Origin of the sequence: Rhodococcus sp. 077-4, from assembly GCF_047782425.1 — a bacterium.
In the GTDB taxonomy this organism is placed as follows: Bacteria; Actinomycetota; Actinomycetes; order Mycobacteriales; family Mycobacteriaceae; genus Rhodococcoides.
Genome location: NZ_JAJPWC010000001.1, coordinates 1,467,495 through 1,523,985 on the forward strand (window position 1 = coordinate 1,467,495; position 56,491 = coordinate 1,523,985).

The following is a 56,491-nucleotide window of genomic DNA, read 5'->3' on the forward strand; positions in this document are numbered from 1 at the left end:
GAGTCGGCGGGCACCGATCACGACGTGGAAGCCGTCGGCAGCGAGCTGGCGGGCAGTGGCCGCACCGATGCCGGAGCTGGCTCCGGTGACGACGGCGATGCGGGTATCGGGGGCAAGTGGTTCGGACGAAGTCATGAGCAAATTCTAGTCGGGTGATTCACCCGCTTACCGGGGGCCGATTGGACAATCGGCATTCGGATGCTAATTTTGGACTCATGTCCGCCAGTGAGACCACCGCGATGCGGGTCACCTATGTGACTGCATCCCTGGGTTCTCGCTTGCCGCTTCCTCGGGAACTGTGTTGTCTCGGCCAAGGAACCTGTCGCTAGCTCCTGTCTCTTTCGAGCAGCAGACAGTCGTATCGCGTGTCGTGGTCTCTTCCTGACCATCGCGCCCACCCTTGACCTGCATCACTTCGACCTGTCGTCGCTGCCGTTCCGCGACAACGGTCTCTCAACTGCTGAGGACTCACGACGGATGTCTGTTTCAACGCTGCACCACCACACTCGCCCCACCGCCGCGCGCTCGCCCGGCCGGGTCGCCGCGCACACGCAGCCTCGGTCGCGTGTCCAGCTCGTCGCACCCGATCTGCGGATCGCCGACAGTCCCGTCGCCTCGGTGCTGCGGGTTGCCTGCGTCGAGGGCCCGATCTCTCGCGACAGTGCCGCTCGCACAACCGGTTTGAGTATCGCCACGGTGAACCGGCAGGTGTCGGCCCTGCTCGGTGTCGGGCTGCTGCGTGAGCGTGCGGACCTGACCGCGTCCGGGGCCATCGGGCGACCAAGAGTGCCGTTCGAGGTCAATCACGAGCCGTTCTCGACCATCGGCATCCACATCGGAGCGGTCGTCACCGGAATCACCGTCAGCGATCTGCGCGGTCGGATCCTCGGTGCCGTCGAAATCCCCACGCCCGGTGGATCTTCCGATGCAGCGCTGGCCTCTGTCACCCGCAGCGCCGGTGCCTTCGCCGGACGCTGGCATCGCCGTACCCCACTGTGGGTCGGGGTTGCGATCGGCGGACGCGTCGACACCGCGAACGGCACCGTCGATCACCCACGCCTCGGCTGGGAGGGCGGCCGAGTCGCCGGCATCATCGGCGGCGGCCTCGGGCTGCCGATCTCGGTGTCCGGACACGTCGAAGCCATGGCCGCGTCCGAATTGCTGCTCGCACCGCGACTGTCGGACAGTGTTGCGGCGCAGAGCAACAGTGGAACGTCGCTGTACTTCTACGCACGCGAGACCGCAGGCATGGCCCTGACGATCGACGGTCGCGTCCATACCCCGGCGAGCGGTCCTGGCTCCATCGCGCACCTCCCCACCGGATCGTCGGCGCTGTGCGGATGCGGCAATCGGGGATGCCTCGAGGCCTCCGTCGGCGATCGAGCGGTGGTCGCTGCTGCTGTCGACCGCAAAATAGTTGCGCCGCAACCCCGCCCGAACATCGCCGCGGTGTACCAGGCAGCGCAGGGTGGTTCGGAGGCGGCGCGCGAACTGCTCGTCGAGCGCGCCCGGATCCTGGGCCGAACTGTCGCGCTGCTGCGCGATATGTTCAACCCCGACCGCGTTGTGCTCGGAGGGCAGGCTTTCACCGCGTATCCGGCCGGAATTCCGCATGTGGGGGAGGCCTTCGCCGCGAGTTCGACGTTGGCTCGCAGGGACATTCGTGTGACCGGCTTCGGCGACAGGGTGCAGGAATACGCCGCGACGGTGGTCTCGCTCAGCGCCCTGTACTCCGATCCGCTGGCCTCGATGCGCAGAGCAGCCGCGTAGGTTGCCGATATGAGCAGCCTCGACGAGAAGACACCCGCAGCAGGACCAGTACGCCAGGCAACCGGCATCGACGGAGCCAACATCGTCTACCGCGTCAGCGGTGACCCTGCGGCGAGACCACTGATCCTGCTGCACGGGTGGGCGCAGAGTTCGGCGTGCTGGGGCGAGGGACTGCTGACCGACCTGGCGCAGCGGTACCGCGTTCTCGCCGTCGATCTGCGCGGACACGGTTACTCGGACGCCCCGACGGTGGGCTACGACGATCCGAAGATCTGGGCAGGGGACGTGGACGCGGTGCTCGCTGCCGAGGGCATCACCGCCGACGCCGTGCTGTTGGGGTGGTCGTACGGCGGACTGGTGATCTGCGACTATCTGGCCGAGCACGGCTCGGGCGCAGTGGCCGGCATCGTCCTCGTCGGAGCCATCACCAGCATCGGTAGGGGAGAAGCAGGCGGGCGCGTCGGGACGGCCATGCGCGCGGCGATACCCGGCGCGATGGCCGAGGAGCCCCGCGTCGCGATCAAGGCGCTGGGGAGTTTCGGGCACGCACTGACCGGGCCCACCGAAGGTAAGGGCACCGAAGCACAGGCGTTGTTCGGATTGACGTTGGCCACCAGGCCACGGGTTCGTTCTGCCCTGTTCGATCGGGTGGTCGGGCACGACGACCTGCTGCGTAGCCTCGACGTCCCGGCGTTCGTCCTGCACGGAACCGGGGACACCGTCGTCGACGTCTCTGCCGGACGCCACGCAGCGGAGCTGATTCCCACGGCCGTCGCGTCGTTCTGGGAGGGCGTCGACCACGGCCCGTTCGTCGCCGATCCGCAGCGCTTCCTCGCCGAGGTGACCGAGTTCGTGGACGGTCTGGGTGTGTGACGGTAAGCCCAGCCGTGAGGAGGGGTAGTTATCGCGACGTAATGTGGAGGCGTGCACACTGAAGAAGTGACTGGACGCCAGCTGAACAGGGTCGCTGTGTTGTCCTTGCATACCTCCCCGCTGGCGCAGCCCGGAACCGGTGACGCGGGCGGAATGAACGTCTACGTGCTGCAGAGCGCAAAAGAGTTGGCCAAGCGGGGTGTGGAAGTCGAGATCTTCACTCGCGCGACCGCGTCGACCGATGCTCCCGTCGTCGAGGCGGCCCCGGGAGTGCTGGTGCGCAACATCGTTGCGGGGCCGTTCGAGGGCCTGGACAAGCACGACCTGCCCACTCAATTGTGTGCCTTCGCGGCCGGGGTGCTGCGTGAGGAAGCTCGGCACGAGCCCGGCTACTACGACCTGGTGCATTCCCATTACTGGCTGTCGGGGCAGGTCGGTTGGCTCGCGCGCGATCGCTGGGGGGTGCCGCTGGTGCACACCGCGCACACTCTGGCCGCCGTCAAGAACGCGTCCCTGGCCCAAGGCGACTCGCCCGAGCCCGCTGCGCGCCAGATCGGCGAGCAGCAAGTGGTTGCCGAGGCCGACCGGCTGATCGCCAACACCACCGAGGAAGCGAAGTCGCTCGTCGAAATCTACGGGGCTCGCCAGGACTCGATCGACGTCGTTGCGCCAGGAGCCGATCTGGCGCAATACAATCCGGGCGACAAGCTCGCCGCGCGCGCCGAACTGGGATTGAATCCCGACGAGTCGATCGTCGCATTCGTCGGCCGCATCCAACCGCTCAAAGCCCCCGACGTGCTGATTGCTGCAGCTGCCGAAGTGCTGCAACGACATCCGACGATGCCTCTGCGGGTCCTCATCGTCGGTGGCCCGTCCGGCAGCGGTCTCGACCGACCCGACAGCCTCATCGATCTCGCCGACACCCTGGGCATCACCCCACAGGTGACGTTCATCCCGCCGCAGCCGTCGTCACGCCTGGTGCAGGTCTACCGCGCCGCGGACGTCGTCGCCGTGCCGAGCTACAACGAATCGTTCGGACTGGTCGCAATCGAAGCCCAGGCCTGCGGAACTCCGGTTCTGGCCGCCGACGTCGGCGGGCTCGGTGTCGCCGTGAGATCGGGTGAGACGGGACGGCTGGTGCAGGGGCATCGCACCACCGACTGGGCCGACGCGCTCGCGTCCATGCTCTCGGATCGAACTGCGTTGTCGGACATGGCACTTGCTGCGCCCGTACATGCCCGGAATTTCTCGTGGGAGCACACCGCGGACGGACTCATCGAGAGCTACCGGCAGGCCAGATTCCACTTCGACCGAGGCGAGGGACCCAGCGAGTTCTCTCCGCGACGCGTCCGAGGATTGTCGAAACTACGCAGATCAGGAGCTGTGACTGCATGAGCGAGACTGCCGAACTGATCGACCGGGCTCTGAAAGATCGTGAGCTGGAGTACACGCGGCGCGGTGACGTGTTCACCGTCGAACTGCCCGGGGAACGCAAACTCAAGACGACGACGATGCTGACCGTCGGGCATCACGGAGTGCGGATCGAGGCGTTCGTCTGCCGCAAGCCCGACGAGAACTTCGAAGGTGTCTACAAATACCTGCTCCGACGCAACCGCCGCCTCTACGGAGTGCACTACACGATCGACAAGGTCGGCGACATCTACCTCGTCGGCCGAATGTCGTTGCACGCCGTCAACGGTGACGAACTGGACCGCATTCTCGGGCAGACCCTCGAGGCCGCCGACGGCGACTTCAATGTGCTGCTCGAACTGGGTTTCGCGGAGTCCATAAAACGCGAATGGGCATGGCGCGTCTCGCGCGGCGAATCGTTGGCGAACCTGAAGGCATTCGAGCACCTGGTGGACAAGTAGGTCCCACCTAACCGAACAGGAGCCGCATGGACGATCACTTGCTGGCACAGTTGGGTTGGAACGACAGGCAGGTCGCGGTGTACCGCGCTGCCTGCGTGGCGGTGACGATCGTCGTCACGGTCGCGTCCACGGGATTCACGTTGGCCGGAGTCGTTTCGGTGTGGGCAGGTCTGATCGCACCACTGGTGTGCGGCGTGCTGACCTGGGCAGCGTGGCTCGCACCAGACCGTACCGATGTATTTCCCGATCGCCTCGAGACGCGTTGCGGCAGAGGCGGTGTACGGATCATTCCGCGAGAGTCGATCGCGTCCTTTCGAGCGAGGGGTACCGACGACACCCTTCGTGTGGAAGCGGTCGATATCGCAGGCGTGGTACACGAGCTCGGGGGTGCGGGATCCAGCGCGGTGGTCACGGTTGGTCAGTTCAGTCCGAGCAAGGACCGCGTTGCCACTGTGCAGCGGTTCGAGACCTGGCGGCGCTACGGCTACTGGCGGCACGATCCGCGCGGCTAGCCGTAACTCGCTCGAAATGGGTCGGTGTCGCTGCCGGTAACGTCGGGTTCATAGCCTGAGGCAATGACCAGGCCAGAGGACGCCCGCCCGCCGGTGCTGCAGATGTTCGGTTACGGTCTGCAACACATTCTCTCGATGTTCGGCGGCGTCATCGCCGTACCGATCATCGTCGGTGGAGCGGCCGGGCTCTCCGGTGCCGACCAAGCTCTGCTCATTTCGTGTGCGCTGTTCGTCAGTGGCGTGGCAACGGTATTGCAAACCGTCGGCATTCCGTTCTTCGGCTCGCAACTGCCGCTGGTGCAGGGCATTTCGTTCGCGTCTGTCTCGACGGTCCTGACGATCATCGGTAGTGCGGAGGACGGGCGAACCGGACTGCGCACGGTTCTCGGAGCCGTTCTGGTGGCTGCACTGATCGGATTGGCGATCGCCCCGTTCTTCTCCAAGATCGTTCGTTTCTTCCCGCCGCTGGTGACCGGATGCATCATCACCGTCATCGGACTGTCGCTGATGCCGGTGGCAGCCCGCTGGATCACCGGCCAGGAGATGGTGGGTGGTGCGCCGAACCCGAACTACCTGGACCCCGGCAACATCGGGCTGGCGATGTTCACCCTCCTCGCCGTGCTGGTGATGACCAAGATCCCCACGCTGTCGCGTCTGTCGATCCTTCTCGGGCTCGTCGTCGGCACCATCGCGGCACTGATTTTCGGCAAGACCGACTTCGACGGCGTCGCCGACGCCTCCGTGGTGGCCGTCCCGACGCCCTTCGCCTTCGGCTCACCGATATTCGCCGTCGGAGCGATAGTGTCCATGACCATCGTGATCCTGGTGATCATGGTCGAGACCACAGCCGACATACTCGCCGTCGGCGAAGTGGTCGGAACCGACGTCGACTCCAAACGCGTCGGTGACGGACTGCGCGCCGACATGGTCTCCTCGGCCGTGGCCCCGATCTTCAACACCTTCCCGGCCACAGCCTTTGCGCAGAACGTGGGACTGGTGGCGATGACCGGCATCAAGAGCCGCTTCGTCGTCGCGGTGGGCGGCGGCGTGCTTGCGGTGCTCGGCCTGTCGCCGGTTCTCGCGGCCGTCGTCGGCGTCGTCCCGCTGCCGGTCCTGGGCGGTGCCGGAATCGCCCTGTTCGGAACCGTCGCCGCCAGCGGCATCCGCACCCTCGGCAAGGTGGACTACGACAACAACACCAACGTCGTCATCGTGGCGGTGACCTTGGCGTTCGGTCTCATACCCGTTGTCGCGAGCGACTTCTGGGACGAATTCCCGGACTGGTTCGTCACGATCTTCCATTCCGGAATCAGTGCCGCCAGCATCGTCGCGGTGGCGCTCAACGTATTCTTCAACGTATTCAAGCCCGGTACGCCATCGAACCCATCGGTGGTGGCCGCGGGCCCGGCGGTGATGGTGCGTGAGGACGAAGCGAAAGTGCTCGGCGAAGGCGGGAGCTTGCCCGACAAACGCGTAACCGACTGAGCACGCCCGAGCGAAATCCTGCGCGCCCCCGGCCGCACGAGTACCGTCCCGAATCAGACGAAGCACATCTAAATTGGAGGACATCTTGTCATTCGTTACCCGCACGAGTACGCGGAAGGCAGCACTCGGCGGCGTCGCGTCGCTCGGTGCCATCGCCCTGATCGCAGGCTGTGGATCTGCTCCCGAAGACGAAGGATCGGCCGGGGGCGGATCGAGTGACTTTCTGCCCTGCATGGTCTCCGACAGTGGCGGATTCGACGACAAGTCGTTCAACCAGCTCGGATTCGAAGGCCTGACCGAAGCCTCCGAAGAGCTCGGCGTCGAGCCGCGCACCGTCGAATCCGCGTCGCCCACGGACTACGGCCCCAACATCAACAACCTCGTCGATCAGGGCTGCAACCTCATCGTCACCGTCGGATTCGATCTGGCCGACGCCACCAAGGTGGCAGCCGAGGCCAACTCCGACATCGACTTCGCGATCATCGACGATTCCACGATCGATCTGCCGAACGTCAAGCCACTGACCTACGACGCCTCGCAGTCCGCGTTCCTCGCCGGCTATGCAGCCGCGAGCTACAGCAAGACCGGCGTTGTCGGCACGTTCGGCGGATCGCAGCTGCCCACCGTCACCATCTTCATGGACGGTTTCGCCGACGGCGTGAACTACTTCAACGAGCAGAAGGGCAAGGCTGTTCGAGTGATCGGCTGGGACGTGCCCTCTCAGAACGGTTCGTTCACCGGCGGATTCACCGCCAACGAGGTCGCGAAGAACACCGCCCAGGGTCTGATCGATCAGAACGCGGACGTCATCTTCCCCGTCGGCGGACCCATCTATCAGAGTGCGGCACAGGCCATTCGAGACTCCTCACGTCCCGTCGCACTCATCGGTGCCGACGCCGACGTCTTCGAATCCGACCCGTCCGTCGGAGACCTGCTGCTCACCTCGGTGACCAAGGGACTCAAGACCAGCGTCGACGAGGTCGTCGCCAATTCCGGTGCCGACAAGTTCGACAACACCCCGTACGTGGGCACGCTCGAGAACGACGGCGTCGGTATCGCACCGTTCCACGACTTCGAATCGAAGGTCGATCCCGCACTGCAGGGCGAGCTGGACACGATCAAGGCCGGCATCGTCGACGGGTCCATCACCGTCGAGTCGCCGTCTGCACCCAAGTAGTTCATGAAGCTCGAACTTCGCGGAATCACCAAACGATTCGGCTCGTTGATCGCCAACGACCACATCGATCTGAGCGTCGAGTCCGGCGAGATCCACTGCCTCCTCGGCGAGAACGGTGCAGGCAAGTCCACGTTGATGAACGTGCTCAGTGGCCTGTATCGCGCCGAGGAGGGCCAGATTCTGCTCGACGGAGTCGAGCAGAACTTCGCCGGACCGGGCGAGGCCATGGCCGCCGGAATCGGGATGGTGCACCAGCACTTCATGCTGATTCCGGTGTTCACCGTTGCCGAGAACATCGTGCTCGGCAACGAAACCACCTCGCTCGGTGGACGACTCGACCTCGTGGCAGCGCGAAAGCTGGTACGCGAGATCTCCGCGAGGTTCGGCTTCGACCTCGATCCCGATGCTCTCGTCGACGACCTACCCGTCGGCGTGCAGCAGCGGGTCGAGATCGTCAAGGCACTCTCACGTGAGGCGAAGGTGCTCGTGTTCGACGAGCCCACCGCCGTCCTGACGCCGCAGGAAACCGACGATCTGATGCGGATCATGCGGGAACTCGCGGCGTCGGGCACCACGATCGTCTTCATCACCCACAAGCTGCGCGAAGTACGCGAAGTGGCGGACAAGATCACCGTCATCCGGCTCGGCAAGGTCGTCGGCGAAGCGAAGCCGACCGCAGGCAACACCGAGCTCGCCGCGTTGATGGTGGGACGCGATGTGCAGCTGACCGTTTCGAAGGATCCCGCGAAGCCAGGGGATGCCGCACTGGTCATCGAGAATTTGTCGGTGTTCGACGCCCAGGGCAACAAGACCGTCGACGACGTCAGCCTCGAGGTCGCGGCGGGGGAGATCCTCGCCATCGCAGGCGTGCAGGGCAACGGTCAGACCGAATTCGTCGAAGCCCTGCTCGGGTTGCAGGACAACGTATCCGGCACGATCTCCCTCGACGGCAACTCGCTCGTAGGGGCCAGCGTGCAGGACGTGCTCGACGCCGGAGTCGGCTTCGTGCCCGAGGATCGCACGGTCGACGGTTTGGTGGGCGAATTCTCCATCGCCGAGAACCTGATGCTCGATCGCTCCAACAGCATGCCGTTCGTGCGACGCGGAGCCGTGCAGCGCGAGTACCTGGACACGTTCGCATCGGAGAAGCTCAGCGAATTCGATGTGCGCGCACCGGGAATCGGCACCGCTGTGGGACGCCTGTCCGGTGGCAACCAGCAGAAGGTGGTGCTGGCGCGTGAGCTGAGCCGCGATCTGCGACTTTTCGTCGCGGCGCAGCCGACTCGCGGAATCGACGTCGGATCGATCGAATTCGTGCACAAGCGCATCGTCGCCACCCGTGACTCGGGGATCCCGGTCATCGTGGTGTCGAGCGAATTGGATGAGGTCGCCGCACTGGCAGACCGCATCGCCGTCATGTATCGAGGAGCAATCGTGGGAATCGTCCCCGGGGATACGTCCCGCGAAACACTCGGATTGATGATGGGCGGTGAGCGCAGTGAGTGAGGCCGAGCAGCCGTCGAGAACTCATGTCGTGCTGCGGCAGATCTTCACCGGCAGCACCATCATCTCCGTTCTCGCTGTGTTACTTGCACTGATCGTGGGCGCGGTCCTCATTGCCGCCACCAACTCGGGCGTCCAGGAATCGGCCGGGTACTTCTTCTCCCGTCCGGCGGACATGGTGAAGGCCATCTGGGATTCCGTTGCCGGAGCGTACGCGTCTCTGTTCCAGGGCTCGGTGTACAACTTTCGGCGCCCCGGTTTCGAGAACGGCATCAAGCCGCTGACCGAGACGCTGACCTTCGCGACGCCGCTGATCGTCGCGGGACTCGGTGTGGCACTGGCCTTCCGTGTCGGCATGTTCAACATCGGCGGTCGAGGCCAGATGCTCATTGCCTCCGCGTGCGCCGGCTGGGTGGGATTCGGAGTGAACATGCCCGCCGGAATTCACTTGCTGGTGGCCGTCGTCGCCGGTGTTCTCGGTGGCGCAGTGTGGGGCGGCATCGCAGGATTCCTCAAGGCGCGCACCGGCGCTCACGAAGTGATCGTCACCATCATGCTCAACTACGTCGCGTTCTACCTGATCTCGTACCTGCTGCGCACCCCCGGCGCTCTGCAGGCACCGGGGTCGAACAATCCCAAGACCGCCCCCATCGCGTCGACCGCGGTGTTCCCGAAGCTTTTCGGTGACAAGTACAACCTGCATCTCGGATTCGTCTTCGTCATTGCCGTGACCGTCGCCGTGTGGTGGCTGCTCGAACGATCGAGTCTCGGCTTCCGCTTCCGCGCCGTCGGCGAGAACCCGCATGCCTCGCGCGTCGCCGGAATGAACGTCAACCGGATCTACCTCTACGCAATGATTCTGTCGGGCGCTCTCGTCGGCTTGGCCGGAGTGGCACAGGTACTCGGCACCGTCACCACCGGTTTCAGCGCCGACATCGATGCCGGAATCGGATTCGACGCCATCACCGTCGCACTGCTCGGCCGATCGAAACCGTGGGGAGTGTTCTTCGCGGGGATCCTGTTCGGCGCGTTCAAGGCCGGCGGATTCGCCATGCAGGCAGCCGAGGGCGTACCCATCGACATAGTGCTCGTGGTGCAGTCGGTGATCGTGCTGTTCATCGCCGCACCGCCCCTGGTTCGAGCCGTCTTCCGATTGCCCAAACCAGGTGAGGAGAAGCTCGCCAAAGCCGAGACCGCGAAGGTGGGTGCACTGTGACGACCTCCGTCGACACCGATTCCCCCAATGCGGTACTCGGTCGCAGCTGGAAAGTGCCGTCGATCCTCGGCGTCGTGACGCTGCTCGCGCTGCTGTTGTTCGTTGTCAAGAAAGGCTCGGGGACAAGCACATTCGCGTTGGCCTCGGAGAACGATTTCTTCGCGTTGCCTGCCGTGGGTGTGCCGTCGTTCGGCACCGGTCTCGTTGTGGTCGTATTGCTCGCCGTCATCACCGCGTTCGCGTCGCTCCTAGCCACGCGATACCGCTCGACGCCGCTGTGGCTACTCGCAGTGTTCGCCGTGCTGTTCGTGTTCGGATTCCTCGCCTGGGCCGCGGACGGCGAAACCATCCCCGTTCCCGGATTGCTCATCGGCGCAGTCGCTCTTAGTACGCCGTTGATCTTCGGTGCCATGGGCGGAGTGATCTCCGAGCGCGTCGGTGTCATCAACATCGCCATCGAAGGACAGCTGCTCGCAGGAGCTTTCGTCAGTGCCGTCGTCGCATCGATCACCGGATCGACGTACGTGGCGCTGCTCGCTGCACTGGTTGCCGGCGCACTGACCGCGTCACTGCTGGCGGTGTTCTCCATTCGATACTTCGTCAACCAAGTCATCGTCGGCGTGGTTCTCAACGTGTTGGTCGTCGGACTGACGAGCTTCCTGTATTCGGTGGTGCTCACCAAGAACGCCGAGACACTCAACTCGCCACCGCGCTTCGCCCGCATCGACATTCCGGTGCTCTCGCAGATTCCGATCCTCGGCCCGGTGCTGTTTCGGCAGACGCTGATCGTGTACCTGATGTACATCGCCGTGGCCCTCGTCTTCTTCGGCCTGTTCCGCACCAAATGGGGTCTGCGTCTGCGTGCCGTGGGCGAACACCCGCAAGCTGCCGACACCGTCGGAATCAACGTAGCGCGAACGCGATTCTGGAACGTCTGCCTCGCCGGTGCCATCGCCGGGCTAGGCGGTGCGTACTTCACACTCGGATCCGTCGGAGCCTTCGGCAAGGAGATGACGGCCGGTGCCGGCTACATCGCACTGGCCGCAGTGATCTTCGGCCGCTGGGATCCGGTGCGCGCGACGTTGGCCGCTCTGCTGTTCGGATTCGCGTCGAACCTGCAGAACGTACTGGGCATCATCGGCTCGCCCGTACCCAGTGAATTCATGCTGATGTTGCCGTACGTTGTCACCATTTTCGCTGTCGCGGGCCTGGTGGGGCATGTTCGAGGCCCGGCCGCGGCGGGCAAACCGTATGCGTCCCGAAGTTAGCGCCCGCACTACCTGACTCAGCGGTAGGGTCGCTGTCCGTTGTGACCGCTTTCACTGTATGGTTCGGTCATTGTTGCCGCAGTTTTTCGAAGGAGAGCCATGAGCTTCCGCAGTCCCTTTCCCGACGTCGAGATTCCAGAACTCAGCGTCTACGACTTCCTGTTCGGATCGATCGCCGAATCCGATCTCGACAAGCCGGCACTGATCGACGGCACCTCGGGTGCCGTCACCACCTACAAGTCGTTGATCGGCCAGATCGACGCCATCGCAGGCGCTCTGGCCGCACGTGGACTCGAGGTCGGCGACGTCGTCGGACTGCACTCGCCGAACGTGCCCGCGTTCGCGTCGGTACTGCACGGCATCCTGCGCGCAGGCGGAACCGCGACGACGATCAACGCGCTGTACACCGCCGAGGACATCGCCAAGCAGCTCACCGGCTCCGGTGCAAAGTTCCTCTTCACCGTCTCGCCGCTGTACCCGCAGGCGAAGGCCGCAGCCGAGAAAGTCGGCCTCGATGCCGATCACGTGATCGTGCTCGACGGCGCAGAGGGCCACCCGAACCTGCGTGACCTGCTCACCCAGGGCGCACCGGCTCCCGAGGTGTCGTTCGATCCGGCCACGCACGTCGCTGTACTGCCGTACTCCTCCGGTACGACGGGTGTGCCGAAGGGCGTCATCCTCACCCACCGCAACCTCGTCGCGAACGTCGCACAGATGGAACCGCGCGTGGGCATCGACAGCAACGACGCGATCCTGGCGCTGCTGCCGTTCTTCCACATCTACGGTCTGACGGTGTTGCTCAACATCGCCCTCAAACTGCGTGCACACCTGGTGACGATGCCGAAGTTCGATCTCGTCGAATTCCTGCGCATCATTCAGGACCAGAAGTTGACCTACCTGTTCATCGCACCGCCGGTTGCCGTGGCGCTCGCCAAGCACCCGATGATCGATCAGTACGACCTCTCCAGCGTGCACACAATCTTCTCGGGCGCGGCACCGCTGGACGAGGAGCTCGGCAAGGCCGTCGCGAAGCGTCTGAACACGCGGGTGCGTCAGGGCTACGGCATGAGTGAGCTCAGCCCCGTCAGCCACGCCATCCCGTTCGATCGCGACGACATGCCGCTCAGCTCCGTGGGTCAGCCGCTCGCGAACACCGAGAACAAGCTCGTCGACCCGGGCACCGGCAACGAAATCGAGCTTCCCGCAGAGGGATTGAGCGAGCCCGGCGAACTGTGGGTCAAGGGACCGAACGTGATGGTCGGGTACCTCAACAACCCCACCGCCACCGCCGAAACCCTCGACTCCGACGGTTACCTGCACACCGGTGACATCGCCGTCGCCGATCACGAGGGTGTCGTCTACATCGTCGACCGCCTCAAGGAACTCATCAAGTACAAGGGCTACCAGGTGCCCCCGGCCGAGCTCGAAGCTCTGCTGCTGACACACGAAGAAATCGCCGACGCCGCCGTCATCGGCGTGCTCGACGACGAGGGCGAGGAAATCCCCAAGGCATTCGTCGTTCGCCAGCCGAATGCCACCATCGACGAAGAGGGCGTCATCGCCTTCGTCGCCGAGCGCGTGTCGCCGCACAAGAAGGTCCGACGCGTCGAATTCATCGACATCGTGCCGAAATCTGCAGCGGGCAAAATCCTTCGTAAGGACCTGCGCGCCGCGGAGGCAGCCGGAAAGTAAGACTTTCGTTGCACGATGCACCCCGTCCCACACTCAGTGGGGCGGGGTGTTGTTCGTTTGCGGGCCAACGTTTTTCTTGAACCTCACACCCTTTTTCCTGACCGCGCGGCCCTCATCCGAGGTGAATGCGGGCGCGCAGTCGGTAGTAGGGGTGTGAGGTCAGTGGAACCGGGGCTGCGTTCGCCGCGTCCAAGGTGTGGGTGGGCTCGACGAAGGGGAGTGGTGTGAGCGTGACGCGATGGTGGGCGGCAGGTCTGGTCGCCGCGATGGCATTGGTCGCCGGATGTGGCGGGGCGTCGGAGGACGCGCCCGTCGCCGAGTCGTCGACGTCAGCGGTGGAGGCGACGCCGGTTGCAGCCAAGCCATGGGATCCGTGCACCATTCCGGATGCCGCTGTCGAAGCGGCCGGACTCGATGTGGAAAGCAAGACAACGAACCTGTTCGGGGATGCGCCGCTGTCCAACGACTGGATGACGTGCATTTGGACCGATCCTGATCCAGGGTCGTGGTACTTCCTGGGAATGTTCTCCGGGTTCCACTCCCTCGATGATCTGCAGCTGAATAGCCGCTTCGGCCAGTTCTCGAAGATCGACGACTTGGGTGGCTACGAGTTTCTGCGCGCGGACCGTCCGGCCGGACGAAGTTGCGGCTTTGCGCTCGAAGTCGAGCAGGGTCTGGTGTATTTCGTTCTCGACACACGGGCCGCTAGCGAACCGGCTGGTGACCCGTGTGCGGAGGTCAACCATATAGCGCGCGCGATGCTGTCGTCGTTGCCGCCTAGGAAAACTGAATGAGAGCAGAGGGCAATGGGATCAGACTCAGGTCAGCTCTACGAGTCGATGCAGTATTGGCGTGAGATGTCCGCCCAGGCGGAAGCGGGATTGCTTGAAATTCCCGAAAGTGTTGCTGCACAATGCGATGCGGCCTGCGCAGACTATATAGCGCACCTCGAGGGCATGGTGCAGAAGACCGAGTTTCTCGTCGATCTCGACGCATTCGGCACTCTTCCGTCAGCCCAACAGCTGGGACGAAAGTTCAAGCGATTGGCCGATGGCGAGGAACGGTCAGCGGCCGTCGTGATCAGGCAGCACATCGAAGTCATCGAGTTGATGAGGTCTGTCTTCCGGCGCTATTTCGTCGAGACCGAGGCGGTCGATCGAAGCGTGGGAGCTCGGATCGGCGATATCGGTGCGGGTGTGGGGGAGTAGGCCGGTAACCTCACACCCTTTCTGTGAGCCTCACACCCCTGATCCGACGTGAATCCAGGCGCGCGCTCGACAAAAGGGGTGTGAGGTCCCATGTCGCTCAAACCCGCTGCTTCGCAAGAATGCGTCGAACACAACACCGGCGAATCGGATGACTTAGTCTGCGTCTCGTGAATCTCTCCGCTGCTCGACTCGCGCCGATGCGCCCGCGTGATCCCAACGAACCGCATCGCGCGGCGAGTCCACTCGAGTTGTTCTTCGACCTGGTGTTCGTCGTTGCCGTCAGCATCGCGGCGGTACAGCTTCATCACGCGCTGACCGAAAATCACGTCACAGATGGCATCGTCAGCTTCCTGCTGGTGTTCTTCGCGATCTGGTGGGCGTGGATGAACTTCACCTGGTTCGCCACCTCCTTCGATACGGACGACTGGCTCTATCGCATGCTGACCGTCGTGCAGATGGCCGGAGTTCTGGTGCTTGCTGCAGGAGTCGAATCAGCATTCAACGATCAGAACTTCACGATCACGGTGATCGGCTACGTCGTCATGCGCATCGCGATGGTGACTCAGTGGCTTCGGGCATCGAGAAACTCCGAACTGCGCACGACTGCGCTGACGTACGCGGCGGGCATCGCGGGCGTGCAGGTCCTGTGGATTCTGTGGGTGCTGCTGTTCGACGGCACTGCCGCGATCATCGCGTTCGTCGTTCTCGCCGGCGTCGAGATCTCGGTCCCCCTGATCGCCGAGCGCAGAGGGACCACGCCCTGGCATCCACACCACATCACCGAGCGCTACGGACTGTTCACACTGATCCTGCTCGGCGAATCGCTGCTCGCGTCGGCCAATGCCATCATCGAAGCACTTCACGAGAAGACCGCTCTGGCACCGCTCATCTCGATCTCGGTCCTCACCGTGGTCGTCACCGCAAGCCTGTGGTGGATCTACTTCTGGCCCCCGCATCACCGCGCGATCGGCAAGTTCGGCAACTCGCTGGTGTACGGCTACGCGCACTACTTCATCTTCGCGGCCGCAGGCGCGTTCTCGGCGGGCATCGAGGTCGAGATCGATGTGCTGACCGAACACAGCAAGCTCGGCGACATCGCCGCGTCGTTCACCGTGACCATCCCGATCGCGGTGTTCGTTCTCGGTGTCTGGCTGATCGCCATTCGCGCCAACGCCGATCGACTGGTCAATGTCGTGGTGCCGGTGGGAGCGGTGCTCGTGCTGTTCGACCCCGTCATCCCCATCCCGATCACCCTCACCGCCGTCGTCATGATCGTCGTCGTCGCCGTACTCGTCGCACGCGGGCCAACCAGCGACGAGCATGAGAAACTGACCACATGAGTATCGGAACACTGATTCTGCTTCGCCACGGCGAGAGCGAATGGAATGCGTCCAACCAGTTCACCGGTTGGGTGGACGTGCGACTGACCGAGAAGGGTGAAGCCGAGGGCAAGCGCGCCGGCCAGCTCCTCGCCGAGGCCGGCATCCTGCCCGACCTGCTGTACACCTCGCTACTGCGTCGCGCGATCAGCACCGCCAACCTCGCACTCGACGCCGCCGATCGGCACTGGATTCCGGTCGTTCGCGACTGGCGGCTCAACGAGCGGCACTACGGCGCACTGCAGGGCTTGAACAAGGCCGAGACCAAGGACAAGTACGGCAACGAGCAGTTCATGCTGTGGCGTCGGAGCTACGACACCCCGCCGCCGCCCATCGAGGTCGGTAGCGAGCACAGCCAGGACGCCGATCCGCGGTACGCAGACCTGGACAGCGTTCCGCTGACCGAATGCCTCGCCGACGTCGTCGAGCGGCTCATCCCGTACTTCGAGGAGACGATCGTCGCGGATCTGAAGGCAGGCAAGACCGTCCTCGTCGCCGCGCACGGCAACTCGCTGCGGGCGCTGGTGAAGTACCTCGACGAGATCTCCGACGCCGACATCGCCGAACTGAACATCCCCACCGGCATTCCGCTGCAGTACAACCTCGAAGAGGTCGACGGAAAGCTGAAGCCCACCAACCCGGGCGGGACGTATCTCGACCCCGAAGCAGCGGCCGCAGGTGCAGCTGCCGTGGCAAACCAGGGCGGCAAGTAGCCCCACCTCGCTCCAACCGACGTTTTGTCGTAACTGCAGGTGAACGATCGAAGAACACTGCCGACGGGGACTATGACGACCAGGGAAATGCCTGCACCCTGCGTATGTGAGCTGTCCATCGAACGTACGATTCCGGTGTGAGTGTTGCATCGGCCGTACTACTGGCAATCGCCGCGGCCTTCGTGGGATACCTCGTCGGCGGTGTTCTCATCCCTTACCTCAACACTCGACACTCGGAGCGGCGCCGCGCCACCTCCGGGCTGACGATGTCGCAGGTACTGGACCTGATCGTCCTGGCATCGGAGAGCGGCATCGCCGTCGTCGATCAATTTCACGACGTCGTGCTGTCGAATCCGCGAGCCGAGGAGCTCGGTCTGGTGCGTAACCGTCTGATCGACGACCGGGCCTGGGATGCCGCGCTCAAGGTCCTCGCCGGCGGCAACCCCGTCGAAGTCGACCTCAGCTCGAAGAACCCGAGAACCGGCCGCGACAAGATCGCCGTCCGCTGCGTCGCGCGCCTGTTGAGCAAGGAAGACAAGCGCTTCGTGGTGCTGTTCGCCGACGACGATTCCGAGCAGGTCCGGATGGAGGCGACGCGTCGGGACTTCGTCGCCAACGTCAGCCACGAACTCAAGACACCCGTCGGCGCAATGAGCCTGCTGGCCGAGGCCTTGCTCGAATCGGCCGACGACCCGGATTCCGTCCGGCACTTCGGCGGCAAGGTCGTCGCCGAGTCGAAGCGGTTGGGCAACATGGTGACCGAGCTCATCGCACTCTCCCGCCTGCAAGGGGCCGAGAAGTTGCCCGACCTCGACGTCGTCGACGTCGACACCGTCGTCAACGAAGCGATGGACCGATCCAAGCTCGCCGCCGAGAACGCAGGCATCTCCGTCACCACCGACCACCCGAGCGGCCTCGAAGTTCTCGGCGACCAAGCGCTGCTGGTGACGGCCCTGGCCAACCTCATCCAGAACGCCATCGCCTACTCCTCCGACGGTGCGCCGGTATCGGTGAGTCGAGCCCTACGCGGAAACAACGTGGCGTTCGCCGTCACCGACCGCGGCATCGGCATCGCCAAGGGAGACCAGGAACGCGTCTTCGAGAGATTCTTCCGCGTCGACAAAGCTCGGTCGCGGGCCACCGGCGGCACAGGCCTCGGCCTGGCCATCGCCAAACACGTCGCAGCCAACCACAACGGCAGCATTTCGCTGTGGAGCAAGCTGGGCACCGGATCCACCTTCACCCTCCAGATCCCTGCGTACTTCGAAGAAGAAGACGACGCTTCGGTTACAGAAAGAGAGAATCAGTGACCAACGTTCTGATCGTGGAAGACGAAGAGTCGTTGGCCGATCCACTGGCCTTCCTGCTTCGCAAGGAAGGTTTCGAGGCCACCGTCGTCGGAGACGGACCGTCGGCGCTCGCGGAATTCGATCGCGCAGGTGCGGACATCGTATTGCTCGACCTCATGCTCCCCGGCATGAGCGGAACCGACGTGTGCAAGCAATTGCGTTCGCGCTCAGGCGTTCCCGTCATCATGGTGACCGCACGCGACAGCGAGATCGACAAGGTCGTCGGACTCGAACTCGGTGCCGACGACTACGTCACCAAGCCGTACTCGGCACGCGAACTCATCGCCCGCATCCGCGCAGTACTGCGCCGCGGCTCCGACGCCGAGGTAGACGGCGGAGTGGACACCGGAGTACTCGAAGCCGGACCGGTGCGCATGGACGTCGAACGCCACGTGGTGATGGTCGGATCCGAGCAGATCACGTTGCCGCTCAAGGAATTCGATCTGCTCGAATACCTGCTGCGCAACTCCGGCCGAGTGCTCACACGCGGACAGTTGATCGACCGCGTGTGGGGAGCCGACTACGTGGGCGACACCAAAACCCTCGACGTGCACGTCAAGCGACTGCGCTCGAAAATCGAGGCCGACCCGGCCAAGCCGGAACACCTGGTGACAGTGCGCGGATTGGGCTACAAGCTCGAGGGGTAGAGCCTGCGGCAGGTGAGCGAAACTTCGTAGTGGGCTACGAAGTTTCGTTCACGTGCGGCGCAGCCGCTCCGCCTCACGAGTCGCCGGATGCACTGCGATCAAACCCAATCCGCGGCGACGTTTGCACAGCGACGCCAGCTCCTCGTACGCAGCTTTGCCGAGCAGCTCGGTCAACTCGGGCTTGTAGGACTCGAACACCTGCTTCGCGCCGACGTGAGCGTCGGGTGAGCCCGAGCAGTACCAGTGCAGATCGAGTCCGCCTTCGCCCCAGCCGCGTCGGTCGTACTCGCCGATCGTGGTCTTGAGTATCTCGGAGCCGTCCGGCCGTGTCACCCAGTCCTGGGTGCGTCGGATCGGCAGTTGCCAGCACACGTCGGGCTTGACCTCGAGTGGTTCGATGCCCTTGCGCAGCGCCATCGAATGAAGGGCGCACCCGATGCCGCCTGCGAACCCGGGACGATTCTGGAAGATGCAGGCACCCTTGTAGCGCCGGGTGCGCAGTGACTGCTCGTCGTCGAGATCGTCGTATTCGACGTATCCCTTCTTGCCCAGACCCTTGTCCATCAGCTGCCAGTCCTGTGGCGTGAGCAACTTCACCGACTCGTCGAGCTTGCGTTTGTCGTCCTCGTCGGAGAGGAAGGCGCCGTGGGAGCAGCAACCGTCGTCGGGGCGGCCCTCGACGGTTCCCTGGCACGCGGGAGTCCCGAACACGCAGGTCCAGTTGGACAACAGCCATGTCAGATCTGCGGCGATCAGGTGCTCGGAATTGTCGGGGTCGGGGAATTCGACCCATTCCCGGGGGAAATCCATCTCGACCTCTGCAGCGAACGACTGCTGCTCACGACCTGCTGTCACAAACGACGACGGTAGACCCAGTACCGTGGGCATGTGCGATTAGGGGTGCTCGACGTCGGTAGCAACACGGTGCATCTGCTCGTAGTGGATGCCCACCGTGGTGCACACCCCACCCCGATGAGCTCGAGCAAGGCCACGTTGCGCCTCTCCGAGAACACCGATGCGTACGGAAACATCACCGGCGAGGGCGCGGATCGCCTCGTCAACGAGGTCCGTGAGTTCGCGGCCATCGCGCAACGATCCGGCTGCAGTGAGCTGATGGCCTTCGCGACCTCGGCCGTGCGCGACGCCTACAACTCCGACGACGTGCTCGCCCGCGTCCAGAGCGAAACCGGAGTTTCCCTGCAGACCCTGTCCGGTGTCGACGAAGCGCGGTTGACGTTTCTCGCGGTACGCCGTTGGTACGGCTGGAGCGCCGGCCGCATCCTCGGTCTCGACATCGGCGGCGGATCGCTCGAACTGACGAGCGGCAGTGACGAGAACCCGGACGTGGCCTTCTCGCTGCAGCTCGGTGCGGGCCGCCTCACCCGGGACTGGCTCGACGAGGACCCGCCCGGTAAGCGTCGCATCGCCGTCCTTCGGGACTGGCTCGATGCCGAGCTGGCGACCCCGGCCAAAGAGCTGCTGGCCGCTGGAGATGCCGACCGCGCCGTGGGAACGTCGAAGACATTCCGTTCGTTGGCTCGCTTGACCGGTGCAGCACCCTCCGCCGCCGGTCCCAGAGTCACGCGGACGCTCACCGCGAGCGGCTTGAGGCAACTCATAGCCTTCATATCGCGGATGACGGCCGCCGACCGTGCAGAATTGGAAGGCGTCAGCGCCGACAGGTCACCACAACTGGTGGCCGGGGCTCTGGTAGCGGAGGCGAGCATGCGGGCATTGTCGGTGGAATCACTCGAGATCTGCCCGTGGGCGCTGAGGGAAGGTTTGATTTTGAGGAAGCTGGACACCGAAACCGACGGCGATCTGGTGGGGAGTTCGAAATGAACGACGCCAACCCGGAGGACACCGGACAGATCTCGGTAGCCGAGCTTTTGGCCCGAAACGGCCAGAAGACGAATCTGAGCGCAGGCGGGCGACGACGCCGCGGCGTCAAGGGCGGCATCTCCGTCGCCGAGCTGACCGGGGAGATTCCGGTTGTCCGGGACGAGCCGGGCAATCGCAGCGCGCTGGTGGTCGAGACCCCGAGCTCGGATACGTCCCAGGACGAGACTCCCGACACGACGCCGGCAGAGCCCCATGAAAACGACGCCGCAGTAGAGGACAACGCGGCAGAGGACAACGCGGCAGAGGACAACGCGCCGAAGGCCGCCGCGGTCTCCTCCCGTCCGCAACCTGCTCGGCCGCACAGTGTTCGCCCGACCCCGTTTCAACCCGCGGGTCGGCGCGAGAAGCAGCAGCCCGAGCCGGAATTGCTGTCCGGCTCCACCACGGTGGCCGGTGACTTGCTCAATCGGTCGCACGACGACACCGAACGCGGACAGCGTTCGGCTGCGACGCCAACGCCGGAGCGATTGCCGTACGGCTCGAACCCGGCCGAGAAGGGTCGGGCCCGCACGCCCGCAGGTTTTCAGGCACCACGTCAGGTCGAGGTGGCCGAGCCGAACACCGATGTCGCCCCGCGAGCAGCGCTGATCGATGTCGACGATCTGGCCAAGACGGCGGTATCTCCGCGTATTCAGCGCGACGACGAGGACACGACGATCGTCCCGGCGGACAAGGGCGGCTCGACCGACGAACAGGCGACGGACGGTACTCCCGCCACCACCGAGGCCGTCGACCTCGTGAAGCCTCGGCCCGCGGACGAGGCCGATACGGAATCGGCACTCGGTAGTGCCCAGGATGCCGAAACGGGCGGCACGAATGCAGCCTCGCGCACCGATCGTCGCTCAGCAACAGTCAAGAGCAAGGGCGGTGCCGTCCGGCAGTGGCTGGTGCTCATCGGCCAGGCCGTGGTGTCGATCGTGGTCGGCGCATTGCTGTTCAAGGGCTTCGAGCAGCTGTGGGACGTGTTGCCGTGGGTTGCGCTGGTGCTGTCGGTGCTCGTCATCGTCGGACTCGTCGCGGTGGTGAGAATCCTTCGGCGCACCGATGACCTGATATCCATCGTCATCGCCATTGCCGTCGGTGTGTTCGTCACGCTCGGTCCGCTCGCCTTCCAGCTCAGTACCAACTGAGCGCCGAAGATCGATGGCCGCGAAGCGAATCAAGGTCGGACTGTCCACGGCCTCGGTGTATCCGCAGAACACCGAGGCGGCGTTCCGCTATGCCGCCGAACTCGGGTACGACGGCGTCGAACTGATGGTGTGGGCCGAATCGGTCAGCCAGGACGTCGACGCAGTGGCCGCGCTCTCGCGGGAGTACTCGATGCCGGTGCAGGCGATCCACGCGCCGTGCCTGTTGATATCGCAGCGCGTGTGGGGATCGGATCCGGTCGCCAAACTCGCCCGGTCGGTGGAGGTGGCCGAGAAACTGGGCTCGGCGACGGTGGTGGTGCATCCGCCGTTCCGCTGGCAACGCAAGTACAGCGAGGGCTTCTCCGATCAGGTCGCCGAACTCGAAGCGAACTCTCATGTGTTGGTCGCCGTCGAGAACATGTTTCCCATGCGGGCCGACCGCTTCTTCGGCCGCAAGGAGAAATCCGCACAGCGACTCGAACGTCGGGGCGGACCGGGCGCGGCTCTGTCGGCGTTCTCGCCCTCGTACGATCCGACGGACGTCGGCCACGGTCACTACACCCTCGACCTCTCGCACACGGCGACAGCGGGCTCCGACGCATTGGAGATGCTCGACCGGATGGGTGACGGCATCGCGCACCTTCATCTGGCCGACGGCCGGGGTGCATCCGTGGACGAGCACCTCATCCCAGGGCACGGGAGCCAGCCGTGCGTCGAGGTGTGCACCGAACTGGTGCGCCGAGGCTTCGAGGGCCAGGCCGTGATCGAGATCAACACGCAGAACGCGCGGACGGTGCCCGAGCGCGCGTCGATGCTCGGGCAAGCACTGCAGTTCGCCCGCGCACACCTGTCCTGAGGCCGCCGGTAAGTTGACCGGAATGAGTTCCAGCCCGTTCAAGTCCGCCACCACTCTCACCGCGCTCGACGTCACCTCCGACACCGCGTCGTTCGCGGGCGCGATCGACTCGACCTGGACCATCGGTCCCAAGGTGCACGGCGGCGCGATGCTCGCCGTGTGCGCTGCAGCAGCACGTCAGCAGATCGTGCTGACCGACCCGGATCAGGCCGAGATCCAGCCGCTCGCGGTCAGTGTCAGTTACCTGGCCGCGCCCGATCCCGGTGAGGTGGCGCTGACGACGCTGGTCCGCAAACGCGGTCGCCAGGTCTCGCACGTGGACGTCGAGCTCACCCAGGCCGGACGCGTCGCAGTACGGGCGGTGGTGACCCTCGGTCGTCCCGATTCCGAGAATCCGCACCACGAAACGCCGACGTCGTTGGCGTCCATGGCCGTGGAGCCTCCCGCCGAGACTCTGGCAGTCGCAGGGGACCATCCGATGGCGTCCATCGTGCACGTCGCGAAAGGCTGTGAGATGCGGATCGACCCGTCGTCGGCGTCGTTCCTGACCGGCGAGAAGGGTGAGGCAGAGATCCGATTGTGGGTGCGTCCCTTCGCGGGCGACGAGGCGGACGTGGACACCGCCGTGCTGTTCGCGCTGATGACCGGCGACATCTCGGCTCCGGTGACCATGAACCGCGGAATGTTCGGGTGGGCTCCGACGGTGCAGCTGACGACCTACCTGCGGCGCCGTCCTGCACCGGGGTGGCTGCGAGTGGCGGCGACCAGCACCGTCATCGGCAGCACCTGGTTCGAGGAGGACCATCTGGTGATGGACTCGACCGGTGCCGTGGTGGTGCAGAGCAGACAGTTGGCGATGGTGCCGCGCTCGAACTGACATGGCAGGCTGGGCCGCATGACGAGAATTGCAGTGATCGGCGGCGGACGAATCGGCGAGGCGTTGATCGCGGGACTCCTCGAGTCCGGCCACGCGGTACGCGATCTGGTGGTCTCCGAGAAGTCGGAGGCCCGCGCGAAGCAGATCGCGAAGGAGTTCGGCGTGTTCACCACCACGGTGGCCGACGCTTCCGAGGGTGCCGACGTGATCGTGTTGGCGGTCAAGCCTGCCGACATCGAGGCAGCACTGACCGAGATCACCAAGATCGAACTCGACGGCGACCGCGAACAACTCATCGTCTCCCTCGCCGCAGGCGTTCCCACCGCCAAGTTCGAGCCCAAGCTCCCCGCCGGGTTTCCCGTCGTTCGGGTGATGCCCAATACTCCGATGCTCGTGGGGGAGGGCGTCAGCGTGCTGGCACCGGGCAAATACGCCCGCGCCGAGCACCTCGAGCTCGTTCGCTCGATCCTCTCGGCCGTCGGGAAGGTCGTCGTCGTCAAGGAGAATCAGCTCGACGCCGTGACAGCCGTCTCGGGATCCGGTCCGGCCTATTTCTTCCTGGTGGCCGAGGCCATGATCGACGCGGGAGTGGGCCTGGGATTGAGCCGGGACGTGGCGTCGGCGCTCGTGGTTCAGACGATGGTGGGTTCGGGAGCGATGCTGGATCGCTCCGACGAGAGCGCGATCGAGCTTCGGTACGCGGTGACCTCTCCGGGCGGTACCACCGCTTCGGCGGTGCGTGAATTGGAACGAAACGGCCTCCGAGCAGCGTTTTTCGATGCTCTCGGTGCCGCAAATGCCCGATCCATTGAGATGGGCATCACAGCAGAATAAAAAATCTTTTCCCCACACCCGTCGCAGTAACCCCATCTGTCCCTATAGGCTCGGGGGTAGCACGTGCGTGTCTGTTCGGCAGGAGGGGAAGCCTGCCGCATGAGACGTGCCGGAGGTAAGTGAATTTATGGCGTCTATAAACAAGCCGTCCAAGGGTGCGCCCCAGGACGGTCAATCAGCCTTGGCTGGAACGCAATTCCTCACAGTGGCTGAGGTAGCGGGTCTGATGAGGGTCTCGAAGATGACGGTGTACCGGCTGATCAAGTCGGGTGACCTACCTGCAGTGCGGGTGGGTCGATCGTTCCGTGTGCACGCGAAAGCGGTACACGACTACCTGGAGACCTCGTATTTCGACGCAGGCTAGCAACAAAGCCGGGCCGGTTTCGTAAGTCACCGTTCACACCGGTAGGATTGGCGCTCGTCGTGCCAGCCAGCCGGTGTGCAGCCGTGGGCGAGTACGTGGCCCCAGCGCCAGCTCGGTGACCGCAGCCTCAGGGCTTGGTTGTCAGGTAGGCGTACGCAAACGGCGTGCGCGAAAACGCTAGAGAAGAACGTGAGGACACCCGCATGGGTTCAGTGATCAAGAAGCGTCGCAAGCGCATGTCGAAGAAGAAGCACCGCAAGCTGCTTCGTCGTACCCGCGTGCAGCGCAGGAAACTCGGCAAATAAGCCTGCCGTCATCTGCTTCACGGGAAAGCCCGTCACCATCGGTGGCGGGCTTCTTCCGTTCGAAGAACGGCTTTTCTTCTCGTCCACCCCGACCCCAGGTGATCGAGGTAGGCTTTGCAGCGGAACCGACGTTGGGGGTGCGCAGTGAGTCCGAGCGATCGTGGTTCCCCCGCGCCTCGAGTGGTACTGGTGACCGGAGCGAGCCGATTCCTCGGCGGCTACCTCGTCACCAGACTCGCCCAGAATCCGCAGATCGAACGGGTCATCGCCGTCGACGCGAAGTCTCCGAGCAAAGATCTGTTGCGCCGCATGGGTCGCGCAGAATTCGTTCGCGCCGACATCCGTAATCCGTTGATCGGCAAAGTGATTCGAAATGCCGGCGTCGATACCGTGGTGCACGCCGCCACCGTCGCCAAGCCCCCGAAGTCCGGTGGCCGCGCCACGATGAAGGACCTCAACGTCATCGGTGCAATGCAGCTGTTCGCGGTCTGCCAGAAATCACCGACGGTGGAGAAGGTGGTCCTGCGTTCGTCGTCCTCGGTGTACGGCTGCAGCGCGAAGGATCCCGTGAAATTCACCGAGGAGATGAGCGCGCGACGCCCACCGAGCGGGGCGTACGCACGAGACACCATCGACATCGAGGGATACGTTCGCGGACTCGGCCGTCGACGACCGGACATCGCGGTGTCCATATTGCGGATGGCTCCGCTGATCGGTCCGCGACTGAACGGGACCATCTCGCGTTATATGACCTCACCGCTGATCCCGAGCATCGTCGGCCGGGACGCACGCATGCAGCTGCTGCACGAGGAAGACGCCCTCGCCGCGCTCGAACGCGCCACCATCGGGGGGTCGGCAGGCACATTCAACATCGGAGCCGACGGCACGATCATGCTCTCCCAGGCGATCCGTCGAGCCGGCCGAGTTCAGGTGCCGGTACCGTTTCCGCTCTTCAAAAGCGTCGGCCGTGCCCTCATGGGCGGCATGATGCGAGAGTTCACCACCGAGCAACTCGACTACTTCCATTTCGGATGCGGCCTCGACACCACCCGCATGCGGTCCGTCCTCGGCTTCGAGCCGCGGTGGACTACGGTTCAGGCATTCGACGACTTCGTCCGAGGCGCAGCGCTGCGACCGGTGATCAGAACCGAGTGGGTCGACAGCGTCGAGGATCGACTGGTCTCGGCCGTCGAAACGGGCGCGTCGACGGCGCGCGCACTCGCAGCACTGCGTGGTTCGGACGCGCTTCGTGGTTCGGAAGCCCTTGGTAGTTCGATTGCGGAGCGTAGTTCGGGAGGGGACAGGTGAGCGAAGTGGCCAAAGTGATTCCATTGCACGGCGGCACGGCCGGCCGCTCGGCCCGTGCTTCGCAGGGCTCGCGTGAACGGCACCCCTCCGCGTACGCCGATCCGCGCGAGCCGACGCCACTACTCGACCCGGCCCCCGCCGCGGCGTCGGCTGTGACACCGGCGATTCCCGCTCCGCTGCTGTCGATGATCGACGACACCAAGACCACGATCGTCGATCAGATTTCCTCGGTCGCGGAATTCGTGCGTAGGCGTCTTGCCGGTGACTACAGCGTCGACGAGTTCGGTTACGATCCACATTTCGCCGATGCCGTCTGGCTTCCGCTGCTGCGGCCACTGTTCGACAAGTGGTTCCGTGTCGAGGTCAAAGGCATCGAGAACATCCCGTCCGACGGCGGCGCGCTCGTCGTTGCCAACCACGCCGGCGTCGTGCCGGTCGATGCGCTGATGACCTCGGTCGCCGTGCGCGACCATCACCCGGCTCACCGCCCGCTGCGAATGTTGGCCGCCGACATGGCTTTCGAGATGCCGGGTGTCGGCACCATCGCGCGCAAAGCCGGGCACACCCTGGCGTGCAACCCCGATGCCGAGCGCCTGTTGCGCACCGGCGAGCTCGCCGCGGTGTTCCCGGAGGGCTTCAAGGGCATCGGCAAACCGTTCAGCGAGCGCTACAAGTTGCAGCGATTCGGACGCGGGGGGTTCGTGTCGGCCGCCCTGCGAACGGGCGCGCCGATCATCCCGTGCTCCATCGTGGGCTCGGAGGAGATCTACCCGAAGATCGGCGACATCACGCCCCTGGCACGCCTGATGGGCATACCTTATTTTCCGGTCACGCCGTTGTTCCCGCACCTCGGCCCGCTGGGGCTGATCCCGTTGCCGTCCAAGTGGTACATCGAATTCGGCAAGCCGATCCACACCGACGGATACGACTGCGCCGCGTTCGAGGATCCGATGGTGCTGTTCGAGCTGACCGACCACGTACGAGAAACCATTCAGCACACCCTGTATCGACTGCTCGCCAAGAGGCGCAACGTCTTCCTGGGATAGAAGCGCGGGTTATGGTGTGGCAGTGCATATTCGCGACACCATCGCCGACGACCTACCCGAAATTCTCGACATCCACAACGATGCGGTAGCCAACACCACCGCCATCTGGGACGAAGAACAGGTCGACCTCGGCGATCGGAGAGCCTGGTTCGAGGGACGGGTCGCCGCGGGATACCCCGTCCTCACGGCCGAGGTCGACGGCCGGGTGGCCGGCTACGCGTCGTACGGGCAGTGGCGGGTCAAGAGCGGGTACCGGCACTCGGTGGAGCATTCGGTGTACATCCACCGAGACTTCTACCGTCGAGGATTGGCCAGTGCGCTACTGAGCGAACTGATCGAACGGGCCAAGGCCGGGAACGTACACGTTCTGGTGGGGTTCATCGAGTCCGAGAACACCACGTCGATCGCGCTGCACCAGAAGTTCGGATTCGTCACCGTCGGGCAGATGCCGGAGGTGGGCGTCAAGTTCGGTCGGTGGTTGGACCTGACGCTGATGCAGCTCACGCTCTGACCGCCGGCAACCCGGTGAACTAGGCCTTGCGGCGGCCGATCACCGCAGCGAGACCGCCGCCCACCGCGCCCAACGCCAATGCCGTGGGTACGCCGATCTTGGCAGCCTTGCGACCGGTGCGGTAGTCGCGGATCTCCCAGCCCCGATTCTTGGCCAACTCACGCAGGTCGGTATCGGGGTTGATCGCCACGGCAGTGCCGACGAGCGAGAGCATGGGCACATCGTTGTGACTGTCCGAATATGCGGTGCAGCGCTTGAGGTTCAGGCCTTCGCGTACAGCCAGCGAGCGTACCGCGTGCGCCTTGCCGATGCCGTGCAGAATGTCGCCGACGAGGCGGCCGGTGAACACCCCGTCCTTGCTTTCCGCGACGGTTCCGAGCGCACCGGTCAGCCCGAGGCGTTTGGCGATGATCTGCGCCAATTCGAGGGGAGTGGCCGTCACGAGCCAGACCTGCTGGCCGGCATCGAGGTGCATCTGAGCGAGAGAGCGGGTGCCCGCCCAGATCTTGTCGGCGATCATCTCGTCGTAGATCTCCTCGCCGAGCCGAGTCAGCTCGGCGGTGGGACGGCCGGTGATGAACGAGAGCGCCTTCTCGCGACCGCTGGCCACGTCCTCGCTGTTCTCCTTACCGCTGACTCTGAATTTGACTTGCTGCCAAGCGAATTGGGCCAAGTCACCGCTGGTGAAGTACTTGCGTGCGGCGAGTCCGCGCGCGAAATGAATGATCGACGCGCCCTGAACCATGGTGTTGTCCACGTCGAAGAAGGCAGCCGCAGTCAGATCCCGAGGAATTGCTCCCTCCGACTCGACCTGCAGTGCGAGAGCGGCGTCGGCGCTGGCTTCACCCGCCACGTTGGCGCGAACTTCGGCATCGGTCGGACCGAACGGATTGCGGATTCTGCGGATGCGGCGCTTGAACTGCTTGTCTTCGATCGGATCGTTCGTATCGACCATGTCGATATCGGGCGTGTTCTCGATCGGCAGGTCTGTTCCCCCGTCACTCACTTCCGTCCACCTCCCTCGCCGGTACTTCACTCGCAGCCTAATGCGTGCGTCCGACACGAGGGTCGCAGGACAGTGCTTACCGACGATGAACACTTCCCGACGTACCCGGTCGCTGTGACCTTCGTCTCTGTCACGGTCGTGTCAGAGTGGACGGATGGAAAGAACTCTCACCGGCGTGGCTCTTCTCACCCGCGCAGGCTGCCATTCCTGCACCCACGCGCTCGAGGTGCTCGAGGGCGTGTGCCGCGAATTCGGCGTGGCCGTCACGGTCGTCGACGTCGACGAGGCGGCAGCGGAATCGCCTGACCTGCGTGCGGAGTACGGCGACCGAGTGCCCGTGGTGTTGCTCGACGGCATCGAACACAGTTACTGGGAGGTGGACGTGCCCCGATTGCGAGCCGATCTCACCCGGGCAGGGAACCCTAAGAACGTGTGATAGGTCTCGCGTGTGCAGGTGAGGGCCGGTGTGCGCAACTTTGTTCATTCGTTCACAAGCAGTTACCGTGGTGTGAACAGCGTCCGTGAAATAGACACGAACGCAGGATCAGCGTGAAGAACGGCAGCGTTGCCGCTCGGACGAGGAGCCCCAGACGTGACCGAAGAGCGCCCGTCGCCCAGCGGCGTAGAGCGGGTCATCCCTCAGGCTACGGTCACCCGTCTGGCGACGTACCTGCGGGTCCTCTCGATCCTCGCAGACGAGGGCGTTCTCATCGTCTCCAGCGAAGAACTGGCCACCGCAGCAGGCGTCGGTTCGGCGAAGCTGCGCAAGGATCTCTCCTTTCTCGGCCCCAACGGCGTTCGCGGAGTCGGCTACGACGTGGCACGCCTGCGCGCCAAGATCGACAGCGCACTCGGACTCGACCGCGGCCACCGCGTCGTCCTGGCGGGAGTCGGCAACCTCGGACAGGCCCTGGCCGGATACGGCGGGTTCGCTCGCCGCGGTTTCACGATGGTCGGCCTCTTCGACAGTGACCCGGCACGAGTGGGCACCGATATCGACGGCCTCACCGTCCGGCACGTCGACGAGCTCGCCCCGGCCTGCCGTGAGCTCGAAGCCACCATCGGCGTCATCGCCACCCCCGACGAGGCCGTGCACAGCGTTGCCGAGCAACTCGTCTCCGGTGGCGTCGAATGCATCCTGAGCTTTTCGTCGATGGTTCTCGATGTCCCCGAACACGTCGAGGTACGACGAGTGGATCTGGCCGTCGAGATGCAGGTGCTCTCGTTCAACAGCTCCCGCAACCTGTCCGAACCGACCATCGTGACCGCGCCGCTCACATCCACGGCGCGCCTCGGCCGCAGTCACGGCCCGCGTATCGCCGGCAATCCAAGCCCAGCCAACAGTTCGACAAGAAACGGATCGGTGATTGCACCGTGAGTGTCCTTCTCGTCGGGATATCGCACCGTAGCGCTCCCGTCGCAGTCCTCGAGCGTGTCGCCATCACGGACACCGATCGCCCGAAACTGACCGACAAGTTGATGGCCAGCGGAAGCATTTCCGAGGTCATGGTGGTATCCACGTGCAATCGTGTCGAGATCTACGCCGTCGTCGACGCCTTCCACGGCGCGCTCACTGCCGTCGGCGAAGTTCTCGGTGAGCACTCCGGGCTCGAGATCGCCGACCTGACCAAGCACGCCTACGTTCGCTACAGCGAGGCAGCCGTCGAGCACCTCTTCGCTGTGGCCAGCGGCCTGGACTCCATGGTCATCGGAGAGCAGCAGATCCTCGGCCAGATCCGTTCGGCCTACGCCGCCTCGGACGGGCAACAGGCATCGGGCCGGGTGATGCACGAACTGGCGCAGCAGGCTCTGCGCGTCGGCAAGCGTGTGCACAGTGAAACCGGAATCGACGCCGCCGGAGCGTCCGTGGTGTCGGTGGCCCTCGACCGCGCCGCCGAGAAGTTCGACGGTTCCCTCGCAGGCCGTACGGCCGTCGTCCTCGGAGCCGGAGCGATGGGCGGCCTCGCCGTCGCACACCTCGGCCGTGCAGGCATCGGTTCGCTGACCGTCGTCAACCGCACCCGCGAGCGGGCCGACCATCTGGCGGAGAACGCCGTCTCCAACGGCATCGCGGCAACCTCGGTCGCCCTGGAGAATCTGGCCGACGCCGTCGCCGAGGCCGATATCCTCATCACCTGTACCGGCGCGGTGGGGGCCGTGGTCTCCATCGCCGACGCCCACCTCGCGCTCGCTCGCCGCGGCTCCGATCGCCCACTGGTGATCTGCGACCTCGGTCTGCCGCGCGACGTCGACGCCGCAGTGGCCGGTCTGCCGGGCATCACAGTCTTCGACATGGAGTCTCTGCAGCGCGATCCCGCTGCCGGCGCCGCGGCCAACGACGCATCGGCCGCCCGCGAGATCGTCTCGAGCGAACTCTCGGGTTACCTTGCCGGACAACGACTTGCCGAGGTCACCCCCACCGTCACGGCACTGCGCCAGCGCGCCGCCGAGGTGGTCGAGGGAGAGCTGTTGCGCCTCGAATCGCGGCTGCCCGGGCTCGACTCACCGCAGCGTGACGAGGTGGCGCGCACCGTGCGCCGCGTCGTGGACAAGCTGCTGCATTCGCCCACCGTGCGCGTCAAGCAGCTCGCCAGCACGCCGGGCGGGGATTCCTACGCCGCCGCGCTGCGCGAGTTGTTCGAGTTGAGCCCCGGTTCGGTCGACGCCGTTGCCACCCCGATGGAGATCGGCTCGCTCGAGCTGGTGGACGATTTCACCGCCAGCCGCACCGATCTGCGGCCCGGCACCACCGGTCAGGAGCGTGCGGAATGACCGACATCGTCAAGATCGGTACTCGCGGAAGCCTTCTCGCGACCACCCAGGCCGACACCGTTCGGGTGGCTCTCGCCGCAGCCGGAGTCGAAGCGGAATTGGTGATCGTCAAGACCGCAGGCGATCTGTCGGCTGCTCCCGTGCAGACCATCGGCGTCGGTGTCTTCACCGCGGCGCTGCGCGAGGCGCTGGCCGACGGCACCGTCGACATCGCCGTCCACTCCTACAAGGACCTGCCGACGGCCGCCGACGACAGGTTCACCATCGCCGCCATCCCGGTGCGCGAGGACCCGCGGGACGCCCTGGTCGCCCGCGACGGGCTGGTACTCGGCGAGCTCCCGGCCGATGCGAAGGTCGGCACGTCCGCACCCCGCCGGATCGCTCAATTGCGCGCTCTCGGACAGGGATTGGACGTCCAGCCGCTGCGTGGCAACCTCGACACGCGGATCGGGAAGGTGGCATCGGGCGAGCTCGACGCCGTCATCGTCGCCCGCGCCGGACTGTCCCGCATCGGCCGACTCGACGTCGTCACCGAAGCTCTCGATCCGGTGCAATTGCTCCCGGCACCCGCACAGGGCGCGCTGGCAGTCGAATGTCGCGTCGAAGACACCGATCTCGTGACCGCGATCGCCACCTTGGACGACGCACACTCGCGCGCCGCTGTGGCAGCCGAGCGCGGGCTGCTCGCCGAACTCGAAGCCGGCTGCACCGCTCCGGTGGGTGCGATCGCGGAGGTCGTCGAATCCATCGACGAGGACGGCCGCATCTTCGACGAACTGTCCTTGCGTGGCTGCGTCGCCGCCATCGACGGCAGCGACACCATCCGCGCGTCGATCGTCGGATCACCCGACCGGGCCGAGGAGCTGGGCCGGGAACTGGCCCGCGAACTGCTCGATCTCGGTGCGCGCGAACTCGTTTCAGTCACCGAACCTGCGCAGGCCGGTTCTCACGCACAGGGTGGAACTCATGTCTAGGGCCATAACGGCACCCGTCCGCGGACGCGCCAAACGCAAGGCGACCCGTCCGATCGTGCGAAGAGAGTCGATCGCCACCGCTCGACTGATTCCGAAACGGGGCACCGCAACCCCGATAGAACTGCAGTACCCACACAAGACAGCACTGGAGAACAACCGATGAGCCCAGTCCGCAAGAACACCAACGGACGGATCCTGTTCGTGGGATCCGGGCCGGGTGACCCGGCTCTGCTCACGGTCCGGGCACGTGAAGTGCTCGGAGCGGCCGAGCTCGCTTTCACCGATCCCGACGTCGACAAGGGCGTCACCGCCCTGGTCGGTGCCGACGTTCCGCGTGACCCGGAGACGGGCGAGAACGGTGTCGAGGTTCGCCCGGCACTCGGCGAGCCCGCCGAGGTGGCCAAAACGCTTCTCGCCGAAGCCAAGAACGGCCACGATGTGGTTCGTCTGGTCTCCGGTGATCCGCTCACCACCGACTCGGTGATCGCCGAGGTCAGCGCTGTCGCTCGCACGCATGTGCCGTTCGAGGTGCTACCCGGCCTACCGTCGGGATCCGCGGTGCCCAGCTACGCCGGCATGGCATTGGGCTCGGGTCACACCGAAGCCGATGTCCGCGGCGAGGTCGACTGGGCAGCACTCGCTGCTGCTCCCGGACCGTTGGTGTTGCATGCCACGTCGGGTCATCTGGCCGAAACCGCCAGTGCCCTCGTCGAACACGGTCTCGCGCCGCAGACGCCCGCGGCCATCACCGTCCGCGGCACCACCCGTCAGCAGCGCACCGTCGAGGCCACCCTCGCCACGCTCAACGACGCCGGATCAGAGCTCGTCGGATCGCTCGTCGTCACCGTGGGCAAGGTCGTCTCGGGCCGAAACAAGATGTCCTGGTGGGAGTCTCGCGCCCTGTACGGCTGGACCGTGCTGGTGCCGCGCACCAAGGACCAGGCAGGGGAGATGAGCGATCGCCTCGTCACCCACGGAGCCATCCCCATCGAGGTGCCGACCATCGCCGTCGAGCCCCCGCGCAGCCCGGCCCAGATGGAACGCTCCGTCAAGGGTCTGGTCGACGGCCGCTACCAGTGGGTCGTCTTCACCTCCACCAACGCCGTTCGCGCAGTGTGGGAGAAGTTCGAGGAGTTCGGACTCGACGCTCGCGCGTTCTCGGGCGTCAAGATTGCCTGCGTCGGCGAAGCAACCGCAGCCAAGGTGCGCTCGTTCGGCATCAACCCCGAACTGGTGCCCTCCGGTGAGCAGAGCTCGCTCGGACTGCTCGAAGACTTCCCGCCGTACGACGAGGTCTTCGACCCGGTCAATCGAGTTCTGTTGCCGCGCGCCGACATTGCGACCGAGACGCTCGCCGAGGGTCTGCGCGAGCGGGGCTGGGAGATCGACGACGTCACCGCGTACCGCACCGTCCGGGCGGCGCCGCCCCCCGCCGAGACCCGCGAGATGATCAAGACCGGCGGCTTCGACGCAGTGTGCTTCACGTCGAGTTCCACCGTCCGGAACCTGGTCGGCATCGCCGGAAAGCCGCACGCCCGCACCCTGGTTGCGTGCATCGGCCCCAAGACCGCCGAGACGGCCGTCGAGTTCGGTCTGCGGGTGGACGTGCAGCCCGAGTCGGCTCAGGTCGGACCGTTGGTCGAAGCACTGGCCGAGCACGCGGCTCGCCTGCGCGCCGAGGGTGCACTGCCCCCGCCGCGCAAGAAGTCACGTAGGCGCTGACGCGCCTCGTGCGCGTTTTGCCTAGCCAGAACTACGCAAAACGCGCACGACGAACGAAGTGAGGCAGGTTCGACGTTGTTCCCCACCGACCGTCCCCGACGCCTACGCCGCACCCCGGCCCTGCGCCGACTCGTGGCCGAAACCTCGCTGGAGCCGCGGCATCTGGTGTTGCCGATGTTCGTCGCCGACGGCATATCCGAGCCCAAAGCCATCAGCTCGATGCCGGGCGTGTTCCAACACACCCTCGACTCGTTGAGTGTTGCGGCCGAGGAGGCCGTGGCGGCAGGAGTCGGCGGCGTCATGCTCTTCGGTGTGCCCAAGCCCGAGGACAAGGACGAAACCGGTTCGGGGGCAACCGATCCCGATGGAATTCTCAATCGTGGGTTGGCGCGCCTGAAGGCCGATCTCGGGGATTCGACGGTCATCATGGCCGACACGTGCCTGGACGAGTTCACGTCGCACGGTCACTGCGGGGTGTTGGGGGAGAACGGTTCGATCGACAACGACGCCACCCTGTTGCGCTACGTGGACATGGCTCTCGCGCAGGCGGACGCGGGTGCGCACCTGTTGGGGCCGAGCGGAATGATGGACGGGCAGGTCGGCGCAATCCGTGCCGGGCTCGATGCCGCAGGTCACGTCGAGGTGGGCCAGTTGGCGTATTCGGCGAAGTACGCCTCCGCGTTCTACGGCCCGTTCCGCGAGGCAGTGGGGTCGTCGCTGCAAGGCGATCGCCGAACGTATCAGCAGGACGCACGCAATCGCCGCGAGGCCACGCACGAGGTGGAGCTCGATCTCGCCGAGGGTGCCGACATGGTGATGGTGAAGCCGGCGATGTCGTATCTGGATATTCTCCGCGACGTCGCCGAGATGTCACCGGTACCGGTTGCGGCGTATCAGATCTCGGGGGAATATGCCATGATCACCGCCGCCGCGCAGAACGGGTGGATCGATCGCGACGCAGCGGTCCTGGAGTCGCTCGTCGGTATTCGGCGGGCGGGTGCCGACGTGGTACTGACCTATTGGGCTACCGAAGTGGCGGGCTGGCTGTGAACGATTACCCACCGAACAACAACCCCGACAGCAACAACCCCGACAGCAACGTACCCAACAATCAACCGCCACAGCCGGATTGGCAGCGCTGGGAAGCCGAGCACGGATTTCCGCACACCGGACCGGATCTCGAGCCGACCCCGCGTCCGGCTCCCGTCGACGTAGAGACCGCACGCCACCTGTGGTGGGGAGTGGCGCTGATCGGAGCGATGTCGGCGCTGTACTCGGTGTGGACGCTGTTCGGTGCGCGCGAAGAATTTGCGCAGTCCTTGCTCGACGACCTCGCAGCGCAGGACGCGGCCGCCGACCTGACCGTCGAATCCACGCAGTCGATGGTGACGGTGATGCTCGTCGTCACGGTGTTCGTCGTACTCGGTTTCGGGGCACTGTTCCTGTTCTGGGTCAAGCGGATGCGCGCGGGCAAGATGTGGGCGCGCATGCTGCTGACCGTCATCGGGTCGTTCACCGTGTTCACCACCCTGCTCGACCTGTTCGCCATGGCGTCGAGCGCCGGCGCGATGAGCATCGTCATGAGTGTGCTGAGCATCGGCCAGGGAGTGCTGGCAGCAGCCGCGATCTACCTGATGCATCGTCGTGAATCCAACGAATACTTCCTCGCGTCGGGAAAACGCTAGATTCGGGCGTGTTCTGGGCGTCGCGCCGAATCTGTGACTAGCATCACTTTCGATATCTTCTCGAGTGATCGGATGCGACATGGCAGAGAACACCCCTGCAGCTGTGAGCTTCACTGCGCCGACTGCCGCGCAGGCCGTCGACGGTGAGCCCTGCCCTGCGGAGAGCGGCCGCCCCGGTTGGGCCCTGCTGGGGTTGCTGCTCGCCGTCTCGGCCGCCATTGCGATCATGGCGCTGGGTATATCAGCAGGCTGAGCGCCTCGCGTCGGAGTGCAATCTCGGCCGGCCGACCAGTCTGCCCGTCCGCGGTGGCAGGATGTCTGGCGTGAGCTCCGACACCGACGCACCCATCGCCATGCCCCGAGTGGTGTCCGTCGCCTACTGGCTGTGGCTGGCCTCGGCAGTACTGCTGATCGTCGTCTGCATGGTCGCCTTGACACTTCCCGCGGACCAGATCCGCGCATCGTTCACCACCGGTGGTGCGACCGACGAAGAAATCGATTCCTTCCTGAGCGTCTTTCGCGGACTCGGCGTGATCTTCGGGGTCGTCGGCTTGGCTGTCGGTCTGATGTCCGGCCCGGTCCGCGGCGGCGACCGCAGGTTCCGACGCGCCCTGGTGGCACTGTCGGGAGCCGTGGCGCTGCTGCTGACGTTCGCCGCACTGGTATTTCCTTTCGTCCTGCTGGTCATCACCGTGACGCTGGTCGTGGCAGCGGTTCTGGTGTACCGACCGTCGGCCCGAGAGTGGTTCTTCCGTGAGCAGTGAAACGCCCACCGACGAGCCCGTGCTCTTTCACGAGCCCGGTGGTCGGTGGCGCATGCTGGCGTGGGGGCCGGTGTTCTGCCTCGTGGTGCTCGCGGTCGAGCTCGCATCCGGCCCGGTGATCCACTGGTTCGCCCTCGCGTTGTTCTCGCTGATCCTCGCCGGGCTCACGTACGTTCAGCTCCGCGCCGCGCGCATGCACGTCAGCGTCGAACTCACCCCGAGCAGGCTGCGTCAGGGAACGGAGACCGTCGACCTCGACGAGATCGACGAGATTCTGCCGCCGGCCGAATACGCCGACGGTGAGTACGAGCCCAAGAAGTGGGAGACCGCGCGGGTGCTCGGAGAACTCTCGGGTGTGCCGCGCAAGCGTCACGGCATCGGGCTGCGTCTGGTCGGCGGTGGGCTGGTGCAAGCGTGGGCGAAGGACGACGACGGGCTACGGGCGGCTCTGGTGACGGCAAAGCAGGAGTGTCAGTGAGCAAGTCCCTCGGATGGGCGGAGCTGGTGCTCGCACTGCTGGCGGTGATCGGGGCGGTGGCGTGCTGGAATGCGGGCGTGCGTACCAGCGAGTTTCCGGCTGTTCCCGACGTGTCTCCGGCATATTCGGGAACGTTCTACTCGGGGTCCTGGATCGCGTCGGCCGCAGTGGCGGCCCTCGTGGCCGGGCTGCTGATCGTCGACGGTGTCCGTCGAGTCCTTTCGGATGGAACACCCCCTACCGGGTAGGGGTATGGTTGGCGGTATGAGCAGCTACAACGCCGAGCAGGACGATCTGTTGAAGCGACTGCGCCGTATCGAGGGTCAAGTTGCCGGGATATCGAGGATGGTCGCCGACGATCGCTATTGCATCGACGTCCTCACTCAGGTGTCCGCGGCGACCAAAGCGCTGCAGTCGGTCTCGCTGAAATTGCTCGACGCCCATCTCGCCGGCTGCGTCGTCGAGGCCGCGAGGCAGGGCGGACCCGAGGCGGATGCCAAAGTGAAAGAGGCGTCCGAGGCCATCGCGCGGCTGGTGCGTTCCTGACGAGACAAGCGCCAGTGTGATTCCGACGAACAAGGAGATCGACGTGGAGACGAAGTATTCGGTCGAGGGCATGACGTGCGCGCACTGTGCGGCGTCGGTGAAAGAAGAAGTATCGGAGATCGCAGGTGTCACGGGTGTCGACGTCGATGTCGACGCCGGTTCCGTTGTGGTGACCAGTGATTCGGCGCTCGATACCGCTGCGGTGGATGCCGCGATCGTCGAGGCCGGGTACCGACTCGTATCGTGACTCGGCGGCCCACCTCTCGGATGTGATTAAGATCATGTGATACCGGTCATATCGGACGGGTCGCGGATCGTCGTCAGGAGTGTGGATGAACAAGCTGGTGTCCAGTTCCGCAGTACTCGCCGCCAGCGTCTCCCTGACGCTCGCCTGCTCGACGGGCGCAACAGCGCAGGCCGATTCGCTCCCCGATCTGACGGTCACCACAGTGCTCGACGGATTGACGAAGCCGTGGGATGCGGTGGTCGCGCCGGACGGGACGGTGCTGACCGGGGAGCGTTCCGGTCGATTCGTGATCCGCGATGTCGCCGGTGCCACCCGCGAGCTCACCGCGGACCTCGACGACCTCTACGCGTCGGGCGAGACGGGTCTGATGGGCATTGCGTTGGCGTCGGATTTCGGCACCTCCAGAACGATCTACACCTGCCAGGGCGTGCAGGGTGGCGGAGGAGGAAGCGGCAGCGCCGGGACCGGTAGCGCGGGAGGTGGCAGCGACAACCACATCGCCGTCCTCTCGTGGACCGTCGACCCGGGATGGACCGCGCTGACGCGCACCGGCACCCTCGTCGACGACATTCCCGTCGCCGACGGCGGGCGTCACGGCGGCTGCCGAATTCTGGCCCATCCCGACGGCACCCTGTACATCGGTACCGGGGACACAGCTACGCCGACGGTTCCGCAGGATCGAAATTCGTTGGGCGGCAAAGTTCTACACATCGACTCCGACGGTTCTGCCGCCTCGGATTCGCCGGATCGCATCTTCACTCTGGGGCATCGGAACGTGCAGGGCCTGGCGATTCGCCCCGGAACCGGGCAAATCTTCGAGGTGGAGCAGGGCACCACCCGCGACGACGAACTGAACCTCCTGGTACCCGGCGGCAACTACGGCTACCGCCCCGATCGGCTCCCGCTCATCTACGACGAGTCGGTACCGATGACCGATCCCACCCGCGTCCCCGGTGCACGCGCCGCAGTGTGGAGTTCCGGTAGCCCCACCATCGCGACGCCCGGTCTGACCTTTGCGAACGGCGCGGGGTGGGGTTCGTGGAACGGGGCGGCAGTGGTGTCGAGTCAGCAGGGCGAGAAGCTCGTGTTCCTGAAGCTGTCCGAGGACGGCACACAGTACGTCGACGAGGCCGATGCCCTGGTCGGTACGTACGGCAGACTGCGTTCGCTCACCAGCTTCGGTGACGACGGCGCATTCCTGCTCACCACCGACAACGGATCGAACGACAAGGTCCTACTCGTCACCCCTGCCGCCGACTGATGTGTGGCCCCGAGGTCGTCGAGACGGTTCACCGCAGAATCGGCCGCAGGGCGCTGTTCGGTTCGTTGGGTGCTGCTGCGCTGACGGTCGCCTCGGCTGGGGCAGTGCGGGCCGAACCGATTGTCGCTGAGGCTGTTCCGGCGGGCCGACTGGTCGATCTGACCCATACTCTGAGCCCCACGTTTCCGGTGTGGCCGGGCAACGAACCGTTCTCGATGCGCCCGGTCGCCGCCTACGAGCGGGGCGGCTTCCTGGTCAACGAACTCTCGTACTGGGAGCACACCGGGACGCACATCGATGCCCCGGCGCACCGGTTCCGCGGCGGCGCAACGGCAGACATCATTGCGTTGGAAGACCTGATCGCGCCGCTGGTGGTGGTGGACATCTCCGCCCGCGCCGCGGCGGATGCCGAAGCCGTGGTGACGATCGAGGACATCGCACAGTGGGAGCGCGAGCACGGTCGGATACCCGATCGAGCGTTGGTGGTGATGCACAGTCATTGGCAGAACAGACTTGCCGAGCGTGCTGCGCCCGGATTCTCCGGCGGCGAGGCACAGATGCTGGTGCACGAGCGCAACATCGTCGGGATAGGCGTCGACACACTCAGTCTCGATCGGATGAACGACCGTGAATATCCCGCGCACACAGCCGTTCTCGGCGCGGGTCGATACGGTGTCGAAGCTCTGGCTAATCTGGAATCGGTACCCCCGGCAGGGGCGACGGTCGTCGTCGGCGCACCGAAGCACGCGGGCGCGACCGGCGGTCCCTGCCGGGTCTTCGCGATAGTCCCCTAGCCGTGGATCCCGTCCTACGTCAGTGCGCGTGACTGGGGTTGGCAGCGGGCTCTTCCTCGGTACCCGCCCCTGGCCCACCGAGCATCGCGGCACCGACCAACGCGTCGGGCACCCCGAAACCGTCGACGAGAAGTTCGGCGTGCGGACGCAGGGTGCGGCACCGCTCGTTGATCGCGCGGGTGACGGCCTTGGATCGCTCCGTGGACAGGTAACGGTGCTCGATGAACCAGGCCTTGTCGGCCTCGATCACCGACAGTGCGTACAGGTCGCAGACCTCCTCGAGCAGATCCTTGGTGGTGGGGTCCTCGCACGATTCGATGCCGGCGATGAACGCCTCGAAGATGATTCGATCGATGTGCGCGCTCGCAGCGTGCAGCACGTGATCCTGCACCGCGTTGAACGCCTCGAACGGGCCGGCTTCCTTGGACTTGGACTGCAACCGGCGAGCGACCGTGGAGAGCAGGTACTCCTCACGATCCTCGAACATCTTGACCTGGGTGCCGCGGTTGAACAGCGAACCCTCTTCCTCGTTGTCCTGACGCCGATCGAGGATCGTCTGCATGATCGCTTGCGCTGCAGTGCGTTTGACGACGCGATCACCCACCATGTCGGCGGCGAACTTGACCCACTCGACCGGGCTCATGGACTTCACGTCATCGGCGTACGCGGTGAGCAGCTCCTTGGCCACCAGTTGCGTCAGCACATGATTGTCGCCCTCGAACGTGGTGAACACATCGGTGTCGGCCTTGAGGGAGATCAATCGGTTCTCGGCGAGATAGCCGGCGCCGCCGCAGGCTTCGCGCGCTTCCTGGATCGCGGCGGTGGCGTGCCAGGTGTTCGCTGCTTTGAGGCCCGCAGCCCTGGATTCGAGCTCGCGCTGCTCCTCGGCGTCGGGATTGTCCGCCGTCTGCAGCTCGTGCATCTTCGACACGAGTTCGTTCTGCGCGAACTGCAGAGCGTAGGACTTGGCGATGAGCGGGAACAGTCGACGCTGATGCACCAGGTAATCCATGATCAGAACTTCCTGATCGGAGTCGGGTGCGGCGAACTGCCTGCGCTGCAATGCATATCGCGTCGCGATGTCGAGGGCGACGCGGGCTGCCGCGGCGGCACTGCCACCGACCGTGACACGGCCGCGAATCAACGTGCCGAGCATCGTGAAGAAGCGTCGAGACTTGTTCTCGATGGGGGAGGAGTACGTACCGTCGTCGGAAACGTCGGCGTACTTGTTGAGCAGGTTGTCTCGTGGAATGCGGACGTGATCGAACATGAGGCGGCCGTTGTCGACTCCGGGCAGGCCGCCCTTGTACTGACAATCGGAGGTGGTGACACCGGGAAGATCGTCGCCGTTCTCGTCACGCAGCGGAACGAAGAAGCAGTGCACGCCATGGCCTTCGGGCTCCTCGCCCGGCCCGGCGGTGATGAGCTGTGCGAACACGGCGGCAACGGTGGCGGTTTCCGCAGCACCACCGATGTAGTCCTTGCGGGAGGACGGCGTGGGCGAGTTGATGACGAACTCGTCCGTCTCGGGGTCGTACGTGGCCGTCGTTTCGAGTGACTGCACGTCACTGCCGTGGCCGGTCTCTGTCATCGCGAAACAACCGAGCAGATCGAGGCTGATGATCTTGGGGACGTACGCCTCGTGGTGGCGTTCGGTGCCGAGGTTCTCGATCGCGCCACCGAACAGTCCCCATTGGACGCCGGCCTTGACCATCAGCGAAAGATCGCTCATCGCGAGCATTTCGATCATCGTCACCGCCGCACCGACATCGCCGGTACCGCCGTGTTCCTTCTTGAAGCCGTTGTCGGCTGCACCGGCGGCGGCGAGGAGTTTGAGTTGTTCGAGTGCTTTGGTGCGGGCGATGACGGTGTTCGGCGTGTAGTGCGGACGGAACTCGTCGCGGGCGAGTTGCTTGCGCGCCTCGTTCTTCACATCTCGCCAGCGGCCGTCCAGAGTGTTCCGAAGGTGATCCGTTGTGGTTGCCATACTCGACGGTAACCTTTTGCAGCCCACCGTGAGGGCCGGAAACTCAGACCGGCCAGACGAATTCTTTGAACACCGCTCGGCAGGCACGCCAGAAGCCGGTTTTCGCGTACGGGCCGTCGTGGAACAAAGACGCACAGTTGTCCTCCAGAGCCCTGTTCACCAGGGGACTGAAGTCTGTGAACTCGCCGACCAGGAACTCTTTGAAGCCCGTCGGCCACGCGTGTTGAGCTGGTTCGTGTTGTGCCTCCACCACCATGAGTGTAATGCAGCAGTAACACCGATGTTACAAATCCCACTCACTTCAGTAGAGCGAATGCCTCCTGCGCAACCAGGAATGCGTAGCTGGACGGAACGAGGTCGATCGCGCCGTCGTCCCGGAATTGTTCGGTGACGATCCAGTCCTGACCACCGGCATCGGTGGCCAGGAACGCGCCGGCGAGATCGCCGGGTGCATTGCCGCCCTTGAACCCCGAATACGGCCACGACGCCGCGTCGAGCTGGACACCAGGGCTGATCGCCAGGATCCGACGGTTCTCCGCCGCCGCCGGACTCGACGCCAGGTAGGCCAGCGCCGCGCACACGTCCTGCGCGTTGGCGAACCACTCCACGCCGTCGCCGGACGCCGGGTTGTCGAGGAAGTTGTCGAGGTCGATCTGGAGAGGCCGTGCGTCGGCCTGCACGAGTAGCTGCACTCTGGCATCGGTGTCGGCCGTGGACCACTCGGCGCGCATGTTCGGATCACCGAAACCGATGACGAAGAACTGCCGGGTGTCCATCATCGGCGTCATGACGGACGGATCGTGGTGACCCATCGTGGTGAGCTGACGTTCGACGCGTTCGCGGCCGAGGCGTTCCATCAGCAGATCCGTTGCGGTGTTGTCCGACAACGAGATCATCTTCTCTGCAGCCTCACGGACCGACACCGTCGTCCCGTCGGGCAGATTCTGCAGCTCGCCGGACGGCGCACTCTTGGTTGCATCGCGGACGGTGAGTTGCTCGTCCCAACGAATCGAGCCCGCCTCGATCTCGTCGGTGAGCGCTCCGAGTACATAGAGTTTGAACACCGAGCCCAGCGGAAGCACTTCGTCGGCATTGGTGGAGTAGACGGATTCGCAGCCACCGCCGTTGAGACGGGATGCGCTGTAGGAGTAGTCGGGAGCCACCTTCGCCAATGCGGCATCGAGTTCGTCGAACGACGAGATCTCGGGGGTTTCGGGTCTGGCCAGGAACCCGTTCAACGTGCCGTCGGCACCGATCGACGTCGAGATCGTGGCCGGGATGCCGCCGGTGGTGAAGTGCAGAACGCCGGTGTCCGTATCGGCTTCGAAGCCCGTGGCCACGTTGGGGGCACCGGCGCGCAACTGTTCGAGGGGAGTGACGAGCCCGCCCATCGCCGCGACGGCCTCGGCCAGTTCCTGGCCGACGACGGCGTCCACCGCCGCTGGGTCGGGTGCGGAGTCGGCGTTGATCCACTGCAGAATTCGGTCGTTGAGTGCGCCGATGGGGGTCGAGGTGTCGACGACGAAGGCCGTACCCGTGGAAGTCGTTGTGGGCGAGGGTGTCTCAACAGCGCCACCGCATGCGGACAGAGCGACGGTTGCAGCCACGGCCAAGCCTGCGAGTTTCTTCGTGGTGCACGACGTCGTCATGCTGCGATGCTAACGGATTCGGACATTTCGCCACCCACGGTGACGTAGCCGTCGCCCGGAGGTCGCTGTGGCAGTGTGCTGTGGCGTGCTGACTACCGAAGACGTCCGTCGAATCGACTCCGATCATCTCTGGCACCCCTACAGCCGATTTCCGGCGAGTACGACACCGCTGGTGGTCGAGAGTGCGTCCGGTGTGCGGCTGACCCTGGCCGATGGCCGCCAGCTCATCGACGGAATGAGCTCGTGGTGGGCGGCCGTGCACGGCTACCGGCATCCGGTGCTCGACGCGGCAGCCCGCGATCAGCTGGGCCGGATGAGTCACGTCATGTTCGGCGGCTTGACGCATGCTCCGGCGGCCCGGTTGGCCGAGTTGCTGGTCGAGATCACGCCCGCAGGGCTCGACAAGGTGTTCCTCGCCGATTCCGGATCGGTCTCGGTGGAGGTTGCGGTCAAGATGGCGTTGCAATACTGGCGTGCGCGAGGCGAGAACGGTCGCACTCGACTGTTGACCTGGCGCGGTGGGTACCACGGCGACACGTTCGCGCCCATGAGTGTGTGCGATCCCGATGGCGGAATGCACTCGCTGTGGACCGACGTGCTCGCGAAGCAGGTGTTCGCTCCGGCTCCACCCGCGGAATTCTCGGCCGAGTACGTCGCCGAGTTCGAGCAGGTGCTGAGCGAGCATGCGAGCGAACTGGCGGCGATCATCGTCGAGCCGATCGTGCAGGGCGCGGGCGGTATGCGGTTCCACGACGCGCGTTATCTTCTCGAGCTGCGCCGTTTGGCAAACGAGTTCGGCGTGCTGTTGATCTTCGACGAGATCGCGACCGGCTTCGGTCGGACCGGGGAGTTGTTCGCCGCCGACCACGCGGGTGTTGCACCGGACATGATGTGCGTCGGCAAGGCGTTGACCGGCGGATATCTGACGTTGGCGGCGACTCTGTGCACCACCGAGGTGGCCGAAACGGTCTCGAGCGGCGAGGCGGGCGGGCTGATGCACGGGCCGACGTTCATGGGCAATCCGCTGGCGTGTGCGATCGCCGTGGCCTCGGTGGAACTGCTGCTCTCGCGTGACTGGCGCGCTGAAGTCTGCGGGCTGGAATCGGGCCTGTCCGACGGCCTCGCGCCTGCTCGTGCGCTACCCGGAGTTGCGGACGTTCGGGTTCTCGGCGGCATCGGGGTGATCGAGATGCGCAGTCCCGTGGACATGGCGCGGGCCACGGCCACGGCCGTCGACGCGGGGGTGTGGCTGCGACCTTTCGGTCGCTTGGTCTATGCGATGCCGCCGTACATCTGCTCCGGTTCCGAGGTGGCTGCCATCGCAGAGGCGATGGTGACGGTGGCGCGCAACGAAACTTGAACAGCGTTCAAGTATGGTGCTGCCATGACCGCTCTGGATTGGCTCGACGCCGCCGCGCACGCCCGACGCGAGGCCGGACTCGAGCGCGTCGTGACAGCACGGGTGGCCGAGGACGCGATCCTCGATCTGGCGTCGAACGACTATCTCGGCCTGTCCCGGCATCCGGCTGTCATCGACGGAGCCTGCGCCGCCGTGCGCCGCTGGGGTGGCGGATCGACCGGATCGCGGCTGGTGACCGGGACGACGACGGCCCACGAGCGTCTCGAGGAAGACCTCGCGGATTTTTTCGGGGCCGAGGCCGGGTTGGTGTTCTCCTCCGGCTACACCGCCAACCTCGGCGTCGTGACCGCACTGGCGGGCCGAGACGCGCTGGTGATCTCCGACGCCGCGTCGCACGCCTCGCTGATCGACGCCTGTCGCCTGTCCCGGGCCCGGGTGGCCGTTGCGCGGCACTGCGATACCGACCACGTCGAAGAGTTGCTGCGCGAGCGCACCGAGACGCGGGCGCTGGTGGTGACCGATTCGGTGTTCAGCGCCGACGGCGATGTCGCGCCGCTGGCGGAGCTGTATGCGGCATGTCGACGATCGAACGCCGTGCTCATCGTCGACGAAGCACACGGGTTGGGCGCACGCGGGAGCGGCGGACGAGGGGCCGTGCACGAAGCGGGGCTCGCCGGAGCGCCCGACCTGGTGGTCACCGCAACGCTGTCCAAGGCCCTCGGATCTCAGGGCGGCGTGGTGCTCGGGCCCGCGCCGGTTCGCAATCAGTTGCTGCACGGCGCGCGCACGTTCGTGTTCGACACGGGCCTCGCGCCTGCATCCGTCGGCGCGGCATCGGCCGCGCTCACCGTATTGCGCGGCGAACCCGAGCGAGTGCACGCGATCGGCCTTCGTTCGAGGCAGTTGGCCGTGGCCGCCGGAGTGGAACCCACGGGATCGGCTGTGGTTCCGGTGGTTCTGGGCGTCGCGCACCGGGCAGTGAGTGCGGCCCAGGCCTGCCTCGCACGCGGTGTCCGGGTGGGATGCTTCCGACCACCCTCGGTTGCGCACGATGCCTCCCGGCTGCGATTGACCGCGCGCGCCGATCTCACCGATGTCGACATCGACCGCGCCGCCTCGGTGCTGGCCGAGGTGCTGGCCGAGGTCGCTGGCCGAGGTACAGAGATGACGGTGCCGAGATGACGGTGCTGATGGTGACCGGAACGTCCACCGGCGTCGGCAAGACCGTGGTCACGGCGGCGCTCGCGTCCGCAGCGCGGGCACGTGGACGGACTGTCGCAGTGTGCAAACCGGCGCAGACCGGCATCGGTGAGAATTATCCCGACGAGGCGGATGTCGATGTGGTGCAACGTCTTTCCGGAGTACGCGGAATCGAGTTGGCGCGCTACCCCGAGCCTCTTGCGCCGGATGTCGCGGCCCGGCGAGCGGGTCTTGCGATGCTCGAACTCGATGCCGTTCTCGATGCGGTGCGCGCGCTCGACGGGACGCACGACCTCGTCCTGGTCGAAGGCGCGGGCGGGGTCGCGGTGCGCCTCGGTGCCGATGGATTCACTGTGCTCGACGTCGCCGCCGCCGTCGGTGCGCAGGTTCTGATCGTGGCGGGCGCAGAGCTGGGGACGCTGAACCACAGCACTCTGACCATTGCCGCAGTGCGGTCGGTCGGTGTCGAATGCGCAGGCCTGGTGATCGGATCGTGGCCTGCCGAGCCGAGCGTGGCGGCAGGAGTCAACCGCGACGAGTTGCCGCTCGTGACGGGACTCGAGCTGATCGCGTGTGTTCCCGAGGGTGCGGGCCTGCTCGACTCATCCGAGTTCGAAACCCTGGCCGGCGGCGTCTTCGGTGAGTTTACCGACTCATTACTTGGGTAACCCGATGTGAACAGTTTGCCGGCTCGGCATTCGTAACAAACGGGAAGTCGACACCATGAACACCACCGTATGGATCATCGTTGCAGTAGTAGTCGTTCTGTTGATCCTTGCCATCGCCGTGGTTGTGGCACGCAAGGGCAAGGAACGAAAGAGGTTGGAAGCGAACGAAATTCGTGAGAAGGCAGCCGAACGCACAGTAGAGGTGGAGCAGCGTCAAGCCGTCGCCGACGAGAGCGCAGCCCAGGCGCGTCGAGCACAGGCGGACGCCGATGCGAAGGCCGCACAGGCACGTAAGTTGTCGCTCCAGGCCGAAACGCACCGTGGCGACGCCGCATCCTCGCGTGAAGAACTGGACGCCGAATTCGCGCGCGCGAACAAGATCGACCCGGACGTCGACCATCGCTCGGGTGATGCGCACACGGGTAACGACGGCCGGCTCGACGAGCACGACTCCGCGCACCGCACCGGAACACACAGCACTGGAACGCACAGCGCCGACGTTCGTGAGGGTGTCACACACACGAGTAACGACCCGCGCAGCACAGGGGAGAAGGTTCGCGACACCGTCGACCCACGCACGGACAACGGACACCACCGCACGAACTGACAACCGTCTGCTGTTGCCGTCGACGACACGCGCGGTTCGAACGAGCCCGGACCCGACCGATCGGGTCCGGGCTCGTTCGTTCCAGGACGGCGCACTGCGGGGTGCGACGGCGGTGGGAAGTTCGCCGATTATTACGCCCTGTAGTTGGTGATTTCGCCGAACCTGGGACACTGGAAGTCGTGACTGTTTCCCCCGGCGACGACGCCCCCGTATCGGCCCAACTGTTCGCCCGCGCGAGCACGGTGATTCCAGGTGGCGTCAACTCGCCGGTGCGGGCCTTCGCGTCCGTCGGCGGAACGCCCCGCTTCATCACCCGCGCCAGCGGATACACCATGACCGACGCCGACGGGAAGTCCTACGTGGACCTCATCTCGTCCTGGGGCCCGATGATCCACGGGCACGCCCATCCGGCCATCGTCGAGGCCGTCCAGAAGGCGGCCGCAACCGGTCTGTCGTTCGGTGCACCCACGGTGCGTGAAATCGAACTGGCCGAGGAAATCGTGCGCCGCGTCGGCCCCGTCGACCAGGTACGTCTTGTGAATTCGGGCACAGAAGCAACCATGAGCGCGGTGCGGCTGGCCCGTGGATTCACCGGCCGGACCAAGATCGTCAAATTCTCGGGTTGCTACCACGGCCACGTCGATGCCCTGTTGGCCGACGCGGGATCGGGACTGGCCACCCTCGGGCTGCCGACCTCGCCCGGCGTGACCGGCGCACAGGCGTCGGACACCATCGTCGTTCCCTACAACGACCTCGCCGCCGTCTCCGCGGCCTTCGAGGCGAACGCCGGCCAGATCGCGTGCATCATCACCGAGGCAGCCGCAGGCAACATGGGAGCAATTCCGCCGGTCACCGGCTTCAACGAGGGCCTACGCCGCCTCGCGACCGAGCACGGCGCGCTGCTGATCATGGACGAGGTGATGACCGGATTCCGCGTCAGCGCCTCCGGTTGGTACGGCATCGACGGTGTCGCAGGCGATCTCTACACCTTCGGCAAGGTCATGTCCGGCGGGTTGCCCGCTGCGGCATTCGGCGGTCGAGCAGACGTGATGACCTACCTGGCACCGGCAGGACCGGTGTACCAGGCAGGCACATTGAGCGGCAACCCCGTCGCCGTCGCCGCTGGATTGACGAGCCTGCAACTGGCCGACGCAGCCGTCTACGAGAAGCTGCAGACCAACTCGCAGCGACTCGGAACACTGCTCGGTGACGCCCTCACCGCTGAAGGCGTCACCCATCACGTGCAGTTCGCGGGCACTATGGTGAGTGTGTTCTTCGCCGATGGACCCGTCACCGACTACGCGCAGGCCAAGGCCGCGCAGACGTGGCGATACCCGGCGTTCTTCCACGCCTTCCTCTCCCGTGGGGTGTACCCGCCGCCGAGCGCATTCGAGGCCTGGTTCGTCTCCGCAGCCCTCGACGACCGCGCATTCGAGATCATCGCCGACGCGGCCCCCGCCGCAGCGAAAGCTGCAGCAGCCGCCACAGCCCCTCAGTGACGTCCGACCCGAACTGATTCCCACCCGACTAGCGAGAAACAGGACCCCGACGTGACCGAGGCCCCCGCAACACATCCGCACTCGACGACGCGCACCATCGTGCACGTCCTCCGGCACGGCGAGGTGCACAACCCCAAGGGCATCCTCTACGGGCGGCTGCCCGGCTTCAAGCTGTCCGTGACCGGCCAGGCGCAGGCCAAGGCTGTTGCGGATTCGCTCGCCGGCCACGACATCACCCACGTCGTGGCGTCACCACTGCTGCGCGCCCAGGAGACGGCCGGGCCGATCGCCGCGGCCCACGGCCTGACCATCGCCGAGGACGAGAACCTCATCGAAGCGGGCAACGAGTTCGAGGGACTGCGGGTGGCCGTCGGCGACGGTGCGCTACGCCGACCACGGCACTGGTGGAAGCTGCGCGACCCGTTCACCCCGTCCTGGGGCGAGCCGTACCTGCAGATTGCGCACCGCATGCTCGCCGCCGTCAACGCGGCCCGCGTCGAAGCCGTCGGACACGAAGCCGTCTGCGTCAGTCACCAGCTCCCGGTGTGGACCCTGCGCCGATTCCTGCAGGGCGACCGACTGTGGCACGACCCGCGGAACCGCCAGTGCGGGCTTGCGTCGCTGACCTCGCTCGTCTACGAGGGTGACCAACTGGTCGACCTCGTCTACTCCGAGCCCGCAGGAGCGTCCGATCCGAGGATCTCCGGTGCGTAGGTTTCTGCTCGCAATTTCTGCGGTGGCCCTCGTCGCGGGGTGTTCCACCGGCACCGACGCGGTGGCACAGGGCGGGACCTTCCAGTTCGTCTCGCCGGGCGGAAAGACCGACATCTTCTACGACCCGCCGTCCGACCGCGGTGCCCTGGGCGAACTGTCCGGGCCCGACCTGATGACCGAGGGCAAGACGACATCCCTGTCGGACTACGACGGTGACGTCGTGGTCCTGAATGTCTGGGGTCAGTGGTGTGGACCGTGCCGCGGTGAAGCCGACGACCTGGAAAAGGTCTACGAAGCTACCAAGGCCACGGGCGTCGAATTTCTCGGCATCAACGTGCGCGACGAATCACAAACCGCTGCACAGGATTTCGTCGTCAGCAACAACGTCACGTACTCCTCGATCTACGACCCGCCCATGCGCACTCTGACCGCGCTCGGCGGAGTGCCCACCTCCGTCATTCCGACGACCATCGTGCTCGACCGACAGCACCGCGTCGCCGCAGTGTTCCTGCGTGAGCTGCTGGCCGAGGACCTGCAGCCCGTCGTCGAACGCGTAGCAGCCGAGGAGCCAGTGCAGCAGTGACCGTGACAAATCTGGCCGGGATCGGCGCGAGTTTCCAGGAAGCTGCGGCCTCCGGGCCACTGATCCTGGCGCTCGGAGCCTGCGTGCTGGCCGGGCTCGTCTCCTTCGCATCGCCGTGCGTCGTGCCGCTCGTTCCCGGATACCTCTCGTACCTGGCCGGCGTCGTCGGTGCAGATGCCCCGGCCGTCAGCGCCGACGAGGCCGCGGTGAAGACGAAGGTGCGCAGCGGACGGCTTCGCGTGGCCGGAGCGGCGGGACTGTTCGTCCTCGGCTTCACCGTGGTGTTCGTACTCGCCACCGCGTCGGTGTTCGGAGCGATCTCGGTACTGGCGATCAATCGCGAACTGCTGATGAGGATCGGCGGCGTCGTCACCATCGCCATGGGCCTGGTGTTCGTCGGACTGATCCCCGCACTGCAGCGCGACGTCCGGTTCGAGCCAAGGCAGATCGGCTCCCTGGCCGGAGCCCCGCTGCTCGGCGGCGTGTTCGCACTCGGCTGGACCCCATGCCTCGGGCCGACACTGGCAGGCGTCATCTCACTGGCCGCAGGTACCGACGGTACGACGGCAGCGCGGGGCGTCGTCCTGATCGTGGCCTACTGCCTCGGTCTCGGCCTACCGTTCGTGATCCTCGCGTTCGGTTCGGTCAGCGCGCTGCGAGGCGTCGGCTGGCTACGTACACATGCACGACAGATACAGGTGTTCGGCGGAATCATGTTGATAGCGGTAGGAATTGCACTGGTCACCGGTGCCTGGGATCAGTTCGTCGGCTGGGTGCGCGACGCCTTCGTCTCCGATGTGGTGTTGCCGATATGACCGTCGACATCGAAGAGCGCACCGAAGCGTCGCCGCCGCGTAAGCAGTCGCTGCTCGGCAGGGGAGTGGCCCTGATTCGCAACACCTGGCGCGGCCTGACCAGCATGCGAACCGCGCTGGTGCTGTTGTTCCTGCTGGCGTTCGCCGCGGTGCCGGGGGCACTGGTGCCGCAGCGCAGCCTCAACGCGGGCAAGGTCGACGAGTACATCGCGAACCGCCCGACCCTGGGCCCGATCATGGACAAGCTCGAGCTCTTCGACGTGTTCGGCAGCTTCTGGTTCACCGCGATCTACGCACTGCTGTTCGTCTCACTGATCGGTTGCATCCTGCCGCGCTGCATCGAGCACGCGAAGCAGTTGCGCGCCAAGCCTGTTCGTGCGCCGCGCAACCTTTCGCGCCTGCCGCACCACAGCCGCTACGAGGTAGACGGCACACCCGAGGAGATCGCGGCACAGGTGCGCACCCAGTTGCGCGGGTGGCGCGTCGCCCAGCGGTCCGAGGACGGCGGAGCAGTGACGCTGTCGGCGGAGAAGGGCTACGTCCGGGAATTGGGCAACCTCGTCTTCCACCTCTCCCTCGTCGGACTGCTGGCCGCAATCGCCATGGGCAAACTGCTCGGCTACGAGGGAAATCGCATCGTGATCGCCGACGACGGCCCCGGCTTCTGCACCTCGACTCCGGCCAACTACGACTCGTTCCGTGCCGGCAACCTCGTCGACGGCACCGAACTCGAGCCACTGTGCGTGCGCGTCAAGGACTTCCAGGCCGACTACCTCGACACCGGCCAGGCCGAGATGTTCACGTCCAACATCGAGTACCAGGCGGGCGAGGACCTCGAAAACGACGTCTGGCGCGACGAGCAACTGCAGGTCAACCACCCGCTGCGCGTTGCAGGTGACCGCGTCTACCTGCAGGGTCACGGCTACGCGCCCACCTTCACCGTGACGTTCCCGAACGGCGAGACCCGCACCGACACCATTCAGTGGCAGCCGACGGACGCGACGACGTTCCTCTCCAGTGGAGTGCTGCGCGTCGACCCGCCCGGCGGCCTGTATCCCGACGCCCTCGACCGGCGTAAGAACCAGATCGCCATCGAGGGACTGTTCGCGCCGACGGCCTCGTTCCACGGCAGCCTGCTGTCGTCGAGCTTCCCCGCCATGAACGACCCCGCAGTCGCCATCGACATCTACAAGGGCGACACCGGACTCGACACCGGACTCCCACAGTCCATCTTCTCGCTCGATCAGGAAATGATCGCCCAGGGCAGGCTGGTCAAGCAGGACCGCGTCAACCTGATGCCAGGAGAGTCCGCGACGCTCAGTGACGGCACCGTCGTCACGTTCGACGGCGCGAAAGAATTCGTCAATCTCCAGGTCTCGCACGACCCGGCCCAGACCTGGGTGCTCGTCTTCGCACTCACCATGATGGGCGGACTGCTCGTCTCACTGGTGATCAAGCGTCGCAGAATCTGGGTCCGACTCACCGCCGACGCGCAAGCACGACGTACTGTAGTAGACCTCGGCGGACTTGCACGCACCGATCAGGCGGGGTGGGGCGAAGAGTTCGACCGCCTGTGCACCCGCCTGCTCGGCGACACCTCGAAACAGGAGAACTGACCGATGCCGATCAACGAGAACCTTTCGCAGTACAGCGACTGGTCGTTCGAATCAGCGTTCACCATCTACGTGCTCGCGTTCGTCCTGCTCATCGCCCAGTACGCCTCCGCCAAGGCAACGGCCGTGCAGGCGAAGGAGCTCGTCGGTGCCGGTGCCCCGGCTCTCGACTCCCGACCGGGACGCGTCACCGAAGCGCCGAAGCGCCCGCTCTCCGATCGACTCGCAGGCATGGGTTTCGCGTTGCTCGCACCTGCCCTCGCACTGCACATTGCCTCGGTGGTGCTCCGCGGCTTCGCCACTCACCGCTTCCCGCTCGGCAACATGTACGAGTTCGTCACCATGGCCACCGCCGCCGCGGCACTGACCTCCGTCGTCGCGCTGCGCAAGAAGACGATGCGCCCCATGCTGGTGTTCGTCCTCGCTCCGATCATCGTGCTGATGTTCTTCGCCGCCACCAAGCTCTACGCCGACGCCGCACCCGTCGTCCCCGCGCTGCGCTCGTACTGGCTGCCCATCCACGTCACCATCGTCAGCGTCGGAAGCGGCATCCTCCTGGTCTCCGGCGTCGCGAGCCTGCTGTTCCTGCTGCGCATCAAGCAGCCCCTCGGTGAGGAAAGCGTTGGGTTCTGGGGCAAGTTCGCCTCCAAGCTGCCCGACGCCCAGGCACTCGACCGACTCGCCTACAAAACGACCATCGTTGCCTTCCCGCTCTTCGGAGCAGGCGTCATCCTCGGCGCGATCTGGGCCGAGGCCGCATGGGGACGCTTCTGGGGCTGGGATCCCAAAGAAACGATGTCGTTCATCACCTGGATCATCTACGCCGCCTACCTACACGCCCGCGCCACTTCCGGATGGCGCAACACCCGTGCGGCATGGATCAACGTCGCCGGATTCACCGCCATGCTCTTCAACCTCTTCATCATCAACATGGTGGTCTCGGGACTGCACAGTTACGCAGGACTGAACTAGCAGTCGGCCGCTGCGCAGGCCGCCCAGCTGGTAGCGTCCGATCCGGCTCGATGGGGGAAACATCCGAGCTCGGATCTTCGATTGTGGGACGCGAACTGGGGGGGAATCGGTCATGGCCGATCGGCACGAGAACAATTGGCAACCCGTCCGGCCGTTGGACGACGACGTACAGGACGTCGAGCCCGTCGCTCGCACCGCGCCGACGTCCGATGCGACGGCCACCACAGCCGAGCCGGAGGCTCAGGCTGCCGTCAAGCGTGAACCCTTCAGATCCACCCCCATCACAATGCCGCCCGAAAGCGTCGACAACCCACCACTCGCCCCACCCGACGTCACCCCTGAGCCGTCGGCCGAGCTCGTTGTCGGTCCCGAGACCGATCGTGGGACGGTATCGGTTCGCTCTGCGGCATCTGCGGCATCTGCGGCATCTGCGGAGAATGCACCGGCAACGCCCGCGGGTACGCCGACATCATCTTCCGCCACGACGTCGGCGCGCGCAGAGCAGCGTCCCGAGGCCTCGACACCCGAGGCCTCGACACCCGAGGCGAGGCCGATTCCGAGCCCGCCGGTGCCACCCGCGCCCCAACCCGTGACGACCAACCATTGGGTCCCACAACATCACTGGGCTCCGCACGATCAGGGCCTGCCGCCGGGACAGCCGCAGCCGGGGCAGTGGCAGCCGCAGAATCAATGGGCGCCCCAGCCGGGACAGTGGCCACAACCGATGCCTGATCAACGGTCACACCCGAACCAGGTTCCGCCGCATCAGACTCCGCCCCAACAGACTCTGCCCCATCAGGGCGCGCCCATTCAGCAGGCCCCGGAGTACCGCCCGCACATGCAGCAAGGCCCAGGCGATGCGTTGATCGTCGCACCGACGCCGGGATCAGGTTGGCCGGGTCAGCAGCCCGTTCCGCAGGCGACCTCGTCACTCGACCTCGGTAGTTCCTTGCTGATTCGATCGGCAGATGTGCCGCCCGTGGCCGGTTGGCGTCGTGCGTTGCATCTGATGTCCGCCGGCCACATCAACGTGGGAAACAGTGCCGCTCAGCAGCGACGTCTGGAATTGACCGCGCAGGTGCGGCGACCCCTGGTCGGGTGCTATCGCGTCGCGGTGCTCTCGCTGAAAGGCGGCGTCGGCAAAACGACGACGACGGCGACGCTGGGCTCGACGTTCGCCCAGATTCGAGGGGACCGGGTGATCGCGATCGATGCGAACCCCGATCGAGGAACGCTGGGACAGAAGGTGCCGTCCGAGACCACTGCCACCGTTCGAAACCTGTTGCGCGACATCAAGTCTCTGGATCGCTACAGCGACGTCCGGGCCTACACGTCGCAGAACGCCCATCGGCTGGAGGTGTTGGCGTCCGATTCGGATCCGGCGGCCTCCGAAGCGTTCAGCGGCGAGGACTACGACCGCGCGGTGTCGTTGTTGGAGAAGTTCTACAGCATTGTCATCACGGACTGCGGCACCGGATTGATGCACTCGGCAATGGAGAGCATCCTCGAGGGAGCGGACACGCTGGTGGTTGTCAGCTCAGGATCGGTGGACGGCGCACGGAGCGCATCGGCAACGCTGGATTGGCTCGATGCGCACGGCTACCGCGAGTTGGTCGCCAAGTCCGTGGCGGTGGTCAACGGGGTTCGGCCGAGGGCCGGAAAAGTGGATCTGCACAAGGTCGTCGAGCATTTCGAGCAACGGTGCGCCCACGTCCGGACGATCCCGTTCGACCCGCATCTCGAGGAGGGGGCCGAGATCGAGCTGGATCGTCTCCGTGGACGCACGCGAAAGGCACTCTTGGAAGTTGCGGCGGCGGTCGCGACAGGATTTCCTGACGCGTCCACCGGTTCCTACCGCAACTGACAACCGCCGGACCCTATTCGCTGGGCTCGGTGCCGGCCTCGGTTCCGTCTTTTCCTCCGCGGCGAGCCTCACGGTTCATCCGCCACAAGAAATCGGGATCGTCATCGGGTCCGACAGTGCGGGTGGGCGCAGCAGGTCGGGTGCTGGGTCCGAATGCCTTCCAGAACAGCACGATCACTGCCACCAAGCCGATCAACGCCAATAGATAGATCACGACGCACCTCCTACTACGAGGGTAACCGCGATGCAACGGCCTCCGCACCCGTCGAGCGTCGAAGATTCCTGAGAATGTTCGATGACTTCGTACGGGTGCGGATACCGAGGGTCGATCGTCCTTCGTGACGCGTGAATCAGTGGTGCGCGCCGGCTTCCGTCGTCAGCGAGGTCAGCAACTGCATGACCTCGGTCTCGCGGAATCGACGGTGTCCGCCCGGCGTACGAAGCGAGCCGAGGCGTCCGGCGTGTGCCCAGCGAGTCACGGTCTTCGGGTCGACGTGGAAAAGCGCGGCTACCTGACCCGGCGTGAGCAGTGAGTCCTGAGCCTTGTGAAATGTGGGTGCGCTCATCTTGTCGTGTCCTCCTACGATGCGGTTCGGTGCGTGTGCGTCGAACCGGAAATAACGGTCTGCTGTGGTTCGTGCCCCATGGTTGCACTCGAACCCCTAGGTACTCGACTGATACAAGGTTGGTAAAGGTGAGGTAATGGACAAATCGGTCACGACAGGGGTGGGTCGGGTAGTGATCCGAGCCCGGTAACCTGGGACCCGTGAGTGACGCGAACAGTGCCGACAGCAGCGATCCGACCAGCGCAAATGCCGTGCCGGGTAGGTCGGCGAAGAAATCTCTCGCCGTGAACCTCGGGGTCTACACCTTCGCGCGACTGGCGTTGGTCATCGTGATCGCCGCGGTCATCGT

Annotated in this window: 63 protein-coding genes (2 of these 63 only partly in view); 55 read left to right on the forward strand and 8 right to left on the reverse strand. The window is 65.3% G+C overall.

The window, feature by feature from the left end; genetic code table 11:
• Positions 1–135: the start of an SDR family NAD(P)-dependent oxidoreductase gene (locus ACNEOT_RS07225; protein ID WP_415973218.1), read on the reverse strand. 621 nt of this gene lie to the left of the window's left edge; only the first 135 of its 756 coding nucleotides appear in the window; the start codon lies at positions 133–135; its stop codon lies beyond the left edge, outside the window.
• 342 nt (positions 136–477) lie between these two features.
• On the opposite strand from ACNEOT_RS07225, the gene ACNEOT_RS07230 reads away from it, so the two are divergent.
• The 17 genes from ACNEOT_RS07230 to ACNEOT_RS07310 all read left to right on the forward strand — a co-directional run bounded on the left by ACNEOT_RS07230 (position 478) and on the right by ACNEOT_RS07310 (position 18,663).
• A complete protein-coding gene (locus ACNEOT_RS07230; RefSeq protein WP_415973219.1) occupies positions 478–1,770 on the forward strand; it encodes an ROK family protein in 1,293 nt (430 codons plus the stop codon).
• A 9-nt stretch (positions 1,771–1,779) separates the two neighbouring features.
• Positions 1,780–2,643: an alpha/beta fold hydrolase gene (locus ACNEOT_RS07235; RefSeq protein ID WP_415973220.1), complete on the forward strand. Its 864-nt coding sequence runs from the start codon at positions 1,780–1,782 to the stop codon at positions 2,641–2,643.
• A 66-nt stretch (positions 2,644–2,709) separates the two neighbouring features.
• Entirely contained in the window at positions 2,710–4,038 is a 1,329-nt protein-coding gene (gene mshA / locus ACNEOT_RS07240; protein WP_415973221.1) for a D-inositol-3-phosphate glycosyltransferase, read from the forward strand.
• On the forward strand, positions 4,035–4,514 hold the full coding sequence (locus tag ACNEOT_RS07245) for a YbjN domain-containing protein (RefSeq protein ID WP_415973222.1): 480 nt from the start codon (positions 4,035–4,037) through the stop codon (positions 4,512–4,514). Before mshA ends, ACNEOT_RS07245 begins: the two co-directional genes overlap by 4 nt.
• Before the next feature lie 26 nt (positions 4,515–4,540).
• Positions 4,541–5,026: a hypothetical protein gene (locus ACNEOT_RS07250; protein WP_415973223.1), complete on the forward strand. Its 486-nt coding sequence runs from the start codon at positions 4,541–4,543 to the stop codon at positions 5,024–5,026.
• A gap of 63 nt (positions 5,027–5,089) precedes the next feature.
• Complete coding sequence (locus tag ACNEOT_RS07255; protein ID WP_415973224.1) at positions 5,090–6,511, forward strand: nucleobase:cation symporter-2 family protein; 1,422 nt, start codon at positions 5,090–5,092, stop codon at positions 6,509–6,511.
• 85 nt (positions 6,512–6,596) lie between these two features.
• Positions 6,597–7,688, forward strand: coding sequence for a BMP family lipoprotein (locus ACNEOT_RS07260; protein ID WP_415973225.1), 1,092 nt, complete (start codon positions 6,597–6,599; stop codon positions 7,686–7,688).
• A gap of 3 nt (positions 7,689–7,691) precedes the next feature.
• Positions 7,692–9,194, forward strand: a complete 1,503-nt coding sequence (locus ACNEOT_RS07265) for an ABC transporter ATP-binding protein (protein ID WP_415973226.1) — start codon at positions 7,692–7,694, stop codon at positions 9,192–9,194.
• Positions 9,178–10,407: an ABC transporter permease gene (locus tag ACNEOT_RS07270; protein WP_415973227.1), complete on the forward strand. Its 1,230-nt coding sequence runs from the start codon at positions 9,178–9,180 to the stop codon at positions 10,405–10,407. Before ACNEOT_RS07265 ends, ACNEOT_RS07270 begins: the two co-directional genes overlap by 17 nt.
• Entirely contained in the window at positions 10,404–11,675 is a 1,272-nt protein-coding gene (locus ACNEOT_RS07275; RefSeq protein WP_415973228.1) for an ABC transporter permease, read from the forward strand. The genes ACNEOT_RS07270 and ACNEOT_RS07275 overlap by 4 nt, the downstream gene beginning before the upstream one ends.
• Before the next feature lie 99 nt (positions 11,676–11,774).
• Positions 11,775–13,367: an AMP-binding protein gene (locus ACNEOT_RS07280; RefSeq protein ID WP_415973229.1), complete on the forward strand. Its 1,593-nt coding sequence runs from the start codon at positions 11,775–11,777 to the stop codon at positions 13,365–13,367.
• A 224-nt stretch (positions 13,368–13,591) separates the two neighbouring features.
• Positions 13,592–14,161: a DUF3558 domain-containing protein gene (locus ACNEOT_RS07285; protein ID WP_415973230.1), complete on the forward strand. Its 570-nt coding sequence runs from the start codon at positions 13,592–13,594 to the stop codon at positions 14,159–14,161.
• Positions 14,162–14,173: 12 nt separating this feature from the next.
• Positions 14,174–14,575, forward strand: coding sequence for a hypothetical protein (locus ACNEOT_RS07290; protein WP_415973231.1), 402 nt, complete (start codon positions 14,174–14,176; stop codon positions 14,573–14,575).
• Between the two features lie 197 nt (positions 14,576–14,772).
• Positions 14,773–15,915: a low temperature requirement protein A gene (locus tag ACNEOT_RS07295; RefSeq protein ID WP_415973690.1), complete on the forward strand. Its 1,143-nt coding sequence runs from the start codon at positions 14,773–14,775 to the stop codon at positions 15,913–15,915.
• The gene (locus ACNEOT_RS07300; RefSeq protein ID WP_415973232.1) at positions 15,912–16,667 is read left to right on the forward strand and encodes a phosphoglyceromutase; all 756 of its coding nucleotides are present in this window, start codon (positions 15,912–15,914) and stop codon (positions 16,665–16,667) included. Before ACNEOT_RS07295 ends, ACNEOT_RS07300 begins: the two co-directional genes overlap by 4 nt.
• A 137-nt stretch (positions 16,668–16,804) precedes the next feature.
• Complete coding sequence (locus tag ACNEOT_RS07305) at positions 16,805–17,977, forward strand: sensor histidine kinase (protein WP_415973233.1); 1,173 nt, start codon at positions 16,805–16,807, stop codon at positions 17,975–17,977.
• Positions 17,974–18,663: a response regulator transcription factor gene (locus ACNEOT_RS07310; RefSeq protein ID WP_032380369.1), complete on the forward strand. Its 690-nt coding sequence runs from the start codon at positions 17,974–17,976 to the stop codon at positions 18,661–18,663. Before ACNEOT_RS07305 ends, ACNEOT_RS07310 begins: the two co-directional genes overlap by 4 nt.
• A 48-nt stretch (positions 18,664–18,711) precedes the next feature.
• Here the strand turns inward: ACNEOT_RS07310 and ACNEOT_RS07315 are convergent, their stop codons facing one another.
• Positions 18,712–19,473 (reverse strand): hypothetical protein, encoded by a 762-nt coding sequence (locus tag ACNEOT_RS07315; RefSeq protein ID WP_415973691.1) that lies wholly within the window; start codon positions 19,471–19,473, stop codon positions 18,712–18,714.
• A 78-nt stretch (positions 19,474–19,551) separates the two neighbouring features.
• On the opposite strand from ACNEOT_RS07315, the gene ACNEOT_RS07320 reads away from it, so the two are divergent.
• The 10 genes from ACNEOT_RS07320 to ACNEOT_RS07365 all read left to right on the forward strand — a co-directional run bounded on the left by ACNEOT_RS07320 (position 19,552) and on the right by ACNEOT_RS07365 (position 27,796).
• Positions 19,552–20,505 (forward strand): hypothetical protein, encoded by a 954-nt coding sequence (locus ACNEOT_RS07320; RefSeq protein ID WP_415973234.1) that lies wholly within the window; start codon positions 19,552–19,554, stop codon positions 20,503–20,505.
• Positions 20,502–21,695, forward strand: coding sequence for a hypothetical protein (locus ACNEOT_RS07325; protein WP_415973235.1), 1,194 nt, complete (start codon positions 20,502–20,504; stop codon positions 21,693–21,695). Before ACNEOT_RS07320 ends, ACNEOT_RS07325 begins: the two co-directional genes overlap by 4 nt.
• Positions 21,696–21,708: 13 nt before the next feature.
• Entirely contained in the window at positions 21,709–22,551 is an 843-nt protein-coding gene (locus ACNEOT_RS07330) for a sugar phosphate isomerase/epimerase family protein (protein WP_415973236.1), read from the forward strand.
• Between the two features lie 22 nt (positions 22,552–22,573).
• Complete coding sequence (locus ACNEOT_RS07335; RefSeq protein WP_415973237.1) at positions 22,574–23,428, forward strand: thioesterase family protein; 855 nt, start codon at positions 22,574–22,576, stop codon at positions 23,426–23,428.
• A gap of 18 nt (positions 23,429–23,446) precedes the next feature.
• Positions 23,447–24,262 carry a pyrroline-5-carboxylate reductase gene (gene proC / locus ACNEOT_RS07340; RefSeq protein ID WP_415973238.1) on the forward strand — a complete coding sequence of 272 codons (816 nt, stop codon included), beginning with the start codon at positions 23,447–23,449 and terminating at the stop codon, positions 24,260–24,262.
• 127 nt (positions 24,263–24,389) lie between these two features.
• Positions 24,390–24,626, forward strand: coding sequence for a helix-turn-helix domain-containing protein (locus ACNEOT_RS07345; RefSeq protein ID WP_415973239.1), 237 nt, complete (start codon positions 24,390–24,392; stop codon positions 24,624–24,626).
• 203 nt (positions 24,627–24,829) lie between these two features.
• On the forward strand, positions 24,830–24,931 hold the full coding sequence (locus ACNEOT_RS07350; RefSeq protein WP_003402602.1) for a 30S ribosomal protein bS22: 102 nt from the start codon (positions 24,830–24,832) through the stop codon (positions 24,929–24,931).
• A 144-nt stretch (positions 24,932–25,075) separates the two neighbouring features.
• Complete coding sequence (locus tag ACNEOT_RS07355; protein WP_415973240.1) at positions 25,076–26,239, forward strand: NAD-dependent epimerase/dehydratase family protein; 1,164 nt, start codon at positions 25,076–25,078, stop codon at positions 26,237–26,239.
• Positions 26,236–27,285 carry a lysophospholipid acyltransferase family protein gene (locus ACNEOT_RS07360; protein ID WP_415973241.1) on the forward strand — a complete coding sequence of 350 codons (1,050 nt, stop codon included), beginning with the start codon at positions 26,236–26,238 and terminating at the stop codon, positions 27,283–27,285. Before ACNEOT_RS07355 ends, ACNEOT_RS07360 begins: the two co-directional genes overlap by 4 nt.
• A gap of 22 nt (positions 27,286–27,307) precedes the next feature.
• The gene (locus ACNEOT_RS07365) at positions 27,308–27,796 is read left to right on the forward strand and encodes a GNAT family N-acetyltransferase (RefSeq protein WP_415973242.1); all 489 of its coding nucleotides are present in this window, start codon (positions 27,308–27,310) and stop codon (positions 27,794–27,796) included.
• Positions 27,797–27,815: 19 nt separating this feature from the next.
• Here the strand turns inward: ACNEOT_RS07365 and ACNEOT_RS07370 are convergent, their stop codons facing one another.
• The gene (locus ACNEOT_RS07370; RefSeq protein ID WP_415973692.1) at positions 27,816–28,751 is read right to left on the reverse strand and encodes an HAD family hydrolase; all 936 of its coding nucleotides are present in this window, start codon (positions 28,749–28,751) and stop codon (positions 27,816–27,818) included.
• A 205-nt stretch (positions 28,752–28,956) separates the two neighbouring features.
• Here ACNEOT_RS07370 and ACNEOT_RS07375 point away from each other — a divergent pair, with 205 nt between their 5' ends.
• From ACNEOT_RS07375 to ACNEOT_RS07450, 16 genes are all read left to right on the forward strand, one after another.
• Positions 28,957–29,238, forward strand: a complete 282-nt coding sequence (locus tag ACNEOT_RS07375; RefSeq protein ID WP_415973243.1) for a glutaredoxin family protein — start codon at positions 28,957–28,959, stop codon at positions 29,236–29,238.
• A 156-nt stretch (positions 29,239–29,394) separates the two neighbouring features.
• Positions 29,395–30,180 carry a redox-sensing transcriptional repressor Rex gene (locus ACNEOT_RS07380; RefSeq protein ID WP_415973244.1) on the forward strand — a complete coding sequence of 262 codons (786 nt, stop codon included), beginning with the start codon at positions 29,395–29,397 and terminating at the stop codon, positions 30,178–30,180.
• Positions 30,177–31,574, forward strand: a complete 1,398-nt coding sequence (locus tag ACNEOT_RS07385; protein ID WP_415973245.1) for a glutamyl-tRNA reductase — start codon at positions 30,177–30,179, stop codon at positions 31,572–31,574. The genes ACNEOT_RS07380 and ACNEOT_RS07385 overlap by 4 nt, the downstream gene beginning before the upstream one ends.
• Entirely contained in the window at positions 31,571–32,548 is a 978-nt protein-coding gene (hemC, locus tag ACNEOT_RS07390; RefSeq protein WP_415973246.1) for a hydroxymethylbilane synthase, read from the forward strand. Before ACNEOT_RS07385 ends, hemC begins: the two co-directional genes overlap by 4 nt.
• Positions 32,541–32,711, forward strand: coding sequence for a hypothetical protein (locus ACNEOT_RS07395; RefSeq protein WP_415973247.1), 171 nt, complete (start codon positions 32,541–32,543; stop codon positions 32,709–32,711). The genes hemC and ACNEOT_RS07395 overlap by 8 nt, the downstream gene beginning before the upstream one ends.
• Complete coding sequence (locus ACNEOT_RS07400; RefSeq protein ID WP_068046447.1) at positions 32,708–34,270, forward strand: uroporphyrinogen-III synthase; 1,563 nt, start codon at positions 32,708–32,710, stop codon at positions 34,268–34,270. The genes ACNEOT_RS07395 and ACNEOT_RS07400 overlap by 4 nt, the downstream gene beginning before the upstream one ends.
• Positions 34,271–34,345: 75 nt before the next feature.
• Positions 34,346–35,320, forward strand: a complete 975-nt coding sequence (gene hemB, locus ACNEOT_RS07405) for a porphobilinogen synthase (RefSeq protein ID WP_415973248.1) — start codon at positions 34,346–34,348, stop codon at positions 35,318–35,320.
• On the forward strand, positions 35,317–35,955 hold the full coding sequence (locus tag ACNEOT_RS07410) for a hypothetical protein (RefSeq protein WP_415973249.1): 639 nt from the start codon (positions 35,317–35,319) through the stop codon (positions 35,953–35,955). The genes hemB and ACNEOT_RS07410 overlap by 4 nt, the downstream gene beginning before the upstream one ends.
• A 79-nt stretch (positions 35,956–36,034) precedes the next feature.
• Positions 36,035–36,208 (forward strand): hypothetical protein, encoded by a 174-nt coding sequence (locus ACNEOT_RS07415; RefSeq protein WP_415973250.1) that lies wholly within the window; start codon positions 36,035–36,037, stop codon positions 36,206–36,208.
• A 70-nt stretch (positions 36,209–36,278) separates the two neighbouring features.
• Entirely contained in the window at positions 36,279–36,719 is a 441-nt protein-coding gene (locus tag ACNEOT_RS07420; RefSeq protein WP_415973251.1) for a hypothetical protein, read from the forward strand.
• 52 nt (positions 36,720–36,771) lie between these two features.
• Entirely contained in the window at positions 36,772–37,197 is a 426-nt protein-coding gene (locus ACNEOT_RS07425; protein WP_415973693.1) for a hypothetical protein, read from the forward strand.
• Complete coding sequence (locus ACNEOT_RS07430) at positions 37,194–37,445, forward strand: hypothetical protein (protein WP_415973252.1); 252 nt, start codon at positions 37,194–37,196, stop codon at positions 37,443–37,445. The genes ACNEOT_RS07425 and ACNEOT_RS07430 overlap by 4 nt, the downstream gene beginning before the upstream one ends.
• A gap of 16 nt (positions 37,446–37,461) precedes the next feature.
• Entirely contained in the window at positions 37,462–37,743 is a 282-nt protein-coding gene (locus tag ACNEOT_RS07435) for a metal-sensitive transcriptional regulator (RefSeq protein ID WP_415973253.1), read from the forward strand.
• Between the two features lie 43 nt (positions 37,744–37,786).
• Positions 37,787–37,990 carry a heavy-metal-associated domain-containing protein gene (locus ACNEOT_RS07440; RefSeq protein ID WP_415973254.1) on the forward strand — a complete coding sequence of 68 codons (204 nt, stop codon included), beginning with the start codon at positions 37,787–37,789 and terminating at the stop codon, positions 37,988–37,990.
• Between the two features lie 85 nt (positions 37,991–38,075).
• Entirely contained in the window at positions 38,076–39,251 is a 1,176-nt protein-coding gene (locus tag ACNEOT_RS07445) for a PQQ-dependent sugar dehydrogenase (RefSeq protein ID WP_415973255.1), read from the forward strand.
• Positions 39,251–40,045, forward strand: a complete 795-nt coding sequence (locus ACNEOT_RS07450; RefSeq protein WP_415973256.1) for a cyclase family protein — start codon at positions 39,251–39,253, stop codon at positions 40,043–40,045. Before ACNEOT_RS07445 ends, ACNEOT_RS07450 begins: the two co-directional genes overlap by 1 nt.
• A gap of 19 nt (positions 40,046–40,064) precedes the next feature.
• On the opposite strand, the gene ACNEOT_RS07455 is transcribed toward ACNEOT_RS07450, so the two are convergent.
• From ACNEOT_RS07455 to ACNEOT_RS07465, 3 genes are read right to left on the reverse strand one after another with little or no spacing between them, the layout of a single operon-like run.
• Positions 40,065–42,032, reverse strand: a complete 1,968-nt coding sequence (locus ACNEOT_RS07455) for an acyl-CoA dehydrogenase (protein WP_415973257.1) — start codon at positions 42,030–42,032, stop codon at positions 40,065–40,067.
• Between the two features lie 43 nt (positions 42,033–42,075).
• Positions 42,076–42,282, reverse strand: a complete 207-nt coding sequence (locus ACNEOT_RS07460) for an inositol 2-dehydrogenase (RefSeq protein WP_415973258.1) — start codon at positions 42,280–42,282, stop codon at positions 42,076–42,078.
• Positions 42,283–42,328: 46 nt separating this feature from the next.
• Entirely contained in the window at positions 42,329–43,681 is a 1,353-nt protein-coding gene (locus ACNEOT_RS07465; protein WP_415973259.1) for a serine hydrolase, read from the reverse strand.
• A gap of 88 nt (positions 43,682–43,769) precedes the next feature.
• Here ACNEOT_RS07465 and ACNEOT_RS07470 point away from each other — a divergent pair, with 88 nt between their 5' ends.
• From ACNEOT_RS07470 to ACNEOT_RS07520, 11 genes are all read left to right on the forward strand, one after another.
• Entirely contained in the window at positions 43,770–45,041 is a 1,272-nt protein-coding gene (locus tag ACNEOT_RS07470) for an adenosylmethionine--8-amino-7-oxononanoate transaminase (RefSeq protein WP_415973694.1), read from the forward strand.
• Positions 45,042–45,065: 24 nt separating this feature from the next.
• Positions 45,066–46,223 carry an 8-amino-7-oxononanoate synthase gene (locus tag ACNEOT_RS07475; protein ID WP_415973260.1) on the forward strand — a complete coding sequence of 386 codons (1,158 nt, stop codon included), beginning with the start codon at positions 45,066–45,068 and terminating at the stop codon, positions 46,221–46,223.
• A complete protein-coding gene (bioD, locus tag ACNEOT_RS07480) occupies positions 46,220–46,909 on the forward strand; it encodes a dethiobiotin synthase (protein WP_415973261.1) in 690 nt (229 codons plus the stop codon). Before ACNEOT_RS07475 ends, bioD begins: the two co-directional genes overlap by 4 nt.
• Positions 46,910–46,964: 55 nt before the next feature.
• Positions 46,965–47,516 carry a hypothetical protein gene (locus tag ACNEOT_RS07485; protein WP_415973262.1) on the forward strand — a complete coding sequence of 184 codons (552 nt, stop codon included), beginning with the start codon at positions 46,965–46,967 and terminating at the stop codon, positions 47,514–47,516.
• 179 nt (positions 47,517–47,695) lie between these two features.
• Entirely contained in the window at positions 47,696–49,015 is a 1,320-nt protein-coding gene (hemL, locus tag ACNEOT_RS07490) for a glutamate-1-semialdehyde 2,1-aminomutase (protein WP_415973263.1), read from the forward strand.
• A gap of 51 nt (positions 49,016–49,066) precedes the next feature.
• Complete coding sequence (locus tag ACNEOT_RS07495; protein ID WP_415973264.1) at positions 49,067–49,729, forward strand: histidine phosphatase family protein; 663 nt, start codon at positions 49,067–49,069, stop codon at positions 49,727–49,729.
• Positions 49,722–50,312: a redoxin family protein gene (locus ACNEOT_RS07500; protein ID WP_415973265.1), complete on the forward strand. Its 591-nt coding sequence runs from the start codon at positions 49,722–49,724 to the stop codon at positions 50,310–50,312. Before ACNEOT_RS07495 ends, ACNEOT_RS07500 begins: the two co-directional genes overlap by 8 nt.
• Complete coding sequence (locus ACNEOT_RS07505; protein WP_415973266.1) at positions 50,309–51,127, forward strand: cytochrome c biogenesis CcdA family protein; 819 nt, start codon at positions 50,309–50,311, stop codon at positions 51,125–51,127. Before ACNEOT_RS07500 ends, ACNEOT_RS07505 begins: the two co-directional genes overlap by 4 nt.
• Positions 51,124–52,743: a cytochrome c biogenesis protein ResB gene (locus ACNEOT_RS07510; protein WP_415973267.1), complete on the forward strand. Its 1,620-nt coding sequence runs from the start codon at positions 51,124–51,126 to the stop codon at positions 52,741–52,743. Before ACNEOT_RS07505 ends, ACNEOT_RS07510 begins: the two co-directional genes overlap by 4 nt.
• 3 nt (positions 52,744–52,746) lie before the next feature.
• Positions 52,747–53,712, forward strand: coding sequence for a c-type cytochrome biogenesis protein CcsB (gene ccsB / locus ACNEOT_RS07515; RefSeq protein WP_415973268.1), 966 nt, complete (start codon positions 52,747–52,749; stop codon positions 53,710–53,712).
• 568 nt (positions 53,713–54,280) lie between these two features.
• A complete protein-coding gene (locus ACNEOT_RS07520; protein WP_415973695.1) occupies positions 54,281–55,576 on the forward strand; it encodes an AAA family ATPase in 1,296 nt (431 codons plus the stop codon).
• Positions 55,577–55,589: 13 nt separating this feature from the next.
• Here ACNEOT_RS07520 and ACNEOT_RS07525 read toward each other — a convergent pair whose 3' ends face one another.
• On the reverse strand, positions 55,590–55,790 hold the full coding sequence (locus ACNEOT_RS07525; RefSeq protein WP_415973269.1) for a hypothetical protein: 201 nt from the start codon (positions 55,788–55,790) through the stop codon (positions 55,590–55,592).
• A 136-nt stretch (positions 55,791–55,926) separates the two neighbouring features.
• Positions 55,927–56,142: a BldC family transcriptional regulator gene (locus ACNEOT_RS07530; RefSeq protein WP_037187021.1), complete on the reverse strand. Its 216-nt coding sequence runs from the start codon at positions 56,140–56,142 to the stop codon at positions 55,927–55,929.
• 200 nt (positions 56,143–56,342) lie between these two features.
• Between ACNEOT_RS07530 and ACNEOT_RS07535 the strand changes: the two genes are divergently transcribed.
• Positions 56,343–56,491, forward strand: partial view of a DUF4229 domain-containing protein gene (locus tag ACNEOT_RS07535; protein WP_415973270.1) — the beginning only. 205 nt of this gene lie beyond the right edge of the window; 149 of the gene's 354 nt are visible here — the first part of the coding sequence; its start codon is at positions 56,343–56,345; its stop codon lies off the right edge, out of view.

Bases quoted from the DNA above. Each gene is read 5' to 3' on its own strand.
- ACNEOT_RS07230 (WP_415973219.1), top strand. From the start codon at position 478: ATGTCTGTTTCAACGCTGCACCACCACACTCGCCCCACCGCCGCGCGC.
- ACNEOT_RS07235 (WP_415973220.1), top strand. From the start codon at position 1,780: ATGAGCAGCCTCGACGAGAAGACACCCGCAGCAGGACCAGTACGCCAG.
- ACNEOT_RS07245 (WP_415973222.1), top strand. From the start codon at position 4,035: ATGAGCGAGACTGCCGAACTGATCGACCGGGCTCTGAAAGATCGTGAG.
- ACNEOT_RS07250 (WP_415973223.1), top strand. From the start codon at position 4,541: ATGGACGATCACTTGCTGGCACAGTTGGGTTGGAACGACAGGCAGGTC.
- ACNEOT_RS07255 (WP_415973224.1), top strand. From the start codon at position 5,090: ATGACCAGGCCAGAGGACGCCCGCCCGCCGGTGCTGCAGATGTTCGGT.
- ACNEOT_RS07265 (WP_415973226.1), top strand. From the start codon at position 7,692: ATGAAGCTCGAACTTCGCGGAATCACCAAACGATTCGGCTCGTTGATC.
- ACNEOT_RS07280 (WP_415973229.1), top strand. From the start codon at position 11,775: ATGAGCTTCCGCAGTCCCTTTCCCGACGTCGAGATTCCAGAACTCAGC.
- ACNEOT_RS07290 (WP_415973231.1), top strand. From the start codon at position 14,174: ATGGGATCAGACTCAGGTCAGCTCTACGAGTCGATGCAGTATTGGCGT.
- ACNEOT_RS07295 (WP_415973690.1), top strand. From the start codon at position 14,773: ATGCGCCCGCGTGATCCCAACGAACCGCATCGCGCGGCGAGTCCACTC.
- ACNEOT_RS07300 (WP_415973232.1), top strand. From the start codon at position 15,912: ATGAGTATCGGAACACTGATTCTGCTTCGCCACGGCGAGAGCGAATGG.
- ACNEOT_RS07315 (WP_415973691.1), bottom strand. From the start codon at position 19,473: ATGGATTTCCCCCGGGAATGGGTCGAATTCCCCGACCCCGACAATTCC.
- ACNEOT_RS07325 (WP_415973235.1), top strand. From the start codon at position 20,502: ATGAACGACGCCAACCCGGAGGACACCGGACAGATCTCGGTAGCCGAG.
- ACNEOT_RS07330 (WP_415973236.1), top strand. From the start codon at position 21,709: ATGGCCGCGAAGCGAATCAAGGTCGGACTGTCCACGGCCTCGGTGTAT.
- ACNEOT_RS07335 (WP_415973237.1), top strand. From the start codon at position 22,574: ATGAGTTCCAGCCCGTTCAAGTCCGCCACCACTCTCACCGCGCTCGAC.
- proC (WP_415973238.1), top strand. From the start codon at position 23,447: ATGACGAGAATTGCAGTGATCGGCGGCGGACGAATCGGCGAGGCGTTG.
- ACNEOT_RS07345 (WP_415973239.1), top strand. From the start codon at position 24,390: ATGGCGTCTATAAACAAGCCGTCCAAGGGTGCGCCCCAGGACGGTCAA.
- ACNEOT_RS07350 (WP_003402602.1), top strand. From the start codon at position 24,830: ATGGGTTCAGTGATCAAGAAGCGTCGCAAGCGCATGTCGAAGAAGAAG.
- ACNEOT_RS07370 (WP_415973692.1), bottom strand. From the start codon at position 28,751: ATGGTCGATACGAACGATCCGATCGAAGACAAGCAGTTCAAGCGCCGC.
- ACNEOT_RS07375 (WP_415973243.1), top strand. From the start codon at position 28,957: ATGGAAAGAACTCTCACCGGCGTGGCTCTTCTCACCCGCGCAGGCTGC.
- hemC (WP_415973246.1), top strand. From the start codon at position 31,571: ATGACCGACATCGTCAAGATCGGTACTCGCGGAAGCCTTCTCGCGACC.
- ACNEOT_RS07395 (WP_415973247.1), top strand. From the start codon at position 32,541: ATGTCTAGGGCCATAACGGCACCCGTCCGCGGACGCGCCAAACGCAAG.
- ACNEOT_RS07400 (WP_068046447.1), top strand. From the start codon at position 32,708: ATGAGCCCAGTCCGCAAGAACACCAACGGACGGATCCTGTTCGTGGGA.
- ACNEOT_RS07415 (WP_415973250.1), top strand. From the start codon at position 36,035: ATGGCAGAGAACACCCCTGCAGCTGTGAGCTTCACTGCGCCGACTGCC.
- ACNEOT_RS07425 (WP_415973693.1), top strand. From the start codon at position 36,772: ATGCTGGCGTGGGGGCCGGTGTTCTGCCTCGTGGTGCTCGCGGTCGAG.
- ACNEOT_RS07435 (WP_415973253.1), top strand. From the start codon at position 37,462: ATGAGCAGCTACAACGCCGAGCAGGACGATCTGTTGAAGCGACTGCGC.
- ACNEOT_RS07445 (WP_415973255.1), top strand. From the start codon at position 38,076: ATGAACAAGCTGGTGTCCAGTTCCGCAGTACTCGCCGCCAGCGTCTCC.
- ACNEOT_RS07450 (WP_415973256.1), top strand. From the start codon at position 39,251: ATGTGTGGCCCCGAGGTCGTCGAGACGGTTCACCGCAGAATCGGCCGC.
- ACNEOT_RS07455 (WP_415973257.1), bottom strand. From the start codon at position 42,032: ATGGCAACCACAACGGATCACCTTCGGAACACTCTGGACGGCCGCTGG.
- ACNEOT_RS07465 (WP_415973259.1), bottom strand. From the start codon at position 43,681: ATGACGACGTCGTGCACCACGAAGAAACTCGCAGGCTTGGCCGTGGCT.
- ACNEOT_RS07475 (WP_415973260.1), top strand. From the start codon at position 45,066: ATGACCGCTCTGGATTGGCTCGACGCCGCCGCGCACGCCCGACGCGAG.
- bioD (WP_415973261.1), top strand. From the start codon at position 46,220: ATGACGGTGCTGATGGTGACCGGAACGTCCACCGGCGTCGGCAAGACC.
- ACNEOT_RS07485 (WP_415973262.1), top strand. From the start codon at position 46,965: ATGAACACCACCGTATGGATCATCGTTGCAGTAGTAGTCGTTCTGTTG.
- ACNEOT_RS07510 (WP_415973267.1), top strand. From the start codon at position 51,124: ATGACCGTCGACATCGAAGAGCGCACCGAAGCGTCGCCGCCGCGTAAG.
- ccsB (WP_415973268.1), top strand. From the start codon at position 52,747: ATGCCGATCAACGAGAACCTTTCGCAGTACAGCGACTGGTCGTTCGAA.
- ACNEOT_RS07530 (WP_037187021.1), bottom strand. From the start codon at position 56,142: ATGAGCGCACCCACATTTCACAAGGCTCAGGACTCACTGCTCACGCCG.